Origin of the sequence: Psychrobacter sp. NPDC078929, assembly GCF_050267985.1 — a bacterium.
Lineage (GTDB): Bacteria > Pseudomonadota > Gammaproteobacteria > Pseudomonadales > Moraxellaceae > Psychrobacter.
Genome location: NZ_JBNNFX010000007.1, coordinates 1 through 57,671 on the forward strand (window position 1 = coordinate 1; position 57,671 = coordinate 57,671).

Genomic DNA, 57,671 nt, shown 5'->3' on the forward strand with positions numbered 1-57,671 from the left:
AAGTTTTTACGCCAAGGTTGGATGGAAAATGACTTATCTAAATTGTTTTATGATATTCATCCAAAACATAACTCTTTTGTAGTGCAGTGACTATAACAACTACAAGCAATCAAATATTTATATTTTGAATACTAAAGACATTGATAGATCTTCATAATTAACAGACTCACTTATTAACAGCTTTAATAACACAATCAACCTTTGTTACTAATGATTTTTTAAAAAATCTAAAAATTAAAATATCAGCTAGACTCTAGGTATGGCAGTTTCATAACGTCACAAGAAAACATTAAACTGTTAGAACCTTAATGAGTTTGCTACTGAAATATAAACTACATCGTTGATAATTTGCATACAGTATTTATAGATACCTTTAAATAAAAACAGCTCATCATTGGATATGAGTTACCGTTTTTAACTATTGCTAATTATGTATCATGGAGTTTTATAATGAAAAAAAATGTTTTATCACTAATCGTCGGCGCTACCCTTGTATTACCAACTATGGCAATGGCGGCACCCGTTAACAATAGCGATCTAATGCCAGCAGATATGCGTAATACTCCTGTCGAGAGCACTGTGCAAGCCGAAATAGAAGGTCCTGATGGTGAGTTGCTCGCGACTCAACCTGGCACTGTAGATGTCGAAGCGTCAAATACTGCTGATGTCGATATGGACATGGGTAACGAAGCAGATGAAATGAACGACGAAACTGACGATATGGATAATGAAGCAAGCGATGACAATGCAGCTTTGAGGAATAACGCTCAAGCAACAGCCAATGCGCCAGCAATGACTACTGCTACAACTGCTCAGGCTCCTGTCCAGAACGCTCAAGCGCCTAACATGCAACACAGTAATGCAGACTATCAGCCTTTAATCGCTGGTGAAGCGGCTACTGAGAATAAAGTTGCAGATGCTGCTAGTACGTTGCAAGAAAAGAAAAAAGACAAGCGTGGTGAGTTATTAGCTACTCAGCCAGCAAACGTACAGTTCAAAGAAAACCGTCGTATCGCTGTATCACGCTAAGCAGATAGTAGTTTATTTCATTAGTTTGTAAGCGTATTACTTATATAAAAAGGCAGCCATATGGCTGCCTTTTTTGTTATACCAAACTATAAATTTTAGCTATTTTTAGCAGCATTTATTTCTTAGTTTTAGTCACGCCAGCTTCTTGTAATAAAGCACCAAGTGTACCCATTTTACTTGGGGCTTCAGCTTTATCATTTTTCACCGGCTTACTACGATTGCTCGCGTTATCTTTATCTTGACGCTTACCACGTGGCTTAGACGGACGTTTGTCAGCAGCTGGACGGTTATTATTTGGACGGTCACTATTTGCGTTATTATTGCGTGGACGACTGGTTTTCTCGCCATCTGTACTAGCTGTCGTAGACTTGGCATCAGTACGGACAGGTTTTTCAGATTCAGGTTTCATGCTAAAGCCGATACGACCACGTTTTTCATCGATAGAGATAACTCGTACCGATACGATATCGCCAGGTTTGACACGGTTCATAGGATCGGCGACAAAGTCATTGGCCATCTGCGAGATATGTACCAAGCCATCCTGATGCACACCGACATCAACGAAACAACCAAAGGCCGTTACGTTAGTGACTACCCCTTCTAACGTCATGCCTTCGCTCAAATCTTTGATACTATTGACGTCATCACGGAAATTGGCTGTTTTAAATTCAGGACGAGGATCACGAGCAGGTTTAGCAAGCTCTTCGATAATCGCTTTTACGCTGACATTATCGTCATTAGCAGCCAGTGTAGTCGTATCGATAGTATTTAACACGCCATCATTACCGATAACTTCTGACAACGGCTTGCCCGCTTGTGCGAGTAAGCTATCAACCAATGCATAACTCTCTGGATGCACACCAGTGGCATCTAATGGATTGCTACCATTATGAATACGCAAGAAACCAGCTGCCTGCTCAAATGTCTTAGCGCCTAGACGCGGGACGTTTTTGAGCGCTTCACGGCTATAAAATGCACCATGCTCTTTGCGATAGGTGACGATTTGCTGCGCCACATTGCGGTTAAGACCTGCGATGTGAGCCAAAATAGCTGGGCTGGCTGTATTTACATCCACACCCACCGCATTCACGCTATCTTGAGTTACTTTATCAAGACTGTCTGCAAGCTGGTTTTGATTGACGTCATGCTGATATTGACCAACGCCAATGGCTTTTGGATCAACTTTCACAAGCTCTGATAATGGATCCTGCAAGCGACGCGCGATAGAAACCGCGCCACGTACAGAAACGTCTAGATTGCCCAGCTCATCACTAGCAAGTTCACTCGCTGAATAAACAGACGCACCCGACTCATTAACAATGACGGCTTTGGCTTTTAGTGCATCGTTCGCAGACAAAATCTCTTTGATCATCGCATCTGTTTCGCGACTTGCCGTACCATTACCGATAGCGACCAAATCAACGTTATAAGTGCTTAATAGCTCATCGATGACTTTTTTAGCTTCATCCATCTTATTATCAGGTGCAAATGGATACACTGTCGCGATGACAGGCTTCTCTTCGCTATCTGACATGACATGACCTTGCGCATCGACGATAGCCATTTTTACGCCATGACGGATACCAGGATCGACACCTAGGATGACTTTAGGACCTGCAGGTGCAGACATTAGCAAATGCTGTAAGTTGCTAGCGAACACATCAATCGCATCCGCTTCTGCGGCTAGGCGCTTTTCAGTTAATAGGCGATGCTCGATATGCGGACGCCATTTGTCTTTCCACAAGCTACTGGCTGCCTCTGCCAAAAACTCACGGCATGCTGCTGGGGCTTTGGCATCGACGTCGAAATGGCTGATGATTTTTTCGATAAACGGTGCATCTTCGCCTTCAATTTTTAGAACCAAGACGTTTTCTTGACGACCGCGCAACATCGCTAATAGGCGATGATTTGGCAGTCGAGCAAGGCTTTCGCTATGCTCAAAGTAATCTTTGAATTTTTCGCCAACTTCGCGCTTTTCTTCGCTCGCAACGCTCGATACGATACTGGCAGTTTTGGCAAAACCACTGCGTAAGTTGTCCAACAAACCCAATGCTTGTGTCCATTCATCAACGATAATCGCTTGTACGCCAGCGAGCTGTTTTCCGATATCGCTAAAATCAACCTCAATTTCATTACCACTGTCATCAGTGATACTTGACTGGATCTGATAATCAGCCAATGCATCCGTCGGGGTGATTTCTTGGGTCAAGACCGCTTGGGCAGCAGTATCAAGACCAGCGGCACGAGCTTTGGCAGCAGGTGAACGACGACGCGGACGATATGGCAGATAGATATCTTCAAGCTCAAGCTTAGACGTCGCATTATCGATACGCGTCTGTAGCTCATCGGTCAGATTGCCCTGTGTGCTTAGCAGCTCAGTAATTTTGAGGCGACGTGTTGCCATGTCACGCTCATAATTAAGCGACTTCTCTAAAGCACGTAGCTGCGCATCATCAAGATTCTGAGTCTTTTCTTTGCGGTAACGCGCAATAAAAGGAACCGTCGCGCCTTCATCATAAAGTTTGACAAACGCATTGACTTGAGCAGTCTTAATGCCAAGCGCGCGAGCAAGCTTGTCGTGAATATTCGCGTGTGTGGTTGCATCTAAAACCTGTGCATTTGTCGAGGTTTGAGATGACGTTAAGGTATCAGTGCTACTCATATACGTATCAATCGTTGAGAAATGTAGCTTTGCATTATAGCAAAAGCTGCATGAATAAAAATCCTTTTTATCTTTTCGTTATTTATTGCGCATTTTAGGACGCAAATCGTTCTATATCACACATCCTATGGACTTGTTAAACAAACGCATACAGCATTTATTATCATGGGTGATGCAATTCTCGGTGCAATCTTATACACTAAAGTATCAATAACACAAATATTGATATGTGCTGACATATTGAACAATAGTTTTTAATTTTATGAAGTGCTTATTCATAACCAATAATTAAATAATGATAATTAGTGGCAGTGTTTTTGCTCATAGCTATTTACTTGTAGTTTCTGATAACAATAATTTTTATAAAAGGATGCCTGTATGACTGATAACAACAGCCCTGACACGTTAACTCAGCGTATTTTAGTCGTCGATGACGATGCTCGTCTGCGCTCTTTGTTGCAACGCTTCCTAGAAGACGACGGTTTTGTCGTTCGTACTGCTCATGATGGCAGTCAAATGGACAAACTCATGCAACGTGAGCTTTTCTCTTTAGTCGTGCTCGATTTGATGCTACCAGGCGAAGACGGTATCAGTATCTGTAAGCGTTTGCGTGAAGACAATGCAGATATTCCTATCATTATGCTGACTGCCAAAGGTGGCGATGCTGACCGTATCGCAGGTCTAGAAGCGGGTGCAGATGATTATCTGCCTAAGCCTTTTAACCCAAAAGAGCTATTGGCTCGTATCAAAGCTGTACTACGTCGTCAAAACCGTGAGTTGCCAGGTGCGCCAAGTCATCAAATGGAAGTGGTCGAGTTTGGTCCATGGACATTAGATCTATCGACTCGTACGCTCAAACGCGATGGTAACGTAGTCACTTTGACAACAGGTGAGTTTTCAGTGCTAAAGGCGCTCGTACAGCATCCACGTGAGCCATTGACCCGCGATAAATTGATGAACCTTGCTCGTGGTCGTGAATGGGGTGCGATGGAGCGTTCTATCGACGTCCAAGTATCACGTCTGCGTCGCCTGATTGAAGACAACCCTTCACAAGCGCGTTATATCCAGACCGTGTGGGGCGTTGGTTATGTATTCGTTCCTGATGAAGCTGACGCAGAAACCATCAAAAGTGAATAGCTTTTAACTGATCTAATTTCTTTTAATATAGGCCGTGTTTGGTTACTCACAAACACGTGCCAATATGATGAGCATACCTGTGAAAAACCCAATTATTTTTCAAAACACACCCTGCACATTAGTGACAGGGTTTTTAGGTGCTGGCAAAACTACCGTAATTAATCAGTTACTGGCCTCGAAACCTGATGACGAACGCTGGGCCCTCTTAATCAATGAGTTTGGCCGTATCGGTATTGATGGCGCACTCTTGGCAAGCTCCCAAGATAACGATCTTAACCAAAAAAATATTGCCATTCGTGAGATTAGTGGTGGCTGTATTTGCTGCACCAGTCAGCTACCCTTGCAAATTGCAATCAGTCGTCTGCTCAGTGAGCATCATCCGCAGCGATTACTCATTGAGCCCACAGGGTTGGCACATCCACGTGAGCTGATACTACAACTTAGTGCGCCGCACTGGCAAACTGCCCTAAAAATGAATGCGGTGATAACCGTACTGAGTGGCGAGCAGTGGCAACAGATTAAGTATCGTGACCATGATGGTTTTCAAGCGCATGTCCGTGATGCCGATGTGCTGATAATCAATCGTTATACCCAATTAAATACTAGCGAAAAACAAACCTTGGTAGAATGGATAACCAAGCTAAATTCACAAGTAAAAATTATTTGGGCGGCATCAGGACTAACGGCATCTGAGACAACAGACTCATCAGATGTCCATTCATCAGATAAGTTTGTAGCAAATAAACTTGTAGCAGAGGCATACTTGACCACGTTGAACGACCAACTGAATCAGCCCAGCTCTATCATTTCGAATCAACGAAAAGTCAGTATCTCTAATCCTAAAAAATCGATGATTGGTGTACAGTCTCAAGTCAATTCTTTAGCAGCTGCGCCATCATCGAGCTCATCTACCGATGAGAGCGAGGCTCAGGCCAATCCTCAGACCAGTGCTAATAGTGATCTGCCCTATCGCTACCATGAAGAGCAGCAAGATTTTCAATTGGCTGGATGGCGACTACCCGCTCACTACATACTAAACGCTAACGATTTACAGGATTGGTTATTAGCACTGCCAAACTGGCAACGTATCAAAGGCGTGGTACATACTTCTGACGGCTGGATGCAGATCAATTTTAACCCTGGTAGTCTAACCACCAAAACCATCGACCCACAGACGGATAGTCGATTGGAAATTATTTTGCAATTAGACAATGCTGTCGATACAAATGCTGCCAATACAGATATAGAAGAAACTGAGAATGATGCCAAAGCGTCATCAATATGGATAGATTGGGAAGAGTGCGATCGCGAACTGATGGCACTGGTTATATAGAAACAGACAAAAAAGTGCGGACATTGCTATTTTAGCTAGCAATGTCCGCACTTTCTTTTCAACGCAACTAACTATTTTTAACGCAATTGACTGTCTTTACTACCACGGCGATTAAACAGCTCAGCTGCTTTTGCTTCCTGCTCAAGCTCCGTCTGACAGCTAACACAATGTTGAATACCGGGCACTGCCAGTCGCCGTGCCTCTGGAATAGGCTTACCACATTCGTCACACAGCTCGGCACTCACACCTGTCGGTAACGAACGTCGCGCTCGTTCCAATGCATCATTTACAGTTGCATCCATTTGTTCGTGCTCAGCACCATCTCTTGACCAGCCACCTGCCATAATCTTATCCTATTTTTTATTCATTATAATTAGACAATACAAATGTCTTTAATAACAAATAGATGGGGCTAGCTATGGTTAATTGCAACCTGCGATAGTGTATAAAACCGTCAATAAAGAATGACGTAATCGATTTACAAACTTTGCTACTAATCTTTAGGTTGTAGCTCAATGACTTGACCGCGTACGCCAATGCTCTCATCACTCATCAGACAGACATAGCCTGCCATGATATCTTCAGGTGTTTTTAAGCTCATAGGGTTCTCACCTGGATAAGCATGCGCACGCATATTGGTACGAGTGCCACCTGGATTAACGCAGTTAAAACGTAGATTGGTTGTGTTCTGCGTCTCTTGAGTAAAGATATCACTCATACCTTCTACTGCTTGTTTGGAAAGTGCATAAGCACCCCAAAATGCGCGAGGATGTGTACCTACCGTGCTAGAGGTGAAGACAACAGAGCCATGGTCAGCATCTTTCAATAATGGCAATAGCGCTTGAGTCAGCATAAAAGTCGCTGTGAAATTGACTTTCATCACTTGGGCAAAAGTATCGACGTCATACATCTCAAGCGGCGTCAGTTGTCCTAATACACCAGCATTATGCAATATGCCATCTAACTGGCCGACTTCTTTATTGATTAACCCTTCGAGCTGCTGCATTTCAGCGTAAGTCGCCCCTTCTAGATTCATCGGCAACATAGCAGGCTGCTTACCACCAAGGCTCTCAATCTCATCGTAGACGTATTCAAGCTTGCTGCTAGTGCGTCCTAACAATAAGACAGTGGCGCCATAACGAGCATAGGTCAATGCCGCAACGCGGCCAATACCATCCCCTGCTCCAGTCACCAAAATAGTCTTACCATCTAAGCAGTTACTTGACGGTACAAAGCTACGAATATCATCATGAGTCAAAGGCTGAATAGGACTTTGAACCGTTTTTTTATTGTCTTGTGGATCGACTGGTTGATTATTATTGTCACTCATGGCATTACTCACTACTTATCATTAAATCGTTGAGGATATGTGCTTATGGTTGTAAATCTGGTGATATATAGCAGTCTATAAATACTCAAACTTACCAGACGATAGCAGCAATTTATTTAGCTGCTCAGGCGTATCCGTAATATAGTCGGCGCCCCATTTTTTCAAAGACTTTTGATCTTCAGGTGGAATATATCCATAAGCGGCCAAAATCGTTGGCATGCCAGCAGCGTTGCCAGCTTCAATATCACGTACATGGTCACCGACATAAAGTACGCAGCCTGCAGCCCCTCGCGGAATACCGAGTTTTTCTAGCGCCATGTACATTGGCTCTGGGTCTGGTTTGGTACGTGATACGTCATCTGGACAGACCAAAACCGCACAGCGTTGATCCAGTTGCATCTCACTTAATAGCTTTTCAGCTAAATAACGCGGCTTGTTGGTAACGATACCCCACGGCACACCCTTTGCTTCAAGTTCAGTCAGTACCGCTTCAAGCGCCTGAAACACGCAGCTATCGACACAGATATCTGCTTCATAATCATCTAAGAACTGCTGACGAAACTCAAGCAATGCTTCCTCGCTGACTTCGAGTTGATCGTTATGTCTTAGCATCAATTGCACCATGGCCGAGGCACCCGCAGAGACTTGCTCGCGGATTTCCGCTTCAGGCGGTGCCTGCCAGTCATTTTCGAGACTCATTTTACCAATGATACGAACAAAATCAGCAGCAGTATCGATTAATGTCCCATCAAGGTCAAATAAAACAGCTTTTACAAATTGGGTCATAGTGAATGCTCTTGAGATTGATGACGTGTTTAGTGAAAGTATGGCAAATAAATGGCTGCGTGCAGCATTAAACCAATGGCTTTTGTACGGCTATCATATAATTAACATCGACATTTTGGGCAAGCCAGTAGCGTTTGGTCAGCGGATTATAATGCAAACCGATAATATCCTGACGAACAAATCCAGTATTGAGTGCCATTTTGTCTAATTCTGCTGGCGTGATAAATTTGGCATAGTCATGGGTGCCGCGATCAAGCAACCGCAGTACATACTCTGCACCAACGATGGCAAACAGATAAGACTTAGGATTGCGATTAATCGTTGATAGTACACAGACACCGCCAGGAGCTAACAACTCATAACAAGCCTGCACAATCGAACTAGGATCTGGCACGTGCTCTAGCATCTCCATGCAAGTCACCACGTCAAACTGACCAGCCTGCGTTTTTGCTAACTCTTCAACAGGTATATGCTGATAGCGAAGCGTATTCTCTAACTGGCTTTGCTCTGCATGTAACGCAGCAGCTTTTAGGTTTTCTGTACCTAAATCAATTCCTGTCACATCAGCACCGCGGCGTGCCATAGATTCTGACAATATTCCGCCGCCGCACCCTACGTCGAGTACTTTTTTGCCAGAAAGTCCTTGCTCAGTGGTTTTATTAGCATCGTTTTGATAGCCACGTTTGACGTTTTCTTCTATCCAGTTTAAACGTAATGGATTGATCTCGTGTAGCGTTGCAAACGCCCCTGTGTTGCTCCACCACTCACTCGCCAAGTTATTAAATTTTTCGACTTCGCTAGGATCTACGTTGATGGTGGTAGACTCTGTACTATTGAAAGCGCTATTATTATTTTGATCATTTGAAGTTGATGAAGAATTTAAAGCAGAGCTCATGGTATATTCCTTGATTGTCACTATCGTTATTATCGTTTACAGTGCATGATTATGTGCTTAATATTAGCATGAGAGTAGCAGTTTTGTCGTAAGCACATCGTCAGCGATTGTGAATAGGCTTAAACTTTACCCTGTTTTTTGGGCAGTATCTTGATATAGAAAAGATACGTATCCTTGTGACAATATCGCATTCTGATACTTTTGAATCTCTTAAGTTCCATATAGAAATAAAGCAGACACTTGAGAAACAGTAGATTCAAAAAGTAACAAGCAATATACCTTAAATAATAGCTAACAGCTTTACAACTATCGGTTAAGAATGCGATTCACAAGTACATACATTTTACGTTATCATAGTCGATACTTTGCTATTGTTCGATTATACTCGACACTGTCTTGTTTAGACGCTTTAAAAGCTATATATTTTAAAGTGTCACATGTTTAACAACCATATAGACACAAACCTCTTAACCCATTCTAAGTCTCCACACCTCAAGGATAAAGTATGAAACGTGTCATCACACTGACTGGTCTAGCCATGGCCATTGGACTTGCCTCTATGGGCGCACAAGCTGCAGACTATGTCGCTGGAAAAGATTACCGTGTGCTAGACAACCCAGAGAAAATCAGCGGTGATGCTATCATTGTTCGTGAATTCTTTTGGTATGGTTGCCCACATTGTAATGTGCTTGATCCGCATATGGAAAAATGGGCAAAGACTAAAGACAAAGATGTCGTATTCTTCAAAACACCAGCGGCACTTAACCCTGTTTGGGAAGCCAATGCACGCGGTTTTTATGCGGCTCAGCTTTTAGGGTTCGAAGACAAAACTCATTCTGCATTATTTGATGCTATCCACAAAGATGGTAAAAAACTGTTTGATCAATCATCATTGAGCAAATGGTACGCGTCAAAAGGCGTGAATGAAAAGAAATTTAACAGCCTATATAACTCATTCGCTGTTGGTACAAAAATTGGTCGCTCACAAGAAGGCGCTAAACGTTATCAGCTTTCTGGCGTACCAGCTGTGGTGGTGCAAGGCAAATATGTAGTCACTGGTGAGAGTGCTAAAGTACCTAAAGTCGTCGACTACTTGGTCGACAAAGCCCGTGCTGAAAAGAAATAACTCAAGCAATAAATACTTGAATAATAGACATAACGCACAGTACATCCGTACGTCATGCACAAAAAAGCCAATCATAAATTGATTGGCTTTTTTGCATCTTAACATTTTAGCTATTCATTTTTTAACTACTAACCTGTCAACTAATAATCTTTCAATTAATAACCTTCTAGCTTGGTGTAGGTATTATTTTTTCAGCTGCGACAAAATAGCCACTTCACGAATATAACTCGCCAAATCTGCTTTAGATTCTGCTAGCAACTCATCGTCTTGCATATGTTTGGCATATTCTATCCACAACAGCAACTGATACATACTGTGGTGCTCAGAAGCTTTATATTGCTTCACAAACTGCTTGAGCGTACCTTCATCATTGATATTTAGACGCTCGTACCAGCTCTCTATTTTTGAGACTTGCTCTTTAGGAAAGAAGGCATCAAATAACGCCTTTATCAGCTCATGGCGATTTTCTTCAATCATCAGCTTACCAACACGTTTGGTCTGACGATTGCGGGCATTGGCACTGGTAATATCAGCAAGTGCCATTAGCTCCGCCATAAAATAATCACTGGCAGGTAAAGCTTTTAGCTGTTTTTTCGATAAGCTAGCAAGCGGTATAGATAACTGCTGTAAGCGCTCATGGGCTTTTTTGAGTTCTGTGCGCGAGACGCGCATATCCTGTTCTTTCCAGTCAATCATAAAAGCTTTCCAAAATAATAATTAATAAATTAAATAGTATCTGACATCACTACCAACGACTTTTTTCGCGGTGTTTTGCCAATACCTTCACGCCTTTAGGCATGGCGTCAGCAAGGCGGCGTTGTAGATGATCAGTGATAAAAACAGAGCGATGTTTTCCGCCCGTACAGCCTATGGCAACTGTGACCGTATGACGATTATTGTGCAAAAACTCTGGTAGCCAACGAGTTAAAAACTTATCAATGTCATTCATCATTTCTGCTACTTCTGGATAATCTGAGAAGAATGCGCCTACTTCGGTATCCAATCCTGTCGAGTCACGTAACTCAGGGTTCCAATGCGGATTCGGTAAAATTCTAACATCGAATACAAAGTCAGCATCGATAGGGCTACCGTATTTAAAACCGAAAGACAGTAGATTGATGACAATCTGATTGTCCATGCCTATGTGTTCACGCAAGCTGTCTTTTAACTGATGAATATTTAGGCTACTGGTATCAATCCTAATATCAGCATGACCAGCAATTGGCTCTAATAGCTCAACTTCTTTTTTGATAGCAGCAGGTAAATTAAAGGCAATATGCTTAGCATTGTCACTATCAATATCTTGAGACATTAGCGGATGTACACGGCGTGTCGCATTGAAACGGGCTATCAGCGTACTCTCTTGTGCAGTCACATATAAAATTTGTACCGCATGAGACCCATAAGTTTCCTTGAGAGAAGCATACGTTACTGCAAAGTTAGATAAATCAGCACGTGGCGTTCGAATATCGACACCCAGCGCAATACGATGAATGCCGCTTTCATTGACCAGTTTATGAGCGGCATTAGGTAACAAAGACAGCGGCAGATTATCAATAGAGTAATAGCCTAGATCTTCTAAGATATTCAATACTGAGGTTTTACCAGATCCTGAACGCCCTGAGACCACCAGTATACTGAGCTTATTCGTAGACGTCTGATCCGCTATCGTTGCTGCCGCATTACTATTTTGATCCTGACTTACACCCATGATCTACTCATCCAAGTCTATTGTATCTAGTCTACTGCTACGTCATAAAAGCTAATTTACCACTACCAATTGATTGTCTAACAAACGCGCCTTTCCTAGCCATGCTGCAACTAAAATAACGATGTTTTTGTTCTCTGTATTAAAGGTTTTAGAGTCACTTACGACAGAACCTAACTCCTCAGTCTTTACTTCCAGATAATCAATAATAAAACCTGCGTCACTAATACGTGTCCGCGTATCTACTAATAGCTTATCAAATGCTTGCTGACTAAGAGCCGTACTTTTCAAACTCTGCGCTAATTCTTGCAATGCTTGATGTAATACAGGGGCAACTTGACGCTCATTTGCACTTAAGTATTGATTACGAGATGATAGCGCTAAGCCATCATCAGCACGAACAATAGGCGCACCAATGATATTAATAGGATAACTCAAGTCACGTACCAACTGCTTAATAATAGCAAGCTGCTGATAGTCTTTTTGTCCAAATACTGCCACATCTGGTTGTAAGATATTGAATAGTTTAGCGACAACAATACCAACACCATCAAAGTGTCCAGGACGTGATTGACCACATAACTGATTGGCAACAGCACCAGCTAATACAGCAGTAGGTGGTGGTAATACTGGATACATTGCATCAATACTAGGTGCAAATACGTAATCTGCATTCACTGTCGCAAGCTTAGCCACATCTGCATCTAGTGTACGCGGATAGCTGTCAAAATCTTCCCCAACGCCAAACTGAGTGGGGTTAACGAAGATACTGACCACCACTACATCTGCATGCTGTTTGGCAATCTTTACTAGCTCAAGATGACCGTCATGCAGATTACCCATCGTTGGTACTAACGCAATGCGCTGCTGACGGCCTTGTTTGTCACTTTGCTGACCACGATAAGGCTGAAGCGCTTCACGTAGTGACGAGATATCATGATAAATAATTGGAGACATGATTACTTTTCTTCTATTCAAACGTTCTGTTGTTCAATAGCGTAAATAACTTTAATAACGTCAAAATCAGCTAAATTGTTGCTGCTCAGTCGGGAAACTACCTTCGCGTACTGACTGCTGATAGAGCGCAAAAGCACCTTCGATACTGTGTGCGCTATTACGCTCATCAGTTAAAAAGTCATGGACAAAACGTGGCACTCGGCCATGCGCCATACCTAGCATGTCATGCATCACCAGTACCTGACCATCAGTATCGGCTCCAGCACCAATACCAATAACTGGCACGGCAACAGCTTCAGTAACGGCTTTTGCAAGCGCGGCTGGAACACATTCTAGTACTAGTAATGCAGCACCAGCATCGACGACTGCTTTGGCATCGGCAAGCAGTTTATTAGCCGCCTCATCACCGCGACCTTGAATTTTATAACCGCCAAATACGTTGACTGATTGCGGAGTCAAACCAAGATGCACACAAGTTGGTGTACCTGCTTGCGCCAAGGTCGTTACCAATTCACACAGCTCGCTACCACCTTCGATTTTTATGACATGCGCCCCTGCTTGCATTAATGTGCGGCTATTGGCGACGGCTTCTGGTAGTGTCACATAACTCATAAACGGCAGGTCAGCCAATATCAACGCGTGTTTGTTGCTACGAGCAATATTGGCAGTGTGATAAGCCATATCGTTGACTGTCACAGGTAGTGTTGAGTCATGGCCTTGTACAACCATGCCCAAGCTATCGCCAATTAAAATCGTATCAATCTCGGCTTTTTCCATCATTCGTGCAAACATCGAGTCATAACAGGTCAAGCACGTGAACTTGGTGCCGTCTTTTTTAAACTTATTTAGAGTAGATAATGTCGTCATATGACCCTCAATTAATCTGCAATGCCTTTGATTATCAATACTGCTACTATTCTAGCTATGATCGAGATGTTTTAGACCAATCTTCTATCACTCAGCATCATTTACTTATAATCAATCGCTTGATAGTAATGTTAAACCTGTCCAATCACGACTTTGGGAATAGTCACCTATCGACTTACCGGCGATGGTTAAGTTTGGTGCCAACTCTCGCAGTGGTATTAAGACAAAATTGCGCTCACTTAAACCAGCGTGCGGTATTGTCAGTATTGGATCAATAATCTGTGTCTCGCCGTATAGCAAAATATCAACGTCCAGACTACGTTCACCCCAACGGCGCAAACGTGCCCGCTTGGCCATACTCTCTAACTGCTGACAAAAAGCAAGCAGCTCATAAGGGGGAAACGTTGTCTCAAAACCAGCTACTGCATTAACAAAATCCGGCTGATCTTGCGGACCCATCGGTGCTGAAGCGTAAAAAGAAGAGACACTTACCTCACGTACCTGCTCATGTGATTGCATCATTGCAAGCGCCTGCTGCAAGTGATCGGTAGGTGAACCTAGCTCATTAGCGAGGTTGCTACCCAAGCCCACATAACAGGTAACCCAGTTACTATTATCTGTACTATTATCCATATTATGCGCTTTCGGTACTAGGCTGACGGCGGCGGCGCTTCGATGGTACAGGGCCTTTGTTATCAGTGACTTTCACAGCAGGCATCTGATCACTCATATCTTGCTTCGCTTTAGCAGCCTTTGCAGTAGTTGCTTTCACCGATTTCTTGGCTCTCGCAGGTGCAGTGGCCTTCTCTGCGTCTTTACGTGCTACTATTTTTACAGCGTTAGCATCACCTTCATCCGTCGATTTAACGGCGGGCTTAGGCGCTTTTTTCGCATACTTCGCTGCTGATTGTGCTTTGCTATTACTACCCTTCGCATCGCTATTGCCTTGTACTTCGATATTGCTCGCACTATCTACAGTAGGTTGACGACGGCGACGCTTATGCGGGATCGGCTCGTTATTCATACTGACTAACGCAGGTGATCTTGCAATCGAGCGAGCTGGTCTAGCCTGACTAGCTGAAGCTTGAGCTTCTGGCTGATTAGTATTAGACGGCTGAACGTTATTTGAGCGTTCAGACTTAACCGCTTGCTTTGGTGCATCTTGATTGGTTGATGCTGGCTTTCGCACAGGTGCTTTACTACGTTTCGACGCATTATCAGCTGACAGTTGCTTCTGTAAAGGTGGCACAACGTTCTCGTGCTCTATAACAAATAACGGCTTAGGCTTTACCTGTTGATTTGCCGATTGCTTGTTACTAGCAAGAGACAACTGCTGTAGCTGAGCAAGCTCGTTATTATCTTGCTCTACTTGCTGCACGTTATGTCTACCACTGTCAGTGCGACCAGCTTTAGATTGACTTGCAGCGCGGCGGCGACGGGCTGGAATATTTGACGAATCATTTACCATTGTTTGGTCATTTCTACCTTTTTCAGCACGGTCATCGGCTTTGTTTTGCTTTGTACTGTTCTGATTGGGTGCTGCATTATCAGTAGTCTGTGTTTTTGATTCTTGACGATTACGTCCGCGACCACGTTGCCCTTTTTTATAAGCACCTCGGCGAATATTTTCGTCAAATTCATCAATCGCTTGCTGCTGCTCTTGTTCAGACAAGGTTTGATACGTCTGCCACCAGTCACCCATATCGTTGGTTGACTCTGATAGCGGATGCTCTGCATCGCCGCACTGCTCACGTAATAATAAAAAGTCAAAGCCCGCACGGAAACGCGGATGCTCTGATAGCTGAACGATCTGTTTGCTACGTGGGGCTGCAAGTTTTGGCTGCAATATCCAGATATCTCGAATGAATTGCTCAGCAAATTTCGGAATAGCGGTTTTGATACGCTGACGGTCGATGACTTTGCCAGCCGCATGCATTTGCGCTTCGGCAAACGGCATATTACGTTTCTTAGCTTTTGCTAATTGATGTAGGTAATTTTCCCACAGTAAGGCAGCATAGAAGAACGCAGGGTTGATACTCTTGCCCGCTGCAATACGCTTATCGGTATTGATAGCTACCTGATTGACTAAAGCACTTGGCTCAGACGGTGGATAGATAATGAGACTATCAATCGCACCTGATTCAAACAATAATGGCAATAGAGGTACTAGATAGCCACCGGTAAACATCTTTTGCGTTTCATCATAGAGACGATGCGGTGATATTTGCTCAAGTAGCGCCCAGTTCCCATCATTGAATTGAGCAGACAACGCTTCATCAAACTCAAAACCCAACTTGGCTTTGAAACGTAAGGCACGTAACAAGCGCACAGGATCTTCTTCGATACGTACTGGCGCATTGCCCAATAGACGAATGATTCTGTTATCAATATCATCAAGCGCGCCGCAGAAATCATGGACGATGCCTTTGAGCGGTTGATAATAAAGCGCATTAATAGAGAAATCGCGACGGGAGAAATCTTGTTGGATATCGCCCCAAACATTGTCGCGCAGAATCATACCGTCTTGATTGGTATTGGCATCACTGGTTGGTGGACCACGGAAAGTAGCAACTTCGATCAACTCGCGACCTGAATATACATGCGCTAACTGGAAGCGGCGACCAATAATGCGGCAGCGCTTGCCAAAGACATCTTTAATCTCATGCGGCTTGGCATCGGTGACGGCATCAAAGTCTTTCGGGCGCAGACCTAGTAAAGTATCGCGCACACCACCACCGACGATATACGCATCAAACCCAGCACGGGTCAATGTGGCAATCACTTCAGTAATGGAATTGGGTAATTCAGATTTGTTCAGTTCTAACTGCTTGGCGGCACGCTCGGCCATGCATCTACTCCTCGCCGGTATTCTTTAACTACCCCTGAATAACACAGCGTTTATCAGGCGGATGTACCCGCTAGTTTAACAAATTTTGGACCTACTGGGGGTGTTATGACATTTACTTACATGCTATTTTGTCAATATTGGGGTTAATTAGTGCAAAACACCGCCATTAATCACGCACACTTAAACGTCTTTGGTTTTTCTCGACTGTTTTTGCACCGATACCTTTCACTTTTGCTAACTCATCCACTGTCTTAAAATCACCAAACATATCACGATATAAAATTATCGCCTGCGCTTTACTGCTACCGATACCATCTAACGAAACAAGTTCACCTTCATTGGCTCGATTGATATTGATAACTTTCTGCTCACGCGCTTGTGTAACAGCTTTTTCTTTTGCGATTAAATACTCATAAGCACGCTGAGGGTCGTCAAAACAAGGATCTGCATTGGCATTATTGAGTGCGACCACAGACAATAGGAGACTAAAAGCGGTGGTCGTCAGTAAGCTGGTAAATGAAAATTTACGATGAGCGTTCATGTCGTTTCGCCGCTTCCCACAGTGCATCCATTTCTGTTATATCGCTGTCTTCAATACGCTTGCCAGAGAGTTCTAGCTGCTCCTCAATATAACCAAAGCGAGATTTAAACTTGTGCACGCAGGTTAAGGTAGCCGCTTCTGCATCAAGGTTTAATTTGCGTGCAACATTTACGAGTGCAAACATACAGTCGCCTAATTCTTTTTCGACCTCTCTGATGTTAGCTTTGACCTCAGCTGTAGACTTATCTGTTAGCTCATGTTTTAGCTCAGCAATCTCTTCGTCTAACTTGTCTACAGCACCTGCAATACCTTCCCAATCAAAACCTAACTTTGACGCTTGCTTTTGTACATCCTGCGCCTGCATCAATGCGCTACCCGCTTTGACTTGATCTAAGCGACGCTTTGATTTACCACGTGCTTCGCGTGCCTGCTGCTCCTCGAGCTTAATTTCGTCCCAGCGTACTTTTACTGCCGCATCGTCTTTGAGCGTTTCGGCTTCAAACACATGTGGATGACGGCGAATCAGTTTTTTTTGCAAAGTACTGATAACATCACTCATATCAAAGCGCCCTTGCTCCGCATACATCTGACAGTGGAAGATGACTTGCAGCAGCACATCACCAAGCTCACCTTTAATGTCTTCATCATCGTCGCTTTGTACCGCTTCACCTAGCTCATAAGCCTCTTCGATGGCATACGGAATAAGGCTATGGTTGGTTTGCTTTTTGTCCCACGGACAGTCTGTTCTTAGTCGTGCCATCAACGCTAACAAATCATCAAGCTGGCCAGTGGCGTCTGGCGTTCCTTGTACAGGCTTAGGCACGGTAATTTTATTGTCTGAGATACTCATAAGGGCGGCTCTTATCGTTTTATATGTTGTTTGATGATTCGTCTAATAGTTAGTGTATCATTGAACACAGCTTGGCTTATAATTGTGCTACTAACCTCTTCATTTTACCACTGCTCATGCGCGAGGAACTTTATCATTATGCCCACTTCTGCGACCACCAACTATCAACCAACCGCAAAATTCGACCCTGTTACTATCAGCTCATTTAAAGCCTATGACATTCGCGGTGAGCTTGGGGTCAATCTCGATGAAAATATTGCCTACCGTATCGGGCGGGCGTTCGCACAGATTTTATATCAGCGTTATCAGGCAGCGGCTCAAACCCAAGCCAATGATATAGCAACTCTAAAACCTGCTATCGTTATCGGTAGTGATATTCGCCACTCTAGTGAGCAGTTAAAGCAAGCCGCTATCACAGGTATGATGGATGCAGGCGTTGATGTTATTGATTTGGGCATGAGTGGTACTGAAGAAGTGTATTTTGCCACCAGTCACTATCAGGCGTTAGGTGGTATCGAAGTGACTGCCAGTCATAACCCTATCAATTATAATGGCCTAAAACTGGTTAAAGAACATTCAAAACCAATCAGCGCTGATGATGGGTTGGCAGAGATTCAAGCACTGGCAGAATCTGGGCAGTTCACTACGGATAATCAATCAGGCAAATTGCAGTTATTGACGGATAAAAGCGCGTATATCGATCATGTCATGACTTTTATCGATACTGATAAACTAAAACCACTCAAACTGGTCGTTAATTCAGGCAATGGTAGCGCAGGTCCTGTGGTCGATTTGTTGATTGAAAAACTTTTACAAGCTGGCGCACCGATTGAAGTGATTAAATTGCATCATACACCAGATGGTAGCTTCCCCAATGGCATCCCCAATCCAATGATTGAAGCCAATAGAGTGGCTACCCAGCAAGCCGTTTTGGCAAACAACGCGGATCTTGGCATTGCTTTTGATGGTGACTTTGATCGCTGCTTCCTATTCGATGAACGTGGCGAATTTATTGATGGTAGCTACATCGTCGGTATGCTCGCTCAAGCATTTTTGAATAAATACCCAAGCGAGTCAATTGTCTATGATCCACGGGTAATTTATAATACCGAAGCAGTGATAGATGAACATAATGGTAAGGCTGTCATTAGTAAATCTGGACATTCATTTATCAAGCAAGTCATGCGGGACTCAGGTGCTGTATACGGCGGTGAAATGTCTGCGCATCATTATTTCCGTGATTTCTTCTATTGCGATAGTGGTATGATTCCATGGTTATTGACCATTGAGCTATTGTCTATCACTGGTAAAACACTATCCGATTTGGTCACAGGCTATATTGCCGCCTATCCCAGCTCAGGCGAGCTAAACTTTCACCTCACCACTCACGATGCAACAACAATTATTAGCGCAATTGAAGATAAATTCAGCAACGAGCAACCAGTTAAATCAACACTTGATGGTTTAAGTCTTAACTTTGGAGAGTGGCGCTTTAATTTGCGAGCATCGAATACCGAGCCACTTATCAGATTAAATATCGAAAGTCGCGGCGACCAACCGTTACTGGCTGCTAAAACTCAAGAGATAGAGCAGTGGCTAGCAACTCAAGGTGCTGTACCAGCATAAAGTCATTAACCCAGTAAAAAATAATTCTGATTTGCAGTCGAAAAAGGCTCGCTAATGAGTATTAGCGAGCCTTTTTTCTATACACAGAAAACCTTAAATCAAACTATTTAGTTCGACCAATACCCATATAATCACCTACTAAGCTATTAATTTGCGAGCGTGTCAGTACATTTTGCGCATCAAATACGGGCATGGCTTGTTGATTAATTTTGCCAATATCTAATTGATCTCGCGGTGACCAACTAACGATAAAAACAGCATGAGTATCGCAAAGCTGTTGATAAGGACTAGCAATCAGCTCAAGCAAAGGTTGTTGCTGATAAAGCTCGGCAAGTTCATGCTGTGCCTTATCGCTATAAACCAGTGTGCGAATATTATAAGACCACAGTAATGCTAACAACGGATGGATAGCTGAACCAGCGGTACGTCCTGAGCCTGACTTATAACTACCGCCCCAAATCATCACAGTTTTATTGTCAATGAACCCATCAAAATACTGCCAAAACTTACGGAATATCCGCTCTTTTTGATCTTCGTTAATATGTACAATAGATTGCAATAAAGGCATATCCAAACTGTGTGTACGGCTTGATTGTTGCAATTTAGCCAGCTCGGTGGGCAAAGTATTACCACCGAATCCCCACCCTGCTTTTAGATAACTACTGCCTACCCGTTCATCCAATCCCATGATACGACTAACTTGACTGATATCGACGTTTTGACTATCAGCCAAACGTGACATCTCATTCATAAAGCTCACTCTAGCCGCTAGCATCGCCATGATACTACTGCGAGCAAACTCTATCGTTGCGATATCAGCATGATGGGTAGCGCGTGCATGCTGCATTAAAGGCTTAAACACATTCAAGTGCTGGCTACTACTTGCTGTCTTTTCACCCAGTAGCCATAACGAAGGATTCAACATCGAGCTATACGCATCGCCATCTTGTAAGAATACAAATGGCACATAATAGACCCAAGCACGCTGTAAACGCTGAGCCAATCCTGCTACATGGCCTAATTGCTCAATGCCGCTCATAATCACAGGTAGCGCTTGCTGATGGCTTTGGTTAAAAGCGGTAATCCAACTGTCTTCTGTCCACGACGGCTTAATACTGTCTAAAAACAACCAATAAAGCGTTACCCTACTTTGAGCATCAGTTTCGTTATGACCAGCTACTTCATAGCCTTTTATTAGCATATCGGCACTAGCTGGTAATTCCTTACTAGTAATAACCTGCTGCTGCTCATACATTTGCCATAGCGCTTGCAGATGATGCTCAAAACTATATTGCTGTATCTGCTGCGTCAGTAGTATCTTGTCTGCGTAGAGATGCACACGCTGACCGAGACTTGCTAGCACCACTGCACTGGTAATTGCCTCTATGCTGTGACCAATAAGCACACAAACTGTGGAATCAGTTAATTGGTTTGGTTCAGATTCATTATTGTATTTATTCATATGGCTACCATCTAAAACCGTTTCCATGAGCGTGCTTTCCTATATTATTGACACACCACTATCGCTAGGACAGCTGTTTGATACGCTTTAGTAATTGGTCAGTAGATGTATCGAATAGACCTTGAGAATCTTTCTGCACGTGCTGCATAGCATGGTGTACGGAGTCTGCCATTTGCTTACCCATCTCGACGCCCCATTGATCAAACGGATTGATATCCCAGATACTGGCCATGACATAGACCTTATGCTCGTAGAGCGCTATCAATGCGCCTAAACTATGCGGCGTCAGCTCATCAATCAGTAATGTGGTTGACGGTTGGTTACCACGGTAGTACTTATATTTGTCTGCTTCGGACACTGTCTGTGGATCAACCAGATCTGTCACAGCAGCATTGCCAAATGCCAATACTCGACTTTGCGCCAAACAATTTGCTAAAGACAATTCGTGCTGTTGTTGCAATGAGGATTTTTGCGCCTCATCACCGTAGCGACGTACACAAGCGATAAAGTCACAGGAAACCTGCTGCGTGCCTTGGTGTAACAGCTGATAAAATGCATGCTGCGCATTTGAGCCGATTTCACCCCATAGAATTGGACACGTATCATAGTCAATATGATCCCCATTCCGAGTAACTGACTTGCCATTACTCTCCATCTCTAGCTGGGTTAAATAGCTGGGTAAATAGCCCAATCGACCGTCATAAGGCAATACGGTATGCGCATTTACTTGTAAAAAAGTACTGTTCCAAACAGCTAGCAAACCTAACAGTACGGGTAAATTGTCGGCAAAGTCAGCTTGTGCAAAATGCTCATCCATACTATGAGCACCACTTAATAATGCCTTAAAGCCACTCATACCAATACGAATAGCAATGGCAAGGCCTATCGCCGACCATAAAGAAAAGCGACCGCCGACCCATTCCCAAAGCTGCAACTGATGCTCAGGATGAATTCCCCAAGCACTCATTTTTTCACTATTGGCTGAGATGCCGATAAAGTGTCGACGTAATACACTGTCTTCTGTACCTGCACGGAGCTTTGCCGTCGCAAGTAGCCAAGATAATGCCGTCTTAGCATTCGATAAAGTGTCAACCGTACCAAAGGATTTGGAAGAGATAATAAATAATGTCGTCTCAGGATTTAAATGCTTGAGTAGATTATCAAGCTGCGTACCGTCCATATTGGAGACAAAATGCACTTCAATACTGGTATCTGCCCATTCATCAAGCGCTGTAGTTGCCATCAGCGGTCCTAAATCAGAGCCGCCAACCCCAATATTGACAACATCTGTAATTGCCTTGCCAGAAAACCCGCGCCACGTGCCATTGCACACGCGCTCTGATAAGCGTGCCACTTGTGACAAACTATGATGTACATCAGTGACGATATTTTGTCCATCGACTTGTAATGTCGCTGTCTCTGGCAATCGTAATGCTGTGTGCAATGCAGCACGCTGCTCGCTGGTATTTACCATCGCCCCTTGTAATAACGAATCAATACGAGCATCCAGCTCACAACTATCGGCCAAACTCAGTAAGTTAGACAATACTGTCTGATCGATACGCTGCTTACTAAAGTCCATATATAGCGCACCCGCTTGCCTGCTAAAGCGTGTCGCACGCTCATCATCTTGCGCAAACAAGGCTGCCAGTGACCACGGCTGCTTAGCCAGACTTTGCAACTGCTGCCAATATTGAGAGCTGCGAGCACTGCTATAACGCTTATCGTCCTTTATCTCATCCATCAGCTATTCATCTTCTGCTAATTGCTGCTGGGCAAAATAGATAAACGCCTGCATATATGAGCGCATATCGCCTGCATCATAACTATCACCGCGCATCGTCGTCACATTGACCCCGTATTCGCTAATCAGCGCATCAATCGCATCGGTCAGCTGAATCTCACCGCCAACCGACGCTTTGGTATTGGCCAAATAATCAAAGATTTGATTGCTAAACACATAGCGACCAACCACTGCTAAGCATGAAGGTGCATCTGCTAAGCTAGGTTTTTCTACAAAGCCAGCGACTTTAAAGCTAGCATTAACCTCTGCTTTGTCATCGATATCGCCCGCATTGCTATACGTTTCATTTAATTGGGCGATGCCATACTTATGTACGTCTTCATCCGCTACTTGATCAACCAATATCTGTGAATGACCATCTGTAGCAAAGGCATCCAGCATAAAGGCCAAATTATCAGCAGACATATCAGTGGTAAATGGATCAAGCACGACATCAGGTAACAATACGGCAAAGTCATGCTCACCAATGATTGGTCGCGCTGCCAGTACTGCATGACCCAAACCTAACGCTTTACCTTGACGTATCATCGATACCGTCACATCTTCTGGCAACCAGTTTAAGCTATCAGCCAGCTCATCTTTGCCTTTATGACGCAATTGATTATCCAACTCCGCATTGATATCAAAGTAGTTTTCAATTGCGCTCTTTTGCGCATGACCGACCAAGACAATATGTTTAATACCGGCAGCGATGGCCTCTTCGACCACGTAATGAATAGCAGGACGATTGCCAAGCGGTAACAACTCTTTTGGCACAGATTTTGACAATGGCAGCATACGGGTACCAAAGCCTGCGACGGGGATAACGGCGTGAGTGATTTTTTTCATATAAATAAGACTGTTTCAAAAGTTAAGTGAGAATAAGGTAACAGATAGACGATGATAGCTTAACAAGTATCAAGATACATTGTATCCATTCGGGTTCATGCTCTGCCAACGCCATGTATCTCGACACATATCAGCAATCGATAATTCAGCTTGCCACCCTAACAGTGTTTTCGCTTTATCGGCACTGGCATAGCAACTGGCGATATCTCCTGCACGACGTTCTACAAACTGATAAGGAATGCTCTGACCAGATACCTCAGAAAATGCAGATACCAATTCTAATACAGAAGTACCTTTGCCAGTGCCTAAGTTGATAGGTAAAAAGCCTACTGAGTATTGTTGTGTTTTACCATCTTCAGTTAGACTGGCCTGTTTATCTAGATAATTTAATGCAGCCACATGACCTTGCGCCAAATCAGTGACATGGATAAAGTCACGAACACCTGTTCCATCGACAGTAGGATAGTCATTACCAAAGATACTGAGCTTATCAAGTTTGCCGACGGCCACTTGAGAAATATAAGGCATCAAATTATTAGGAATATCATTGGGGTCTTCGCCAATCTGTCCTGATGTATGCGCGCCTACTGGATTAAAATACCTAAGAGCTATCATGTTCCAGCTGTCATCAGGCACAGCTAAATCTTCTAAGATCTGTTCTACAGCAAGTTTACTTTGTCCATAAGGGTTGGTACAAGAGCGCTTCGAGCTCTCATCGATGGGTAAGGATTCAGGATCACCATAGACAGTGGCAGATGATGAAAAAACTATATTTTTAATATTATACTCTGCCATAACTTCTAATAATGTGATGGTACCGCTGACATTGTTATTGTAATACAGCAATGGCCTTACTACTGATTCCCCAACTGCTTTTAACCCAGCAAAGTGAATCACGCCAAAGAATTCGTGCGAAGCAAAGACTTCTCTCAGTAACTCAGGATCTCGTATATCCCCTTCGATAAACTCAATAGGCTGACCAATAAGCGTAGAGACACGGTTAATCGCTTCACAGCTACTATTAGATAAATTATCGTACACAACAATATCATAGCCTGCTTCGTGTAGTGCTATACAAGTATGCGAACCGATATATCCAGCACCGCCAGTAACTAATATTTTATTTCTCATAACATCGATCCGTTACTTTATGAATTAGTTATTCGTCTTTGCTCATAAATGCAACTATACTGGGAACTATAATACATTACCAACGTAAATATATTAATAATGTATATCCAATTTTCCACTACCAAACCAAGCCGTCGACTACGTCATGAAATTCAACAACTACGTCAAACCATTATTGTCAGGTTACTATAAACACTATCGCTACCCTAACCAGCGTTTGGCGCTAGTGGTTGGTATGCTGCCATGGAAAGATATCGTCAACGAATGGGTGTTTGAGTCGGCACATGTACAAATACAACGACACTTTGATAAGCAATATTTTAATCTTTGGCTCAAACCTTTTATCCAAAAGGTCAATCCAGTCATCTATATTTGGGGCTATAAAGCGCCTCAATACTTTATTGAGTATGTCCGCGAGCAAGGTGTAGACATTTTTTTCTTAGAAGATGGTTTTATCCGTTCAGGTCCTGATGATGATAGTAGCGCGCCACCATTATCTATTGTAATGGATAGCCAAGCGCCATATTTTGACACAACGCGACCAAACGATCTGACCGACCTCATTGCAAATTTTGACTTTGAGCAGGATAACTATGATGAGGTGCTAGCACAAGAGATGCTTGATTATTATTTATCGCATAGAGTGAGCAAATATAATCATCAACCTTATGTCGATGTCGCACCAATATATGGTACTAAGGATAAAGAACGTATTTTGGTATTAGGTCAAGTACCACATGATGACTCACTGAAATACGGTGGCGGTGAGGGTGTTACTTTACTTGATGTAGTGAAGAAGGCAATCAAAGAAAATCCTGACGCTCAGATAATCGTCAAACCACATCCAATGACGTTAGACAACCCTGACATCGTTAGTGCACTCATAGAACTAGATTGCCTTATCCTCACTCAATCTATACATTTGGTTGACGCATTGGAAACTATCGATCATGTCTATACGATTACTTCACTAGGTGGATTTGAGGCGTTACTGAGAGGAAAAAAGGTCACCGTATTAGGGCGACCTTTTTATGAAAATCTTTGTAAAACAGAAGCTATTAGACGTCAGTACTTTCTCTTATGTTACCTATATAGTCAATAAGATTACTGTGTCACATTGGCATGAATTTTCAAGAATGTAGTAGGATCTTCTATTAACTTAGAGTGACCCTGCTCAATCAAGATATTATCAGCTATTTCACGTAAAGCGCCAAAACCGCCCTTGGTCTCCAGCACTAAATCACACTTAGCTTTGACGTATTCAGGAGCATCAGCGACAGCCACTGCAACACCACAACTGATGAAAGCTGGTAAATCAATGGTGTCATCACCGATATACACAGTATTCACTTTGGTAGTGCCTGCCCGCTGAATAATTTCCTTACAGGCTACTTCTTTATCTTTGATACCTAGCATAAAGATATCAATGCCTAAATCAGAAATCCTCTTTCTTAATGGCTTTGAATCTTTACCTGATAATACTGCTACTTGAATACCTGCCTGTTGTAATAGCTTTATACCTAGACCATCGCGCACATGGAAGCGCTTGATACATTCACCATGTTCATCATAGTAAATACCACCATCTGTTAATACGCCATCAATATCGGTAATAACAAGTTCGGTATTAGAGAGTAAAGACTTTTCACTCTCTGACTGTTTACCTTGAAGAATAGCGATTACTTTTTGAAGGTCTTCAGGAGTATCTACACCAGGCCCTGTCTTCATTACTTCAAATGCATAAATATCTATATCGCTATCTAATAATCTTAATTGTTCTAATTGTTCTGCTGATTCGACATTAGATTCAGGTAATTGCGCATATCGTTCTAAGACAGACTTGCGATAGGCATATACACCAACGTGCTGCTTATAGTTAGTTTGTATCTCATTGTTTCGAATAAAAGGTATTGGAGAGCGACTAAAGTAACATGCACGGCCGCTATGTGATGTAACCACTTTAACGGTATTGGGATCTTGAGCTTGGCGTTCATTGATAAAGTGATAAAGGGTTCCAACTTCAATGGACTCATCGCTACGCATGGCGTTAATCAACATTTCAATATCATCAGAACGCACTAAGGGTTCATCACCTTGTAAATTGATATATAAATCAGCATCCACCTTACTCATCACTTCCACGAGTCTATCGGTACCTGAAATATGAGTTGAACCAGTCAACACCCCTTTACCGCCAAAATTTGCAACTGTCTCGAATATCCTCTCGTCATCTGTTGCTACTATCACTTCAACATTTTTGACTGATTGAGCTTTCTCATATACATGCTGAATCATCGGTTTACCCAAAATATCAGCAAGTGGCTTACCAGGAAACCGTGAAGACGCATAACGTGCAGGGATAATAATAGCAACAGAGTCCATCTAATACACCTTTATATATTTACTGAATATCAATGCTTGGTAATGACTTAATTAAATCATCTACCTGCTTCATCTGTTGTAAAAATGGCTCTAATTTATCTAGCGGCAATGCACTTGGTCCATCGCATTTAGCTTCACTAGGATTGGGGTGCGCCTCTAAGAACAGTCCTGCAAGTCCGGCAGCCATACCTGAACGAGCCAACTCTATAATTTGATCTCTACGACCTCCTGATGCATCACTACCTGAGCTTCTGGTTTGTAGTGCGTGCGTCACATCAAAGATAATAGGCGCATTATTACTAATGCGCTTCATTACGCCTAATCCCAACATATCGACGACCAGATTATCGTAACCAAAACAGCTACCACGTTCACAAAGCATGAGTTTATCATTACCCATTTCATGAAACTTATTGATAATATTTTTCATCTGCTCTGGGCTTAGAAACTGTGGTTTTTTAATATTAATTGGACGACCAGTCTCTGCTAAGGCTTTAACCAAATCAGTTTGACGCGCCAAAAATGCGGGCAGTTGTAAAATATCAATAACTTCAGCAGCTGGCTGACACTGAGCTATTTCATGTACATCTGAAATAATCGGCACACCAAAGGTTTCTTTTACTTCTTGTAAAATCTTCAACCCTTCATCTAATCCTGGCCCACGGAAAGAATGGATCGAAGACCTATTGGCTTTATCGAAGCTAGCTTTAAATACATAAGGTATATCAAGCTTTTGCGTAATTTCCACATACGCTTCACATGCCTTTAGGGCAAGATCTCTTGATTCAATGACATTAATACCGCCAAACAGCACAAAAGGTAAATCATTGCCTACCGTTATATTTTCCGTTATTTTCATTATTATTCCTCAAAACTATAAATTTATGATCACATCATGTTATCTAGTTAATACCAGCTTGCACTAAATCACGTAAAGCAAGGACACCTATTAACATATCATTGTCCAAAACGATAAGCTGATTAACGTTTTTCTGCCTCATTATATCAAGTGCTTCTGAGGCCTTGGTGTTAGATGAGGTAGTTATAGGCGCAGCCTTCATGACACTGGCAATAGGTTGGCTCATATCTTGGTTTATCGTAAGCAGTCGGCGTATGTCACCATCTGTCAAAACTCCATAATTATTTTCACCATCTACTACCACCGTCATGCCTAATCTTTTTTCTGTGATTTCGAATAAGGCATCTATGATACTGGTATTTCCTGTAACTAAAGGAATATCTTTACCCGACTTCATGATATCTGAAACATCGGTCAATAGTTTCTTACCTAGAGAACCAGCCGGATGAGATAAAGCAAAATCATCAGATTTAAAGCCGCGTGCTTCAAGCAATGCAATAGCAAGTGCATCACCTAACACCATAGTGGCTGTGGTACTAGAGGTAGGCGCTAAACCCATTGGGCAAGCCTCTTCAAAGTCACCAAGTGTCAAAGCAACATCTGCTTCTTGAGGTAACCTACCTAATAAACTCTTACTAATACTTATTAAAGGTAAGTCTAGTTTCTTAATAACTGGTAATAAAACATTGATTTCATCACTATTGCCTGAGTTGGAAATGGCTAAAACAACATCACCTTTTACAATCATTCCAAGATCGCCATGCCCTGCTTCACCAGGATGCACAAAAAAAGCCGGTGTACCAGTAGATGCCATTGTTGCTGCTATTTTACGTCCTACTAGGCCTGACTTACCCATACCAGTAATAATCAGACGTCCTTGACAGCTCAAGATAGTCTGACAAGCCAACGTAAATCTCTGATCTAAATCTATCTTTAACAGTGCCAATGCTTTAAGCTCAATATCAAAAGTTCTTTGAGCAGATACTAGGTAGTTATTATCTTGTGGGTGCACTATATGCTCCTCAGTCAACTGGATTAATTCAATCCTAATTTCTTACAATAATATATAAGGATAAATTATAGTTTTAATATTAACTTGAAAAATATTTTAGATAATTTTTGTCATTTATTATTCTAATTTATCTTTAAATTACTTTAAGATCACAAACTCTATACTTTTAGGTGGAATAACACCTTTATAAATTTCACCCTTAGACAAAACCCTAAAACGGTAAACTTCTTTTTTAGCATCAAAACTTACCTTCTCTATATCATAAATCTGTGGATCTAACTCACATATACCATCAAAACTTATATTTTTGTTTACATCTCTTATAAAAATTGATCCTGACTCTTCGAGAGCAGCTGCTTGCTTTATATTTTTATCTAAATAAATCCAGCCTAATTTTGTTCCAATAGTATTTTTAATAGATTTTCCTGGAAAGCTGTATTCAACTCCACTTGCTTTGTCTTTTTTCAATTTATTAAACAAACCTACCCATTGCTCAATAATTTGTTCAGACATAAATCTTGAGGAGCTAGTTATACCATCTTTCCCCATTTCATAAGCTATATCTGGATTATTTAATAGATATGAAACCTTTTCTATAAACTCTTTTTCATTATTGACCAAAAAACCATCTTTACCATCTGTGATAATGTCTGTTGGCCCGTATTTAGTTTTTATTGATACAACAGGGGTCCCACAGGACAACGCTTCAGCAATACTAACTCCAAATCCTTCAGCCGAAGACATGCTCAATGCAACAGTAGCACGAGACAGTTCTCTATGTGGAGTTTTTGAGAAGCCCATAAACTTCACATTATTATCTAATTTATTGCTTTTGACTAAAGCTTTAAGATTATCTCGCTCTGCCCCATCTCCCCATATTTCTAAAACAGCATTTTGGTTTAGAGATACAATGGATTTAAATGCTTTAATTATTTTATCTATCTGTTTCACTCTATCCAATCGCGCAAGAATAATAGCGAAGTTCTCTGTTTTATTACCTAGTAAATTTTTATTAACAGTTTTTATGGGGTTAGGTATCACATAGCATTTTTTACTTATATTGAATTGTGCTTTTATGTCTTCAAGTTGATGATGAGTAAGAAGCACGAAAGCATCAGATAGCTTGTTATAATCAAATACATCTTTGTATTTGGGAGCTAGCCTTGAACCTATAGTTCTTGGTAGCAATAAGTGATTGCTATGTGCCATTAGTATCTTATAAGCATTTAAATCTGAAATCATACAAACGGACTTTGCCGCCATTATAGCATCTGCAATATAGTAACCATCCGAAGTCCCTTTTAGTTCTGATAACCAAAAAGCATGAATGGAGTCTTTCGAAGAAAACTGTAAGCAACCCTTTTCTCGATGATAATATAATACACAAGTACAAAAACCTTCTTCATTAAAGTACTCTTCTAGAAATAGTTCATCATTAGAATTAAAATATTTAACTAAAGTTGACATTGAACCTCTAGGGTAAACCGTCTTTCTCTTTACTTTTTCTTTTAGACTTTCTTTATGATGGCTTGAAAAAACATCTGGTAAGTTTAAATTATGTTTGTGAGCATAAGATAGAGAACTATAAAAATTAATAACTTTTAACTTTTCACTAATTGTCGAAATCGATATTAAATTATTTATTATTTCATTTAGCTTATTGTTAAGTGCAAGAGTAGCAACAGCGGAATCAAACCCTGTACTTTCAAAGGATTCAGTTCTATACATCGATACTCTCGTAACACCACCAGCTTTCTCATATATATTATTCAAAATAGATATAACTTTCATGTGGTTACCTTGATAACAAATTATTTAATTATTAATCCATTCTTTTAACAGAGCAGGCAACTTCTCTAATTTTGGGTTATATATATTTGCATAATAATAAAGGAGCTTTTTCACCTTTTTCTCATTGACTGAAAAATCATCTGTCTCCAAATATTGCAACAACTCTGTTGGAGTTTTTACTTGGTTGGACACAGCATAGGCATAGTCACACTGTCCACATACGACTACTGGTTTTAAGTGCATAAGAGATTCAAAACCAACACCTGAGTTTACTACAAACACAGCTTTAGCATTTTCTATGATGTTATGAATCGATGCATCTGAAACTATAATACTACCCTCACTTACAAGTGTTTCAATCAATACCTGCATACTGAGAGAATTACAATAAGGGTGACGCTTTACAACCACCTTAGTAGCTGTATTTTTATAATATTCAGCAATCGTTTTGAGCATTTGTATACCATCAAAAAATGCGATATCTGCTACTATGTCTGTTAGAACCTGAAGTGCTACAAATACATACTCACCTTCAGAGACAAAGGCTTTCTCATTTTGGTGATATTTGGATACGTTATTAACGACGTACTCTTGATACAAGTAGTTAAAATTTTCATCTAAAGTAGATTGGTCAATGTTACTTGTATACTCTTCTATTTTTGAAAAGTCATTGGCCATTTTAGAATAGCCTGCAAACCCTTGGGTATCAATAGAGCAACGACCTGCCAATGTAGACTCTTGCACATGCAACCAATTAGGGTTATCCACTTCATTAAAGGTATGATAGCTAATAGCCTTAAAATCTGTTTTTCTATATGCCTTTCTCCAATTAAATTGATGTCTTGGAATAATTATCACACTATCAAACGATTCAACTATCTCGCATATTTTTCTGAAATACTCTTGCGCAATTTTGAATGTTGGTTTCTCATTCTCAGGAGGTGTAAAAAAGGCATTTGGTATAAACAGTTCAATTTTTACAGCTTCTCTTTCTACTTTATTAGCATCAACTGGAAAGCCATTCATCATCCCTAGCAAAACATCAGATCTTTCATTTTGATCTGCTACTTCTAACCAAGCAATAATGTTTTTCGAGTCACTATAAACAAGGTTTTTTTCTATTTTTTTATATAGTGCTGATACGCTCTCATCAAGATGAAAACCAAGTTCTAAGCCTTGGCTCATAAACTCCATTGCGTCGGCAAACCATCTATTAGCAAGTAAAAACTTAAGATTTCTATTAAATTCACTATTGTTCTTAAGTATATTTTGTATAATAACCCTTCTGACTTTTATCCTACATTCAACAAGCTCATCCTTTCTCTCAGGGTAAAAACAAGACACCCTGTTAATCATGCTAAGAAATCTTGCCAACTCGGCTTCTTTAAAATCGAGTACTCTATCTAGAGTCTCATTTCCTTTGTCGAGCATATTGTGATCAGATTCAAAAGTTAATCTTTTGATCGCACCATAGATTGGGTAGGTCTGTTCACCAAGCAGCAGATACGAATAGGCTCTGTCTATCTGTTTATCGAACTTATATATATCGGATATTCTATGTAAAACCCTTCTATCCATCATGTATTTCTTTTGCATCAAAAGTAGGTGATCTAAAGCGCTTTTTTGATCTCCTAAATCTAGATAGCTTGCAATAATGGCAAACCTAGTTTTCATAGTAAAAGAATCTACATCGATTGGGAGCCATTTGATTAATTTTTCAACCTCTTTATTCCTACCCAACTTACTTAGAAATAAAATATAATCGTCATAGTACTTAGAGTTTAAAGGCTTTAATTTAATTAATTTACCTATTCTCATAATTTCTTCTTCTAGCATAGTAGTTAGATGGGCACCATCATGAGAAAGGATCTTCTGTTTTAATGACTCAACTGTTTTACTGTTAGGTGATTTAGTCAAGACCTTCCAAGCGTCATTAAACTGCCTACGTTGTATTTGAATTTTCGCTTCTTCAACATAACCGAAAGTATGTTGAGGAAAATTAGTTATCGCCTTTGCTATACACTCTTCTTGTAATCTCACATTGTTTGCATCAACAGCTGAGCTGTGAACTTTTTTCAGTCTGCTCAATGTAGGACTTTCTAACTTAGCAATATCAAGATAAGCTAAAGATGGTTTTTCCTTGTCAGCTAATGCTACATTTCTCTTTGATGCTACATTTTTCTTTAGTGCATTAATTTCTTTATTATTGGGGGCTTTGTTTAGAATTTTCCAAGCTTCGTTAAATTTTTCGTACTTGATTTTAATTTTTGCCTCTTCAATATAGCTGAAAGTATTCTGAGGGAACCTTGTCCTAGCATGTGAAATACATTTTTCCTGTAATGCACTATTGTTTGTTTTGATAGCTAATTTATAAACTAGCTTTATCTTATCTAATGGTAAAACATTCAAAACTTTATCATTAATAGAATCAGGATGAATATTTTTAAGATTAGGTATAGAAAACATACTAAAAAGTGATTTATCTGCCATTTTGACTCTTCTTTAAAATATTGTATTGACGTTTTAACTGGTGTAGCTCTTTTACTGAATCATGGATATAAGACTGCATTTGGGTACGCACGATATCACCAGATATTAGACTGTTTATCGCTTCAATACATTTCTCTACAGAGTTTTCACTATATTCATATAATTCAGATTTTATAGCTTTTTTCTCACCAACTATATAATCATAATTTTCTTCTATATGTTTTATACCGTCAATCAGATCAGATGGTCTAGCTACTCTATATCCGAGCTCATCTCTTCTATTAAACTCTAGACTATGCGTATCAATCTTAGCTTCTTCTAAAATTTCATTTTCATTCTTGTCTAAAAGAACAACTGGCTTTTCGCAATGAATAGCATCGAAAATCGCACCACTATAATCAGAAATGACGATATCAGAAATACTAAGAAGTTCTAGAGCATCGTCATTGGCACCAAAGAAATGTATCCTATCAGTTTCTATTTTTTCTAATCTACCATCTTCCAAAAGATCTGTATTGTGATGCAATTTAATAAGTACATTATAACGTTCAGATAAACCAAGAACTGCACCTATATACTCATCTATGCTAGACAATTCTCCCCAAGTTGGCATGTATAAGACTGTTAGCAAACCATCATCTATACTATGAATATACTTATTTTTTGCAATTAGATGGAAATCTTCATCATACCATAACTGCAATCTTGGATTACCAACAGCTTTAGATGGCGCATAAGTAGACAATTTTTTTTCTGGATAAGATCCATATACAAGACACAAATCTGCTAACGCTCTCCATGTGCCATAGTTATGTGGCTCTTTGGCATAACCATATTGAAGCATTACAATTTTTGTTTTCTCAAATAATGGTAAGTGAAGAAACATTGTTTGACATACAATAACATCAAAAACGCCATCTAATTCTTTAATCTTTCCAGTCTCCCAAACTACAACAGGAACTTCTTGATTGGTTAGAATTTCTTTTGTAAAATCATTAAGATGATCTCTTCTCTTCTCTAATATAAAAACGCTTCCTGGAATTTTGCTAGCTAATAATTTAATATGTATAAATTGAAAAGGATTCCAGCCTATAAATGCTACTTTATACTTATTCATTCTTATAAAACTCCAAAGTTGCTTTGTTTTCAAATAAGCTAATTCTAAGCTCTGATCGTTTAATCTATTTTTTAAATACTAATAACATTTTTACGAATTATAATATTTTTTTTTACGAAATATAAAGCTAATAAAACAAGAAAATTATAAGATTAAGTAAAATATATCTTTATATAGTTTATCAATGTGAATTGTCACAACACATCTAAAATACCACCTAAATCAAAATAATACTTTTCAATTTATAATTAAAATGCAACTGTTATGAATATACACTTATTAAATTATTAATTAGCGTAATGTCAGTTGCTTTAAGTATAAGACATTAAACTTAACACTATCAAAATCTCGAATAATAACTTGGAAAATATATCACTCCATACTATACAATCACCAGCTTTGCTAAAACTAATACTATTTCAATTTCTTATGATGTTTATTATAGTCATCAATTATAAAATTAATACTCAGCATATCTTCATGAGTTAATTGCTCAGAAGCTTTCATATTGCGAGTGACTAAAGTAACAAACTCTGAAATCTCATATCTTAATCCATCCCCTTCGAATGAATACTCAAACTCTTCAATATGATTGGGATCCTCATATCTAACAAAAAACTTCTTAGTTAACCACCATGGAGCAGGGATATAAATATATCCTTTTGAGCCCGAAATAACTGCTGAGCCTTCAGTTTTAGTGCCTATACCAACAGTACTGATTGAAATAGCACCTGACTCATACTCTCCAATAATACGATTAGATAAATCAACACCAGTCTCTTCGTCTATTTGATCAAAATAATGGATTTTAGACGGCTTCCCAAGCACTTTTTGGGCTAATAGTAATGGATAACTGGCAAGTTCATTCGTTGCCCCACCATAAGGCTTTTTCCATTCTCTGTTAGACTTGTCTTCGACTAACTTTGTAAAAGAAGACCTTACTTCTCTTATCTCACCAATTTTGCCATTTTTTACTTCATATAATAATTTATGAAATGCGGATACAAATGCAGTTTTAATAGCTTCAATAAATACTAGTTCTTTTTCTTTCGCGATATTAAGCAACTCTACGAGTTTTTCTGATTCTAAAGTGACTGGTTTTTCACACAATACATGCTTTCCACTTAATAAAGCGGCTTTAGCTTGTTCATAATGAAATTCATGAGGGGAGGCAATGTATACTGCATCAATATCATCATTTAAGAGATCTGCTAAAATTAAGTGTCCATTAGGAATGCCAGTAGCTTCGATAAAATTTCTGACGTTAACTATGTCTCGTGACATGGCAGCTTGAATAACCAAATGAGGCACATGTTTAGCTTCATTACAGAAACGCTTAGCTATTCTGCCTGTACCTATCACTCCTATCTTAAATTCACGTACTAAATCTTCTCTAAGCTTACTACTAGAAATTGCAGGAGTGCGTGGTAAATATATTACTTCGCAATGTTCAGATAGATAATCAAAAGAACCTACCCAATCATCACCTATAGCAAATATGTCTATTCCCATTTCCTGAATATCTTTAGCTTTTTGTTCTTTATCATATTCAATGATGACTTCATCTACATATTCCAAAGCCCGTACTGCTTCAGCACGTTCAGTCGTTGTATTTACAACATCTAACTTACCTCTTGATCTATCATAACTTTCTGAGGTCACACCCACTACTAAATAATCACCTAATGCCTTAGCTCGTTTCAAAAGGCGAACATGCCCTTCATGTAACAAATCATACGATCCATATGTAATTACTTTTTTCATTTTAAAAACCTAATTTTCCAGTATAAAAGTATTATTATTTAGTAAATTCAAATAGAAAATGATATAAATTTGAGAGACTACGGTATTAAAGTGATTCGAACTATACCAAATATAATATATAAAAAAACACCCCATTGTAGGGGTGTCTTTATCATATTTCAATATAGATTTAGTAGTTTAACTGTAGACTAATGCCTATCTTACCAACCAGTAACTTCTTTTAGCTTATCGCCAAGTTTAGATGGGTCACGTGTATACGCGATACCAGCATCTTCAAACGCTTTGAATTTCTCTTCAGCAGTACCTTGACCACCAGAGATGATAGCACCAGCATGACCCATACGCTTGCCTTCTGGAGCAGTAACACCAGCAATATAACCAACAACTGGCTTAGTCACATGGTCTTTGATGTAAGCAGCAGCTTCTTCTTCAGCAGTACCACCGATCTCACCGATTAGAATGATAGCTTCAGTTTGTGGATCAGCTTCAAACAGTTTCAACGCGTCAATCTGGTTCATACCAGGGATAGGATCACCACCGATACCGATACAAGTTGACTGACCAAAACCAAGCTTAGTAGTCTGAGCTACGGCTTCATAAGTCAATGTACCAGAGCGTGAGATGATACCTACTTTACCTGGCTGATGGATATGGCCTGGCATGATACCGATTTTGCACTGACCTGGAGTGATAACGCCTGGGCAGTTAGGACCAACCAAACGTACGTCGCCAGCTTCTTCAAGATAGCGTTTTGCTTTTAGCATATCGATAGTCGGTACGCCTTCAGTAATCACTACAATCAACTTAACGCCAGCATCGATTGCTTCAACGATAGAATCTAGTACAAATGGTGCTGGTACGTAGATAACAGAAGCGTCAGCTTGAGTCGCTTCCATGGCTTCCGCCATAGTGTTAAATACTGGTAGGCCTAAATGCGTTTGACCGCCTTTACCTGGAGTCACACCACCAACTACTTTTGTACCATATTCGATGGCTTGTTCAGAATGGAACGTACCATTTTTACCAGTAAAACCTTGTACCAATACTTTGGTATCTTTATCGATTAATACACTCATTATATTTTCCTTGTATTCGGTTGTCTTGTAACAGTGGTCTTTACAACTATTATTATCAAATTTTGATAACCAATCTTTGTTATAAAAACCACTATTACGATTTGACTACTATGCTTAAGCGTTTATCTCTAAACACTTATGTGTAAAGACTTACGCTTTAACAGCATCGACAATTTTTTGAGCCGCGTCAGATAAACCTTGAGCTGAAATCAACTTCAGACCAGACTCTTCTAGGATTTGTGCGCCTAACTCAGCGTTGTTACCTTCTAAACGAACAACAACTGGTACTTGTACGTCAACTTCTTTGATAGCAGCGATAATAGCTTCTGCAATCATGTCACAACGTACGATACCGCCGAAGATGTTGATTAGAACGCCTTCAACACTGCTGTCTTCTAGGATGATTTTGAACGCTTCAACAACGCGATCTTTAGTTGCGCCGCCGCCAACGTCCAAGAAGTTAGCAGGCTTGCCGCCATACAATTTGATGATGTCCATGGTCGCCATTGCAAGACCAGCACCGTTTACCATACAACCGATGTTACCTTCTAGAGCAACATAGTTTAGGTCAAATTCAGCAGCTTTAAGCTCACGCTCATTTTCTTGAGTTTTGTCTTGTAGCGCTGCGATTTTTGGCAAACGATATAGTGCGTTTGAGTCGATACCGATTTTGCCATCAACACAAACGATTTCGCCATTTTCACGAACCGCTAATGGGTTGATTTCCATTAATGCAAAGTCGTTTTCAACAAATGCTTTATAGGCACCAGTCATCAATTTAACAAATTGATTGATTTGCTTGCCTTCTAGACCAAGTTTGAACGCAACATCACGCGCTTGGAAAGGCATTAGACCAACTAAAGGATCAACGTGTACTTTGAAGATTTTTTCTGGTGTGTTGTGTGCTACTTCTTCGATATCTACGCCGCCTTCGGTAGATGCCATGAAGGTTACACGACGAGTTGCACGATCAACGACTGCGCCAAGATATAGCTCAGTTTGTACTGGATACATATCTTCTGCAACCAATACGAAGTTTACTGGCTGACCATCAGCATCAGTTTGGAACGTTACTAGGTTAGTACCGATCAGCTCTTCAGCAACTTGCTTAGCTTCTTCACGAGTTTTAACCAGCTTTACACCACCAGCTTTACCGCGACCACCAGCATGTACTTGCGCTTTAATTACCGCAATGTCAGTTGGGGTTTTATCAAAAGCTGCAGCAGCTTCTTCGCCGTTATGAGCGATGATGCCTTCTTGAATTGGCAAACCGTAGCTTTTTAATAGCTCTTTTGCTTGATACTCATGTAAATTCATTGATTGTATCCTTTATTTTTTACAATTAATAAAAAGTGAAATCAAGTGCGCACATATACATATTAATCATACGTCTGACGCACTCATGATTGTGGCATCACCAAAATAGCGATACCCCAATCAGGTTGTAAATCGATAATAACTAAACGAGCAACGACTTATTTCTTACGCTTTTTGCGCTGGATAGCGTGGATAGCACGGCCATCTGCAGATAGAGCAGCTTCATGCACTGCTTCTGAAATAGTTGGATGAGCAAATGTCATCAACTGCAAGTCTTCGATACTAGAGACAAACTCCATCGCGATCATACCTTGATGGACAATATCACCAGCACCAGCAGAGATGGCATGCATACCTAATAGACGATCTGTTTTCGCATCAGCAACTACTTTCACAGAACCTTGCGCTTCACTTTGCGCTAATGCACGACCGTTAGCAGCCAAGTTGAAAGAACCTGTTTTAACTTCATAGCCAGCTTCTTCAGCTTCTTGCTCAGTCAAACCTACCCATGCGATTTCTGGGTGAGTATAAATGACATTGATGATAGTGTCATAGTTAACTTGAGGTTTTTCACCATGAATACGCTCAACAGCCATCATGCCCTCTTCCATAGCTTTATGCGCAAGCATAGGACCACGGACCAAATCACCGATAGCATAAACGCCATCAAGATTGGTTTTGCATTGGTCATTAACATCGATAAGGCCACGTTCAGTCAACGTGATACCGCTGTCATCGCCAAGCAGCTTTTCAGAATAAGCACGACGACCAACACAGACGATTAGCTTGTCGAAGCTCTCCTCGCTCGATTCGCCTTTGCTTTCGCTAGTGACGACAACTTGGTCACCTTGTACTTCAGCATTGGTTACTTTGGTATCGACACGGATATCAAGACCTTGCTTCTTCAGCATTTTGCCAGCTTCTTTTGAGATATCTTTGTCAGCAGCAGCTAAGAAACTAGGAAGTGCTTCATATACGACGACCTCGCTACCTAGACGACGCCATACTGAACCAAGCTCAAGACCGATAACACCAGCACCGATAACGCCTAAACGCTTAGGTACTTCAGTGAAATCAAGTGCGCCAGTTGAATCAACAATACGGTCGCCGTCAGTTTTGGCAACAGGAATCTCGATAGGCACAGAACCTGCCGCAAGAATGACATTCTTAGCAGTGATCGTTGTTTCGCTTTCGTCTTCTAGAGCAGTAAATTTGACTTTTTTGTCAGTGCCCGTGCCGTCAACTAAAGTACCCCAGCCTTGTAACCAGTCAACACCATTGCCTTTTAGCAACGCGGCAACACCGCCAGTCAACTGCTTAACAATACCTTCTTTACGCTCTATCATTTTTTCGATATTGATAGCAACGTCACCAGTACTGATACCGTGCTCGTCAAGGTCATGCTTAGTAGCTTCATAACGATGTGAGCTGTCAAGTAGGGCTTTTGATGGGATACAACCAACGTTTAAGCAAGTACCGCCAAGTGCTGGCTCGCCTTTATAAACGCGCTTTTCGATACAAGCAACACTCATACCGAGCTGGCCTGCACGAATAGCTGCTTCGTAACCACCAGGACCGCCGCCGATGACGACTAAATCATAATTGTCTTTCATAGTACGTTCCTATTTTTAATTGTATGTGTCATTTAAACTGGTTGTTATCTCGCTGATAGATCAGCGTTATCTACACTGAATAGTTAATACACTATGTCAATGAGATAGATTCACTTATCAATAGCAAATCACCATTATTAAATTCATTTAAATACAGTTATCAGCGCATCAAACGATTGCTGATTAATAAAAATCATTATCTATACCAAAGTTAAAAAGCTTGTATTAGCGGTTGCCAATACAAGCTTAAAAGCTTATAGGTCTAGTAGTAGCATTGCAGGGTCTTCGACCAACTCTTTGATAGTTACCAAGAACTGTACTGCTTCTTTACCATCGATCATACGATGGTCATAAGATAGCGCTAGGTACATCATTGGTAAAATTTCAACTTTACCATCGACAGCCATTGGACGGTCATTGATAGCGTGCATACCTAGGATAGCAGTTTGTGGTGGGTTCAAGATAGGTGTTGACATCAATGAACCAAATACACCACCGTTAGAGATAGTGAACGTACCGCCAGTCATGTCTTCTAGACCAAGCTTACCTTGTTGTGCTTTACCGCCAAACTCACGGATTGTGCTTTCAACATCAGCCATGCTCATGCGATCAGTATCACGTAGTACTGGAACAACCAAGCCACGATCTGAAGATACTGCTACACCGATATCATAGAAACCATGATAAACAATGTCATCGCCATCTAGTGAAGCATTTACTGCTGGGAAGCGTTTTAGCGCTTCGGTCGCTGCTTTTACGAATAACGACATAAAGCCTAAACGTACGCCATGACGCTTTTCGAACTTCTCTTTGTACTTAGCGCGCATGTCCATCAATGGCTTCATGTTCACTTCGTTAAACGTCGTCAACATCGCTGTATCTTGTGATGCTGATAATAGACGCTCAGCAACACGCTTACGAAGACGAGTCATTGGAACACGTTTTTCAGTACGCTCACCCATTGATTCAGCAACAGGACGGCCGCTATCAGACTTGATACTGCTGTCTGATTTCAATGTTGGGTTAGCCATATCAGTTTTGGTTACACGACCACCGCGGCCACTACCTTCAACTTCTTTAGGGTCTACGCCTGACTCTTTTGCTGCTTTACGAACTGCTGGGCTTTGATCTTTGTGCTCTGCTTCATCTTTTTTGTCAGTGACTTGTACTGGCTCGCCACCATCTGCAGCTTGCTTAGCTTGAACTGGCGCAGCTGGTTGGTCTGGATCTACTGCTGGCGCTTCTTCTGCGCTAGCACCAGCTTCAAACTGAGCAATCAATTCGTCAGACAATACAGTATCGTCAACTTGCTTTACGATTTTGGTCAATACACCATCATCAGGTGCCACAACTTCTAATACAACTTTATCAGTTTCAATTTCAGCCAATAGGTCATCACGATTAACTTGTTGACCTTCAGTGACGTGCCACTCAACGATTGTGCCATCGGCAACCGATTCTGGAAAAACGGGGGCTTTGATGTCAGCCATCGATATACTCCTTAGATTTGGATATTCATACTTATTATTAAGTCGTGATAAGCAGCCGGTAATCTTTTAATAACTTTGCTTATATTTTATTAAAAAACACTAACTGTCATCGCCTGATTCATTTATCTTCTATAATCTTTGATTAGACAAGGTGTTACTGAGCTAATTCATCAACACTTATGCCAAGGCCACCAGCAATGAGTGCTTGCTGTTGTTGAGCATGCAGTTTCGGTGATCCTGTTGCAGGGGCTGCACTAGGAGGACGCGCTACTGGCTCCATGACTTTTGCTTTGGTTGGATGCGGTACGACAATACGGAACATATGCGGTGCTAAATAGTACCAAGCGCCTTGGTTCAATGGCTCTTCTTGCGTCCATACGATTTCAGTTAGGTTGCTGTATTTTTCGATTTCAGCGATTAAGCGAGTCTCTGGCAATGGATACAATTGCTCAATACGAACGATAGCCACATGATCAAGACCTAATGCACGGCGCTGCTCTAACAAATCATAATAAACCTTACCACCACACAGAACCATACGAGTCACTTTATCTGCGTTATGATCGTCCATCTCTGGCAATACCGTCTCAAACTTACCATTAGCAAGATCTTCTAGATTAGAAGTCGCTAGCTTATGACGTAATAAGCTTTTTGGTGACATAACGATCAGTGGCTTACGAATAGGACGTACTGCCTGACGACGTAATGCATGATAAATTTGCGCAGGAGTCGTTGGGGTAATGACCTGCATATTGTCTTCAGCACATAACTGTAAGAAACGCTCTAGACGTGCAGATGAATGCTCAGGACCTTGACCTTCGAAACCATGTGGTAACAACATCGTCAAACCACAAACACGCTGCCATTTGGTCTCACCGCTTGAGATGAACTGGTCAATCACAACCTGAGCACCGTTAACGAAATCACCAAATTGTGCTTCCCAAACGATCAATGCGTTCGGTACGGTGGTCGCGTAACCATATTCAAAAGCTAGTACCGCTTCTTCTGACAACAATGAGTTGTAAGTAGCAAAGCGTGCTTGGTTCTCACTTAAATGAGACAACGGTACATACATGCTGCCATCATTGACATTGTATATTTCACTGTGGCGATGTGAGAAAGTACCACGGCCTACATCTTCACCAGTAATACGTACTAATACGCCATCGTTATCAACCAATGATGCATAAGCCAATGTCTCAGCTGCACCCCAGTTAAGAGGCTCTTCGCCCGTTTGCATCGCTAGACGCTGCTCGACGACTTTTTGAACCTGACGTTGTAACTTGTATCCTTCTGGCATTTCGGCCATACGGCGTCCATAGCCTTTAAGCTTTTCGATATCAACACTGGTATCCCAGTCATCAACCAAGTCATGACCTAGATAAGGTTTCCAATCTACGAACAACTGCTCGTTAGGCTCTTGAACCAATGAGCTAACAACATAATCACCACGGTCTAACGACTCACGATAGTCATCTTCGTACTGTTTCTCTTCTTCGGCATTCAAGATACCTTCTGCGATAAGCTTCTGCGCATACAGAGTACGAGTAGTTGGAAGCTTCTTAATAACAGCATACATCAATGGCTGAGTTGCAGATGGCTCATCTGCCTCGTTATGGCCATTACGACGATAGCAGAACAAATCGATGATAATGTCTTTGTCAAACTTATGGCGATAATCTAATGCTAACTGAGCAGCAAATACGACTGCTTCAGGATCATCACCGTTTACATGAAGGATAGGAGCATGAACCATCTTGGCAACGTCAGTACAATATTCAGTTGAACGAACATCTTCTTGACGACTAGTAGTAAAACCAACTTGGTTATTGATCACGATATGCACAGTACCGCCAGTGGTATAAGCACGGGTCTGTGACATTTGGAAGGTTTCTTGAACCACACCTTGACCAGCAAAAGCAGCATCACCATGAATCACGATAGGTAATACTGAATTACCACCAGTATTATCTAGTAGTGGCTGATCGTTACGACGTACTTGACGGGCACGTACTGAGCCTTGTAGTACTGGCGCGACAATTTCAAGATGCGATGGGTTAAATGCTAAAGCCAAATGCGCTTCGCCACCTGGTGTCATCACATTAGATGAAAAACCGTTGTGGTATTTAACGTCACCTGAGCCTTTTTCTGGCTGTACTTTACCATCAAACTCATCAAACAAGTCTGCAGGGTTTTTACCTAAGATGTTAACTAGTAGGTTTAGGCGGCCACGGTGAGCCATACCAATGACCATTTCTTTTGTGCCATATCCGCCAGCACGTTGAATGATTTCATTGATAGCAGGAATGAAGCTCTCACCACCTTCCAAACCAAAACGCTTAACACCTGTATATTTACGAGCAAGGTATTTTTCTAGACCTTCAGCAGCCGTCAAGCGCTCAAGAATAGATAAACGTTTTTCTTTGTCAAATTTGATATAGCCTAGATTGGTTTCTAGGTATTCTTCCATCCAGCGTTTTTCGGTACTGGTGGTAACATGCATGTACTCGACACCGATATGGCCACAGTAAACACGTTCCATGATTTCGATGATTTCGCGCAATGTCGCTTCATCTTTACCAATAACTAAATCATTGGTTGGAAATACGGTATCGAGATCAGCTTCTGACAAATTATGATAAGCAAGCGTCAAATCTTCTACTTCTGCACGTGGATGCAAATCTAAAGGATCAAGCTTGGCACGGCGATGACCGCGACGACGGTATGCTGAGATTAGTTGCTGTACGCCCATCTGCTTAGGATCACAGTTGACAGAGCTGCTAGAGTCGGTATCAGTACTGCTACTCTTATTTGCCGTTTGATTACGAGCAAGTAGTAAGAACTGATCTTTGATAGCATTGTGCTGAGCATCGTTCTGCGACTTATACTGTTCAAAGTACGTTTGCCAGTCAGTATCAACGCTATCAGGGTCTGTTAGGTATTGCTCGTAGAGAGCTTCTATATAGTTGGCGTTATCGGCAGCCAGTTCGGTATGTACTTGGCCAGATTTTTCTTTGGTTATACTATTCATAATAATCGTCTATTTGATAGATAAATGAATGGAATCGTGCTTATTATTGTGTCAGTCGTTGTATGCTCAGGTACTTAGACAATGTGTCATATCCTGTTAAATACTATTCGATAAAACACTTTTATCCCTAAGTATTGCCATCACCATAGAATATTGCTGTCATTGTCTACAAGAGCAAGTGATGCTAAATAGTGGTAACAAGTCTTATTGCAATACCCGTCTAAAAATAAAACTATTTGTGAACGCTCAGTTTTCTCATCTAGCTCGTTTCACAACATTAATTTATATATACTTCTTTGAGTCATAACCAATCCATTAATGATAAGCTATTAATAGATAATTATATTTTCAGCTAACCTATAAACTGGTCATTGATGCTGGATTACCCTAAATTTGCTGATAAATCCTGCCTTTTCAGACAGACATACATTGCTGTATAGATTATCATGCCCATTTTTTGCGACATAGTTTGTTTGTTCAATACTAGGTATTTATGTAATGAATATCTATCATCAATTATAAACGCATAATCATTGTGCGCATAGTATTTTAGCCCGATAATGTCACAATGTGTTCAAACAGCACATATTTAGCGCTGAAAAAGACGCTTTAACCATCTCATTAAATACCAAATACAATTATAACAAAATTCGACTATGTCTATATTCGATTATATAGGGTGATTGTCTATATATTATTTCTTCTTACATACGACCAACGTATTGACCATACAGTTTTACTCTTAAATCATTTAATACCTATTTTTCAATAGGCTAAATTCATCATATTTTTAAATGACAAGTTAGCTATAAACAGTGATAAATCTATATATCAGCTTTTTAACTAACAAAAACACCACCTAATATATAGGTGGTGTTTTTCGTATAGTAACTATAAAGATCGATTACTTATGCTTAACCAGCTTGATCAATCAACATATTACGTAAGTGACCGATCGCTTTGGTTGGATTCAAGCCTTTTGGACAAACTGATACACAGTTCATGATACCGCGGCAACGGAACAAGCTAAACGGATCGTCTAAGCGAGCTAAACGTGCTTGAGTATCACCGTCACGGCTATCAGCAACGAAGCGATAGGCATGTAATAACGCTGATGGTCCTAGGAACTTATCAGGGTTCCACCAGAAAGATGGGCAACTGGTTGAACAGCAAGCACATAGGATACATTCGTATAAACCGTTCAGTTTTTCACGCTGTTCAGGTGACTGTAAACGCTCAGTTGGCGGTGCTGGCTGATCATTGATCAAGTAAGGATGTACTTTCTCATATTGCTCATAGAACTGGTTCATATCGACAACCAAGTCACGAACCACTGGCAAACCAGGTAGCGGACGAACCGTTACTTTTTCTGGTAGCGTGTTCATGTTGATTAGACATGCCAAACCGTTTTTACCATTAATGTTCATGCCGTCAGAGCCACAAATACCTTCACGGCAAGAGCGACGGAAAGTAAGCGTTTCGTCTTCTTTCTTTAGGCGTAATAGTACGTCAAGCAACATACGATCTGAATCAAGTAGCTCAATCGTATAAGTTTGCATGCGTGGCGCTGCGTCCAGATCAGGATCGTAGCGATAGATTTCGATGGTGCGAGTACCTCGGCTCATAATGCTAAACTCCACACGTAGGTGATGGCGGGCATACAAAGATTGCAACATATTTGCGCTAGCTATTAATCAGTACTGATAACCAATATCGGATACCAATTAATAGCATACAAGCGCTGGCATGAGCATGTAGCTGGCGGTCACCTTTTTAATAAATTAATAAGGGATAAAACGTTAACACTGCTGTTATCTATCAACTATATATAAAGCATGCAGTCTAGAATTAGTAGACGCGGACTTTTGGTTCGATATAATCAACGGTTAATGGCACTTTACGTACTGGCTTATAAATGATGCGATTGCCTTCAGAGTACCATAAAGTATGCTTCATCCAATCGTGGTCATTACGGCCGTTAGGTGCGTAATCATCATCTTCTGGACGATCATAATCAGATACACTGTGTGCGCCGCGGCTTTCATGACGCTTCGCTGCAGATATCATTGTCGCTTTTGCTACCTCATATAAGTTAGCAACTTCGAATGCTTCAATACGTGCTGTGTTGAACACTTGTGATTTATCGCCAAGATGAATCTTGTCGATTTTTTCACCTAGCGCTAAAATCTTCTCAACGCCTTCGTCCATCATCGCTTGCGTACGGAATACACTAGCGTGCTTTTGCATCGTAGCACGAATCTCATCAGCCACGTCTTGAGCATTGTAGCCTTCAGTAGACTGTTGCAACTTGTCTAAACGCTTCACTGTAAAATCAAGTACGCGTGGATCAAGTGGTTTATAGTTATGATCAGCATGATGGAACTCATCAACAATATGCTTACCAGCTGCACGGCCAAATACCAATAGATCTAGTAGAGAGTTCGTACCTAGACGGTTAGCACCATGTACACTTACACAAGCACACTCACCGATTGCATAAAGACCTTTAACGACGTTGCCTTTAGCATATAGGCCGTCTTCATCAGTACCTGCATCTAGATCCGGTACAATCACTTGACCATGAATCGTGGTTGGAATACCACCCATCATATAGTGAATGGTTGGGATAACTGGAATTGGTTCTTTAGTAATGTCAACGTTGGCGAAGTTTTTACCAATCTCAAAGACTGATGGCAGACGCTTCATGATGGTTTCAACGCCTAAATGCGTCATATCCATCACGATATGGTCCGCATTAGGACCACAACCACGGCCTTCTTTGATTTCTTGGTCCATCGAGCGTGATACTAAATCACGTGGTGCCAAGTCTTTCACGGTTGGCGCATAACGCTCCATGAATGCTTCGCCATCTTTGTTACGTAAGATAGCGCCTTCACCGCGGCAACCTTCGGTCAATAGTACGCCGGCACCATGAACGCCAGTTGGGTGGAACTGCCAAAATTCCATATCTTGTAATGGAATACCTGCACGAACTGCCATGCCAATACCGTCACCAGTATTGATATAAGCGTTGGTAGATGCCGCAAAGATACGACCTGCACCACCTGTCGCTAGGACAGTAATCGGTGACTGGAATACCGCAACGGTACCTGTCTCTTGCTCAAGTGCGACGACACCATTGATGTTGCCGGCTTCGTCTTTAATCAAATCAAGCGCAATCCACTCGATGAAAAACTCAGTGCCTTGCTCTAGGTTTTTCTGATATAGCGTATGCAATAATGCGTGACCAGTACGGTCAGCAGCGGCGCAAGCACGTTGTACTGCTTTTTCGCCATAGTTTGAGGTATGACCACCGAACGGACGCTGATAAATCGTGCCATCTTCGTTACGGTCAAACGGCATGCCCATGTGCTCAAGCTCATAGACCACTTTTGGCGCTTCGCGGCACATGTACTCAATGGCGTCTTGGTCACCCAACCAATCTGACCCTTTAACGGTGTCATAAAAGTGAAAGTGCCAGTTATCATTACTCATGTTACCCAAACTTGCACCGATACCGCCCTGTGCAGCAACGGTGTGTGAACGGGTTGGGAATACTTTGGTCAAGACTGCAACCTTCATGCCTGCTTCAGCCAAATGTAGTGAAGCACGCATACCTGAGCCACCACCACCAACGATGACTGCATCGTAGTTTAGGGTCTTGATATTACTAATGGTATTATCTTGTCTAGTTGCCATTACGGTTTTCCTAATGCCTGTTAATGCTTAGAAGTAAATAAAAAGGTCGTCTGATAAATTATCTTGTGGCAGAACTTAATCTCTATAATTCGGCCGCTATCTAAAATTTTAGATAGCGTGAGACAAACAACCTTCAACCACTTAATTTGCATATCTATCGTTATACTGGGCTACGCTACTGGTACTGCAATGTGCTTATTATACGACTCACCGATGAGATGAGTGGTTAAGCCAGCATACGCCCAACGCTATGACTATTTTGGCTATCAACGAGTGACTATAGTAATGAAGCAATGAATAATGCTGCTACAGTCATCCGTTGTTTTATCATTATTTAAGGGAGTAACTTAACCGTTAAACCGCAACGACGCCGAAACCGTTACCCCAAAAAATCATGATGCCCCAAAATAGAAAGACTAAAATAGCGATAATCATCAATGACTGTAGCACTAAACGTAGACCTGCTGCGCTTGAGCCCATTTTGCCAGTGGTAATATAGTCAGTGAACACCGTCCACATACCTACCCAAGCATGACCAGCCAATGCAAGTACAGCCACTAAGCTGAACAAACGCATCGGCAAGCTTGTCATAAATGATGACCATTCAAGATAAGTGACATCGCCATGGGTCAAAAAGAAGCCCAGCAATACCACACTATACACGGCTAAAACGACAGCACTGATACGTTGGATAATCCAATCGCGTGAGCCTGAGCCTGTCAGACCAGTAGCACTTTTGATTCCTGAATCATTTTTTATCATTAGAACATCACCCATACAAATGACGCGACAACTAAAATCGCTGCAATCACAAAACTGACCATAGAGGCAGTGCGGCCAGATTTTAGCTCTTCGTTCATGCCCATATCAGCAAATAAATGTTTGATACCCATTACAAAATGATATGCAATGGCGGCAACAAATATCCATGCCAAAAAGCGCACAAGTACGTTGTCAAATACGGTCGCAAAACTCTCAGGCGATGCCAATGAGTTCTGTAGTAACCACAGCATGACAGGAATCAATAAAAATAAAATAATGCCAGAGATACGATGCAAGATAGAGGCGATCGCGATCGGTGAGCGATTAACGCTAATCACTTGGCTTAAAGGCAGATCAATAGGTCGGTTGCTTTTCACAGCGGGCATCCTTTTGCGGTTATACTCCTGTATCTGCTATCAACGCCTGACATAAATATAAATAGTGCCAATTGAGCATTGAGCAACACACGAGACGAATAAAGTAAGGAAGAGCTAGCTGACTTCGTTTAGTTTGCGCTAAATATGAAGAAAGGATCATGTATATAAAGGTATTGATAGACTGTTCAATGTCGCTTGTCGAATCGACAGGCCTATCAAACAACCTATCTATTATACAACAAAGAGAATAAACATGAGTAACATCGACTAACCAGTCTATTTTAGAGGTCGTATCAATAGTAAGACAACGTTACTATGTCTTCTATATCAGAGCAGACCTTATACTAGACACTTGAAATCCCGTGTCAAACAAATAAAAAAGATTGGTTAAGAAGAAAATTCAAACCATAGAATGCGGTTTGGTCTATCGTAACACCAGACAATCGTAAATAAGCATGAATAGAAGACGCTCTGAACGACACTATAACATGGTCATTTATTAATTCGCGCAAAGCTAGTGCCAGTTAATTCCTACAATTATAAAATGCCTGAGCAATAATTACAAATTTATCCATTCAGTAAGAATATATACATATTTAATCAATAAATGAATGGATAAGGATAATACTGGTTTTAACAGTGATTATTATGACAAACTTTAATCCGCTTACTAGGCATAGTCTGCCAGTTTTTGGTGTCATTATTTATAAGTTTTGTCTCTTAAATATATTTAGAAACCCAAAATATTGTTCCGGTAATGCTGCTGTAAACTTGCTCAAAAACAGAGGAATTTTAAGCAAAATAACCTGACAGACATATTTTGATACAAAAATTACAGCGAATAACTACCGCCACACCGCGCCAATTGGACACATGGTCCATAAAAGTTTTTTCAAATCATCAAGAATTGCTGCTAATATACCCTGCGTACTAAATGAGTTGAATGCACTTTTACCGTTCAACCGACAATGACGCGAGGGTATGCGTCTGTAGTAATTTATTCTAACAAGTCAAACCAATGGAGAGCAATTTATGGCTGATACTAATGCCAAACTAACCGTGAATGGTGAAGAATACGAACTTCCTATTATTAAAGGTACTTTAGGGCGCCCAGTTATCGATATTGCTGCTTTACAAGAATCAGGATTTTGGTCTTATGACCCTGGTTTTAAAGTAACTGCTCCTGTTGAATCAAAGATTACTTATATTGATGGTGGCAAAGGCGAGTTATTACACCGCGGCTACCCTATCGACGAGCTAGCGAACAATGCTGAATACCTAGAAGTTGCTTATGCACTTTTACATGGTGACCTACCTACTGCTGAACAAAAAGCAGAATTTTTTGAAAAAATCCGCGAGCATACTCCTGTTCATGATCAATTGCGTAAGTTCTTTGAAGGCTTCCGCCGTGACGCGCATCCAATGGCTATTATGGTTGGTGTTGTTGGTGCCTTATCAGCGTTCTATCATGAAGACCTAGACGTAAGCAATGAAGAACATCGCGAAATCACAGCGATTCGTTTGATTGCTAAGATGCCTACGCTTGCTGCGATGAGTTATAAATACTCACAAGGCGAACCGTTCATGTATCCGCGTAATGACTTTAACTACGCAGAAAACTTCTTATACATGATGTTTGCAACGCCTGCTGACGTAGACTACGAGAAAAACGACGTTATCACTCGCGCAATGGACAAAATCTTTACCTTGCACGCTGACCATGAGCAAAACGCTTCTACCTCAACGGTACGTTTAGCTGGTTCTACTGGCGCAAACCCTTATGCGTGTATCGCTGCTGGTATTGCAGCCCTTTGGGGACCATCACATGGCGGCGCGAACGAAGCTGTTCTTGAGATGTTAGACGAAATCGGTACTGTTGAGAACGTGCCTGAGTTCATGGAAAAAGTGAAGAGCCGTGAAGTGAAGCTAATGGGCTTTGGTCACCGTGTTTACAAAAACTTTGATCCACGCGCTCAAGTAATGAAAGAGACTTGTGATGAAGTACTAGAAGCACTAGGTATCAACGATCCTAAGCTTGAATTGGCAATGGCACTAGAGAAAATTGCGCTAGAAGACCCGTTCTTCATCGAGCGTAACCTATATCCAAACGTTGACTTCTACTCTGGCATCATCTTGAAAGCCATTGGTATCCCAACGTCAATGTTTACCGTAATCTTTGCATTGGCTCGTACTTCAGGTTGGATCAGCCATTGGTTAGAAATGCACAGTGCACCGTTCAAAATCGGTCGTCCACGTCAGTTATACACTGGTGAAACGCGCCGTGATTTTGTAAAAGTTGAAGATCGCAAGTAAGCAAAAATAATCGTTATCCAATAAAAAATCCCGCCATCGTACGGGATTTTTTATTGTCTTAACTCTCGTTATTTGATATTGATTGTTTTATGAGAAATGATTAATTCAATCAGTTCATAAAACTATAGTCAATTATTGAAACTCTTTTAACGTTTGCTCATATTTGGCAATCTGTTCATCGTATCCTTCGATAGTTTCATTAAATTTAGCCATTAAAGCTTCAAACTCTTGTTGCTGCTTCTGTTTCATTTGCTGCATATCAACCACTTGCTGGGCTTCTATTTGTTCCCATACCTGATGTTGGATGATTAAACGGGCAAGTGCCGGACTTTTTGCACTTACTCTACCAGCAATCTCTGCATGCTCAAATAACTGCGGAACCAAGGTCGCCACATTGATTAATGTATCAGAATTCTCTGCGCTCAGCGGTGTAGTCACCGGTTGATACAAGGCGTCCATAGTTTGCTGATAGCGCTCTATGATTTGATCCTCGGTCAACATAACAGGTTTACGCGGCTCAAGACTGATGCGTTTCAAAACTTTTAAATCACGCTCACCAACTTCAGTGCTAGTATTGACGTCAACCTCTGCATCTACATTTGAATTGCTGTCTATCGGGGCGATATCGTTATTCGATGACACCACTTCTTCAGAACTGGTAGCAGTAGTATTTGCAATAGGAGCGGTATTATCGGTCGCTACTTCGTTATTACTATCTGTATTTTCACTATTATTAGTATTCAGTAATAATAGTTCCTCACTGTCTGACGCATCTGCTGCTTGCAATGACTCATACTCTGCTTGCAATCGTCTCTGTAAACTCTGCGCTTGTGCGACATATATCGGCTGAAATTGTTTTATGCGCGCAGCAGCTGAGTCACTTTTTGGCATAGGCCGACTGTCTTCTACGCTTGTTTTTTCACTGGTTTGACTGTCATCAGCTACAGGTGATGTGTCAGACTGCTGACAGCCTGTCAAAAACAATACTCCTGACAGTGCGGCTACAAGCAAAGTCGGTGGGTAGCGGGTATCAACATTAGGCTTTACTGACAAAAATTTAAACATGAGAGTACATATCCTTTGGTAAAGCAAAATTATTAAAGGGTAAATTACAATTACGGTTCATTATTCTTTGATTTTTAGCAACATAACTAACTGTTAAATTGTCCAATATAGTTATCCAGTATTCATCCAACTGACCTGTATTTCAGTTAATGTATAGCTCAATCGTTCTATAGTTCGGTTATGCTTATCACTACCAAGCTTACTGTTACTTTTGAAAATTAGATGACTGATGGATCATCAGTACTTTTTGCCTTAACAATAGACTGCACCGTCAAGAATGGAATACAAGCTTCCCACTCTTGGCAGTTCTGACCACGCTGACGACGTACAAAATAGTCTTGAACCATGCGTGCCTGCTGCTCAATACCATACTTAAAAAATGATTTGCCTGTTTCTAACACGTAGTCATATTGTCGGTTGATAATCGCTCCGCGTACAACCTTTAAGCCTTTCTGTATCTGCCATACGTGCGTTAGCTCATGTATAAGCCAGCTTTGTTTACTCAATGGAGCTTCGCTAAAATCCGTAATCCAATCGACTGAATTAAAGTAAATATTGCCATTGGGGCTAACGGCATAATGTTTTAGTACCCACCACGCTGTCTTTAACTGCACTTCATCAAGTTTGATGCTGTCACCAAATACTGAATGCGCCAATGCTATCTCGCCAGCTGTCAGATAACGTGACTGCTGTTTGCCCGTATCACTACGCAAGTAACGATTGAATAAGCGTTTAAGAGTCGGTTCAGACATCGTTAATGCAATACCTTATATTTGATAAGCCATTTTTAGTGTTTAATAGTTAATAGTTAATAGTTAATAGTTAACAGTTAACAGTCGCAATTGGCCAACTTTTCCCATCGATACGGTAAAACTGTTAATAGTAGAGCCGTTAATATAGATGAATGATGAAAACTAAAGTGCTCGGGACACAAGCTATACGCTTAGTTAGCTTTCATTAACATATTTTTGCGCTAACCTAGCGCGTATGACTTATAACAAGTACCATCCTTATAAACTAGCCTACTTCTACTGCTGATGTCTAATACTCATTGCTATTATAAAATTGCTGCGAAAATCATGCCAAACGTATATGAGTGTCGAAACTCAATAAAAATGATAAAGGTAGCCTAGCATGCTGTTATTTGGATTTAACTATAGAGACCTTGCCGTTACTACCATTGCAGCTAGTAAATAGTTTTTTCATTTTCCGATAGAGAGTCTTATGTCACCTAACTTCCATGCCGATACCCCACTTGCTCAGCGTATGCGCCCTACTTCTCTTACCGAAATCATTGGTCAAGAGCACTTGCTGGCAGCTGGCGCACCGTTACGACGTTTAGTAGATCAAGGGCATCTGCCATCTATTATCCTGCACGGTGAAGCAGGTATTGGCAAAACAACCATTGCGATGTTGTTAGCCGATGCCGTTAGTCGACCTTTTCACGCGCTTTCCGCGTTAAATACTGGGGTCAAACAGTTACGCGAAGTCCTAGATAATAAAGATTCGTTGGCATTTGAATCACCTGTGGTCTTCATTGATGAGATTCATCGCTTTAATAAAGCACAGCAAGATGCACTTTTGGGTGCGGTAGAGTCTGGTGACATTACTTTGATTGGTGCCACTACGGAGAACCCATCATTTAGTGTCAATAACGCTCTACTATCACGTTGCCAAGTATATCGTTTAGAGCCGTTAACACCTGAGCAGATAAGTGCCGTGCTACAACGAGCGCTTTCAGAAGACAATATACTCAAAAAGTTAACCGTCGACTTACAAGCAAAAGATACCATTAGTCAGCTGGCTCATGGTGATGCTAGAAAAGCGCTAAATTTATTAGAGTTAGTGATTCAAACAGCTGATGCAAAGCAGTCGCCAGTGATTATCGATGATGAATTGATTAGCCGAGTGGCACAGACTGCTTTGGTAAGATATGACAAAGATGGTGAGCAGCATTACGATATTATCTCAGCAATGATAAAGTCAGTCCGTGGCTCAGATCCGGATGCGGCATTGTATTGGATGGCACGTATGCTCGTAGGCGGCGAACCTGCTGATTTTATTGCGCGGCGCTTGGTGACTTTGGCCAGTGAAGATATCGGTAATGCCAATCCTAATGCTTTACTCCTAGCTGATGCAGCATTACGTAGTGTGCAATCTATTGGTATGCCAGAAGCACGTATTATTTTAGGGCAAGTTGTGGTGTATTTAGCGACCAGTGCCAAAAGCAATAGCACTTATAAAGCAATCAATGCTGCGATGGCGTTGGCTGAAAAAGATGCTTCACCTGTACCGCTACATTTGCGCAATGGCGTGACCAAACTGATGCGTAGTCAAGGCTATGGTCAAGGTTATGCTTACCCGCACGACTATCCTAACCATTACTATCCTCAAAGCTACTTACCAGATAATTTGGTTGGTACCAGATTTTATGAGTTTGCAGACAATCAACGAGAGCAGCACAGCAAACAATTTATGGACTGGCTAAAAACTCAAGCAGCAAGTAATGAGTAATCGCGTAAAATCTAAGTTAATAAAAAAGTTAACGCACAGATTTATGAGTCAGTTTTAATGCTCATTGATAATATTTATGACTATTTTTGACATACTGAACGATATAGTGGGAAGATGGCGCAGCACGTGACGCTGAAAAGCGTTAAAATAACCTCATAATGATATATACAGGCAATTAAGCGAGTCACTTTTATATCAAATGATAGTGCTTATAGCGCGATTTACTTGACCGTAGTAGCGCTTTGCTTGACCGTAACAGCGCTTTGTATTATCTACTGCTACAATAAGCAGATAGAGCCCTATATTCCAAATGACATCTATTTATAAATAATAAAATATTGAGATTTACTATGAGTTTAAATGCAATCCCTGAGATTATCGAAGACATTCGTGCTGGAAAAATGGTCATCTTGATGGATGATGAAGACCGCGAAAATGAAGGTGATATCATCATGGCAGCGACGCATGTCCGCCCTGAAGATATTAACTTTATGATTACTCACGCACGCGGCTTGGTTTGTTTGACCTTATCACAAGCACGTTGCCAGCAATTGGCACTGCCACTAATGTCAGATCGTAACGAAGCTAAATTCAGCACCAACTTTACTGTCTCGATTGAAGCAGCTGAAGGCGTCACCACGGGTATTTCTGCTGGTGATCGTGCACGTACTATTCAGGCAGCGGTATCTTCATCAGCAAAGCCTGAAGACATCGTTCAGCCTGGACATATTTTTCCAATTATGGCACAAAACGGCGGTGTTCTTCACCGTGCAGGCCATACAGAAGCAGGGTGTGATTTAGCACGTTTAGCAGGTCTAGAGCCAGCAGCGGTGATTGTAGAGATTATCAATGCAGATGGTACGATGGCGCGCCGTGACGACCTTGAAATATTTGCAAAAGAACATGACATCAAGATAGGCACGATTGCTGACCTTATCAACTACCGTATCGCTAATGAGCAAACGGTAGAAGAGATTGAGTCACATCCGTTTGAAACTGAACATGGTACTTTTACGCTACATCGCTTCCGTGAGTTTGGGGCTGAAGAAACACATTTAGCCTTGGTAAAAGGTGATGTCAGCGAAGGCGTCAGCACTGTACGCGTGCATGGCTTCCACCCATTACGCGATTTGTTTGCAGCTAAAAACGATATGACTGGCCGTAGTGGCTGGAGCGTACAGTCAGCACTAGAAGAAATCAGTGCTTCAGATCGCGGTGTGCTGGTATGGATTGGTAGCAATCAGCCAGTTGATTTGGGAGATGCGCTGGACAAAGCCGCAGACAACGAGTCGCAATCAACCATCACGCAACAGCCATATCGTAGTATCGGTGTTGGTGCACAGATATTACGTCATTTAGGTGTCCGTGATATGCGCTTATTATCATCACCAATGAAGTTTTTTGCATTATCAGGTTTTGATCTAAACGTGGTTGATTTCGTTCATGCACCGCAACAAGACTAAAAACTGTTTAAGAAACTGGTTGCAGAATGAGTGATAAAAAAGGCACGCTAACATTATGTTAGCGTGCCTTTTTTGTTTTTAGATTCTAATTTGGGATAGTTTTTTTGAAGAAATGAACAATCGGTTCATATAGAACATGCCCTAAAGCTCAGGCGTATGACCAAACTTGGCTTCCAGTGCTAGCAGCTGTTGACGCTCTGCTGCTGTCCATGGCAACTTACCTTTTCCATCACTATCCAGACGTACTACCACAGCCTCTGCCGTAGCAACGATGATCTCTTGCGCGGTACTATAGTAACTATATTCCATCGTCATACTTGTATTGCCCAAACGCTTACAACGAACCCCTAATAATAATGTATCAGGATAGGTGACTGGACGTAAATACTGGCAGCTAGACTGGGCTAAAACGGTGACCATACTGCCATCAAACATACCTAGCGCATGCAAATAACTAATGCGTGCTGACTCAGCGTAACGATAGTAAACCACATTGTTCAGGTGATTGAAGGCATCCATCTCTCCCCACTGTATCGGCTGATGATGAATAACAGGATAATGAGCTAGTAATTCGGGGCGGTGATCGTTTGCTGCGTCAGATATAGATGCTGACTTT

Annotated in this window: 45 protein-coding genes (1 of these 45 running past the window's edge); 9 read left to right on the forward strand and 36 right to left on the reverse strand. The window is 41.2% G+C overall.

Annotated features, from left to right (window positions below; all coding sequences use genetic code 11):
- Window positions 1–450: 450 nt before the first annotated feature.
- A complete protein-coding gene (locus ACQKCG_RS05425) occupies window positions 451–1,029 on the forward strand; it encodes a hypothetical protein (protein ID WP_101204600.1) in 579 nt (192 codons plus the stop codon).
- 115 nt (window positions 1,030–1,144) lie between these two features.
- On the opposite strand, the gene ACQKCG_RS05430 is transcribed toward ACQKCG_RS05425, so the two are convergent.
- Entirely contained in the window at window positions 1,145–3,691 is a 2,547-nt protein-coding gene (locus ACQKCG_RS05430) for a Tex family protein (protein WP_134292305.1), read from the reverse strand.
- 378 nt (window positions 3,692–4,069) lie between these two features.
- On the opposite strand from ACQKCG_RS05430, the gene ompR reads away from it, so the two are divergent.
- Window positions 4,070–4,828, forward strand: a complete 759-nt coding sequence (ompR, locus tag ACQKCG_RS05435) for a two-component system response regulator OmpR (RefSeq protein ID WP_101204602.1) — start codon at window positions 4,070–4,072, stop codon at window positions 4,826–4,828.
- A gap of 67 nt (window positions 4,829–4,895) precedes the next feature.
- A complete protein-coding gene (locus ACQKCG_RS05440) occupies window positions 4,896–6,161 on the forward strand; it encodes a CobW family GTP-binding protein (RefSeq protein ID WP_101204712.1) in 1,266 nt (421 codons plus the stop codon).
- A 77-nt stretch (window positions 6,162–6,238) separates the two neighbouring features.
- Here ACQKCG_RS05440 and ACQKCG_RS05445 read toward each other — a convergent pair whose 3' ends face one another.
- The 4 genes from ACQKCG_RS05445 to ubiG form a co-directional block, all read right to left on the reverse strand.
- On the reverse strand, window positions 6,239–6,505 hold the full coding sequence (locus ACQKCG_RS05445) for a DksA/TraR family C4-type zinc finger protein (protein WP_101204603.1): 267 nt from the start codon (window positions 6,503–6,505) through the stop codon (window positions 6,239–6,241).
- 149 nt (window positions 6,506–6,654) lie between these two features.
- Window positions 6,655–7,491: a YciK family oxidoreductase gene (locus ACQKCG_RS05450; RefSeq protein ID WP_427585226.1), complete on the reverse strand. Its 837-nt coding sequence runs from the start codon at window positions 7,489–7,491 to the stop codon at window positions 6,655–6,657.
- Window positions 7,492–7,566: 75 nt separating this feature from the next.
- Window positions 7,567–8,277 carry an HAD family hydrolase gene (locus ACQKCG_RS05455; RefSeq protein ID WP_101204604.1) on the reverse strand — a complete coding sequence of 237 codons (711 nt, stop codon included), beginning with the start codon at window positions 8,275–8,277 and terminating at the stop codon, window positions 7,567–7,569.
- A gap of 67 nt (window positions 8,278–8,344) precedes the next feature.
- A complete protein-coding gene (gene ubiG, locus ACQKCG_RS05460) occupies window positions 8,345–9,172 on the reverse strand; it encodes a bifunctional 2-polyprenyl-6-hydroxyphenol methylase/3-demethylubiquinol 3-O-methyltransferase UbiG (protein WP_371548556.1) in 828 nt (275 codons plus the stop codon).
- 505 nt (window positions 9,173–9,677) lie between these two features.
- Between ubiG and ACQKCG_RS05465 the strand changes: the two genes are divergently transcribed.
- Window positions 9,678–10,298 (forward strand): thiol:disulfide interchange protein DsbA/DsbL, encoded by a 621-nt coding sequence (locus ACQKCG_RS05465; RefSeq protein WP_102091399.1) that lies wholly within the window; start codon window positions 9,678–9,680, stop codon window positions 10,296–10,298.
- 183 nt (window positions 10,299–10,481) lie between these two features.
- On the opposite strand, the gene yjgA is transcribed toward ACQKCG_RS05465, so the two are convergent.
- The 8 genes from yjgA to mazG form a co-directional block, all read right to left on the reverse strand.
- Entirely contained in the window at window positions 10,482–10,994 is a 513-nt protein-coding gene (yjgA, locus tag ACQKCG_RS05470; protein ID WP_057757930.1) for a ribosome biogenesis factor YjgA, read from the reverse strand.
- A gap of 49 nt (window positions 10,995–11,043) precedes the next feature.
- Window positions 11,044–12,009, reverse strand: coding sequence for an RNase adapter RapZ (rapZ, locus tag ACQKCG_RS05475; protein WP_102093344.1), 966 nt, complete (start codon window positions 12,007–12,009; stop codon window positions 11,044–11,046).
- 51 nt (window positions 12,010–12,060) lie between these two features.
- Window positions 12,061–12,963 (reverse strand): pantoate--beta-alanine ligase, encoded by a 903-nt coding sequence (gene panC, locus ACQKCG_RS05480; protein ID WP_102093343.1) that lies wholly within the window; start codon window positions 12,961–12,963, stop codon window positions 12,061–12,063.
- 66 nt (window positions 12,964–13,029) lie between these two features.
- A complete protein-coding gene (gene panB, locus ACQKCG_RS05485; protein ID WP_102093341.1) occupies window positions 13,030–13,830 on the reverse strand; it encodes a 3-methyl-2-oxobutanoate hydroxymethyltransferase in 801 nt (266 codons plus the stop codon).
- 111 nt (window positions 13,831–13,941) lie between these two features.
- Window positions 13,942–14,463 carry a 2-amino-4-hydroxy-6-hydroxymethyldihydropteridine diphosphokinase gene (folK, locus tag ACQKCG_RS05490; RefSeq protein ID WP_101204610.1) on the reverse strand — a complete coding sequence of 174 codons (522 nt, stop codon included), beginning with the start codon at window positions 14,461–14,463 and terminating at the stop codon, window positions 13,942–13,944.
- A gap of 1 nt (window position 14,464) precedes the next feature.
- Entirely contained in the window at window positions 14,465–16,678 is a 2,214-nt protein-coding gene (gene pcnB, locus ACQKCG_RS05495) for a polynucleotide adenylyltransferase PcnB (RefSeq protein WP_427585229.1), read from the reverse strand.
- Window positions 16,679–16,844: 166 nt separating this feature from the next.
- Complete coding sequence (locus ACQKCG_RS05500) at window positions 16,845–17,219, reverse strand: ComEA family DNA-binding protein (RefSeq protein ID WP_102091393.1); 375 nt, start codon at window positions 17,217–17,219, stop codon at window positions 16,845–16,847.
- Window positions 17,203–18,069 carry a nucleoside triphosphate pyrophosphohydrolase gene (gene mazG / locus ACQKCG_RS05505; protein WP_102091392.1) on the reverse strand — a complete coding sequence of 289 codons (867 nt, stop codon included), beginning with the start codon at window positions 18,067–18,069 and terminating at the stop codon, window positions 17,203–17,205. Before mazG ends, ACQKCG_RS05500 begins: the two co-directional genes overlap by 17 nt.
- Window positions 18,070–18,207: 138 nt before the next feature.
- Between mazG and ACQKCG_RS05510 the strand changes: the two genes are divergently transcribed.
- Window positions 18,208–19,695 (forward strand): phosphomannomutase CpsG, encoded by a 1,488-nt coding sequence (locus ACQKCG_RS05510; RefSeq protein WP_427585231.1) that lies wholly within the window; start codon window positions 18,208–18,210, stop codon window positions 19,693–19,695.
- Window positions 19,696–19,798: 103 nt separating this feature from the next.
- Here the strand turns inward: ACQKCG_RS05510 and ACQKCG_RS05515 are convergent, their stop codons facing one another.
- From ACQKCG_RS05515 to galE, 4 genes are all read right to left on the reverse strand, one after another.
- A complete protein-coding gene (locus ACQKCG_RS05515; RefSeq protein WP_427585233.1) occupies window positions 19,799–21,184 on the reverse strand; it encodes a UDP-glucose/GDP-mannose dehydrogenase family protein in 1,386 nt (461 codons plus the stop codon).
- A 37-nt stretch (window positions 21,185–21,221) separates the two neighbouring features.
- The gene (gene pgi / locus ACQKCG_RS05520; protein ID WP_427585234.1) at window positions 21,222–22,901 is read right to left on the reverse strand and encodes a glucose-6-phosphate isomerase; all 1,680 of its coding nucleotides are present in this window, start codon (window positions 22,899–22,901) and stop codon (window positions 21,222–21,224) included.
- A gap of 3 nt (window positions 22,902–22,904) precedes the next feature.
- A complete protein-coding gene (locus ACQKCG_RS05525; protein WP_427585235.1) occupies window positions 22,905–23,789 on the reverse strand; it encodes a UTP--glucose-1-phosphate uridylyltransferase in 885 nt (294 codons plus the stop codon).
- A 69-nt stretch (window positions 23,790–23,858) separates the two neighbouring features.
- On the reverse strand, window positions 23,859–24,920 hold the full coding sequence (galE, locus tag ACQKCG_RS05530) for a UDP-glucose 4-epimerase GalE (protein WP_427585237.1): 1,062 nt from the start codon (window positions 24,918–24,920) through the stop codon (window positions 23,859–23,861).
- 145 nt (window positions 24,921–25,065) lie between these two features.
- On the opposite strand from galE, the gene ACQKCG_RS05535 reads away from it, so the two are divergent.
- On the forward strand, window positions 25,066–26,022 hold the full coding sequence (locus ACQKCG_RS05535) for a hypothetical protein (protein WP_427585239.1): 957 nt from the start codon (window positions 25,066–25,068) through the stop codon (window positions 26,020–26,022).
- Window positions 26,023–26,024: 2 nt separating this feature from the next.
- On the opposite strand, the gene kdsB is transcribed toward ACQKCG_RS05535, so the two are convergent.
- The 16 genes from kdsB to sdhC all read right to left on the reverse strand — a co-directional run bounded on the left by kdsB (window position 26,025) and on the right by sdhC (window position 49,709).
- On the reverse strand, window positions 26,025–27,302 hold the full coding sequence (kdsB, locus tag ACQKCG_RS05540) for a 3-deoxy-manno-octulosonate cytidylyltransferase (RefSeq protein WP_427585241.1): 1,278 nt from the start codon (window positions 27,300–27,302) through the stop codon (window positions 26,025–26,027).
- Window positions 27,303–27,321: 19 nt separating this feature from the next.
- Complete coding sequence (gene kdsA, locus ACQKCG_RS05545; protein ID WP_427585243.1) at window positions 27,322–28,161, reverse strand: 3-deoxy-8-phosphooctulonate synthase; 840 nt, start codon at window positions 28,159–28,161, stop codon at window positions 27,322–27,324.
- Window positions 28,162–28,204: 43 nt separating this feature from the next.
- On the reverse strand, window positions 28,205–29,173 hold the full coding sequence (locus ACQKCG_RS05550) for a KpsF/GutQ family sugar-phosphate isomerase (protein WP_427585244.1): 969 nt from the start codon (window positions 29,171–29,173) through the stop codon (window positions 28,205–28,207).
- Between the two features lie 138 nt (window positions 29,174–29,311).
- Window positions 29,312–30,964, reverse strand: coding sequence for a glycosyltransferase (locus ACQKCG_RS05555; RefSeq protein ID WP_427585245.1), 1,653 nt, complete (start codon window positions 30,962–30,964; stop codon window positions 29,312–29,314).
- 24 nt (window positions 30,965–30,988) lie between these two features.
- On the reverse strand, window positions 30,989–33,454 hold the full coding sequence (locus ACQKCG_RS05560; protein ID WP_427585247.1) for a hypothetical protein: 2,466 nt from the start codon (window positions 33,452–33,454) through the stop codon (window positions 30,989–30,991).
- Window positions 33,444–34,571, reverse strand: a complete 1,128-nt coding sequence (locus ACQKCG_RS05565) for a CDP-glycerol glycerophosphotransferase family protein (protein WP_427585249.1) — start codon at window positions 34,569–34,571, stop codon at window positions 33,444–33,446. The genes ACQKCG_RS05560 and ACQKCG_RS05565 overlap by 11 nt, the downstream gene beginning before the upstream one ends.
- A 414-nt stretch (window positions 34,572–34,985) precedes the next feature.
- The gene (locus tag ACQKCG_RS05570; protein ID WP_427585251.1) at window positions 34,986–36,335 is read right to left on the reverse strand and encodes a Gfo/Idh/MocA family oxidoreductase; all 1,350 of its coding nucleotides are present in this window, start codon (window positions 36,333–36,335) and stop codon (window positions 34,986–34,988) included.
- 200 nt (window positions 36,336–36,535) lie between these two features.
- A complete protein-coding gene (gene sucD / locus ACQKCG_RS05575; protein ID WP_101204626.1) occupies window positions 36,536–37,411 on the reverse strand; it encodes a succinate--CoA ligase subunit alpha in 876 nt (291 codons plus the stop codon).
- Window positions 37,412–37,561: 150 nt separating this feature from the next.
- Window positions 37,562–38,728: an ADP-forming succinate--CoA ligase subunit beta gene (sucC, locus tag ACQKCG_RS05580; RefSeq protein WP_424505704.1), complete on the reverse strand. Its 1,167-nt coding sequence runs from the start codon at window positions 38,726–38,728 to the stop codon at window positions 37,562–37,564.
- 158 nt (window positions 38,729–38,886) lie between these two features.
- Window positions 38,887–40,341 (reverse strand): dihydrolipoyl dehydrogenase, encoded by a 1,455-nt coding sequence (gene lpdA / locus ACQKCG_RS05585; protein WP_427585252.1) that lies wholly within the window; start codon window positions 40,339–40,341, stop codon window positions 38,887–38,889.
- A 254-nt stretch (window positions 40,342–40,595) separates the two neighbouring features.
- Complete coding sequence (gene odhB, locus ACQKCG_RS05590; RefSeq protein WP_427585254.1) at window positions 40,596–41,831, reverse strand: 2-oxoglutarate dehydrogenase complex dihydrolipoyllysine-residue succinyltransferase; 1,236 nt, start codon at window positions 41,829–41,831, stop codon at window positions 40,596–40,598.
- A 154-nt stretch (window positions 41,832–41,985) separates the two neighbouring features.
- Entirely contained in the window at window positions 41,986–44,862 is a 2,877-nt protein-coding gene (locus ACQKCG_RS05595) for a 2-oxoglutarate dehydrogenase E1 component (RefSeq protein ID WP_427585255.1), read from the reverse strand.
- 914 nt (window positions 44,863–45,776) lie between these two features.
- Window positions 45,777–46,487 (reverse strand): succinate dehydrogenase iron-sulfur subunit, encoded by a 711-nt coding sequence (locus ACQKCG_RS05600; RefSeq protein WP_055123743.1) that lies wholly within the window; start codon window positions 46,485–46,487, stop codon window positions 45,777–45,779.
- A gap of 223 nt (window positions 46,488–46,710) precedes the next feature.
- Window positions 46,711–48,561: a succinate dehydrogenase flavoprotein subunit gene (gene sdhA / locus ACQKCG_RS05605; protein ID WP_427585257.1), complete on the reverse strand. Its 1,851-nt coding sequence runs from the start codon at window positions 48,559–48,561 to the stop codon at window positions 46,711–46,713.
- Window positions 48,562–48,915: 354 nt separating this feature from the next.
- Window positions 48,916–49,302, reverse strand: a complete 387-nt coding sequence (sdhD, locus tag ACQKCG_RS05610) for a succinate dehydrogenase, hydrophobic membrane anchor protein (RefSeq protein WP_290189889.1) — start codon at window positions 49,300–49,302, stop codon at window positions 48,916–48,918.
- Between the two features lie 20 nt (window positions 49,303–49,322).
- On the reverse strand, window positions 49,323–49,709 hold the full coding sequence (gene sdhC, locus ACQKCG_RS05615) for a succinate dehydrogenase, cytochrome b556 subunit (protein WP_427585258.1): 387 nt from the start codon (window positions 49,707–49,709) through the stop codon (window positions 49,323–49,325).
- Window positions 49,710–50,732: 1,023 nt separating this feature from the next.
- Between sdhC and gltA the strand changes: the two genes are divergently transcribed.
- Window positions 50,733–52,013 (forward strand): citrate synthase, encoded by a 1,281-nt coding sequence (gltA, locus tag ACQKCG_RS05620; RefSeq protein WP_057757851.1) that lies wholly within the window; start codon window positions 50,733–50,735, stop codon window positions 52,011–52,013.
- Between the two features lie 132 nt (window positions 52,014–52,145).
- Here the strand turns inward: gltA and ACQKCG_RS05625 are convergent, their stop codons facing one another.
- Window positions 52,146–53,078 (reverse strand): hypothetical protein, encoded by a 933-nt coding sequence (locus ACQKCG_RS05625; protein WP_134292281.1) that lies wholly within the window; start codon window positions 53,076–53,078, stop codon window positions 52,146–52,148.
- A gap of 218 nt (window positions 53,079–53,296) precedes the next feature.
- A complete protein-coding gene (locus ACQKCG_RS05630) occupies window positions 53,297–53,830 on the reverse strand; it encodes a type IV secretion protein Rhs (protein WP_427585260.1) in 534 nt (177 codons plus the stop codon).
- 472 nt (window positions 53,831–54,302) lie between these two features.
- Between ACQKCG_RS05630 and ACQKCG_RS05635 the strand changes: the two genes are divergently transcribed.
- Together ACQKCG_RS05635 and ribBA are read left to right on the forward strand one after the other, a co-directional pair.
- A complete protein-coding gene (locus tag ACQKCG_RS05635) occupies window positions 54,303–55,592 on the forward strand; it encodes a replication-associated recombination protein A (protein WP_427585261.1) in 1,290 nt (429 codons plus the stop codon).
- A gap of 350 nt (window positions 55,593–55,942) precedes the next feature.
- Window positions 55,943–57,055 carry a bifunctional 3,4-dihydroxy-2-butanone-4-phosphate synthase/GTP cyclohydrolase II gene (gene ribBA, locus ACQKCG_RS05640; RefSeq protein WP_057757842.1) on the forward strand — a complete coding sequence of 371 codons (1,113 nt, stop codon included), beginning with the start codon at window positions 55,943–55,945 and terminating at the stop codon, window positions 57,053–57,055.
- Between the two features lie 141 nt (window positions 57,056–57,196).
- Here the strand turns inward: ribBA and ACQKCG_RS05645 are convergent, their stop codons facing one another.
- Window positions 57,197–57,671, reverse strand: partial view of an acyl-CoA thioesterase gene (locus ACQKCG_RS05645; protein WP_427585263.1) — the 3' portion only. 17 nt of this gene lie beyond the right edge of the window; 475 of the gene's 492 nt are visible here — the last part of the coding sequence; the start codon falls outside the window, past its right edge — the gene reads right to left on this strand; its stop codon occupies window positions 57,197–57,199.

Coding starts and splice junctions, on each gene's coding strand:
- ACQKCG_RS05425 (WP_101204600.1), top strand. CDS start 451: ATGAAAAAAAATGTTTTATCACTAATCGTCGGCGCTACCCTTGTATTA.
- ACQKCG_RS05430 (WP_134292305.1), bottom strand. CDS start 3,691: ATGAGTAGCACTGATACCTTAACGTCATCTCAAACCTCGACAAATGCA.
- ompR (WP_101204602.1), top strand. CDS start 4,070: ATGACTGATAACAACAGCCCTGACACGTTAACTCAGCGTATTTTAGTC.
- ACQKCG_RS05440 (WP_101204712.1), top strand. CDS start 4,896: ATGAGCATACCTGTGAAAAACCCAATTATTTTTCAAAACACACCCTGC.
- ACQKCG_RS05445 (WP_101204603.1), bottom strand. CDS start 6,505: ATGGCAGGTGGCTGGTCAAGAGATGGTGCTGAGCACGAACAAATGGAT.
- ACQKCG_RS05450 (WP_427585226.1), bottom strand. CDS start 7,491: ATGAGTGACAATAATAATCAACCAGTCGATCCACAAGACAATAAAAAA.
- ACQKCG_RS05455 (WP_101204604.1), bottom strand. CDS start 8,277: ATGACCCAATTTGTAAAAGCTGTTTTATTTGACCTTGATGGGACATTA.
- ubiG (WP_371548556.1), bottom strand. CDS start 9,172: ATGAGCTCTGCTTTAAATTCTTCATCAACTTCAAATGATCAAAATAAT.
- ACQKCG_RS05465 (WP_102091399.1), top strand. CDS start 9,678: ATGAAACGTGTCATCACACTGACTGGTCTAGCCATGGCCATTGGACTT.
- yjgA (WP_057757930.1), bottom strand. CDS start 10,994: ATGATTGACTGGAAAGAACAGGATATGCGCGTCTCGCGCACAGAACTC.
- rapZ (WP_102093344.1), bottom strand. CDS start 12,009: ATGGGTGTAAGTCAGGATCAAAATAGTAATGCGGCAGCAACGATAGCG.
- panC (WP_102093343.1), bottom strand. CDS start 12,963: ATGTCTCCAATTATTTATCATGATATCTCGTCACTACGTGAAGCGCTT.
- panB (WP_102093341.1), bottom strand. CDS start 13,830: ATGACGACATTATCTACTCTAAATAAGTTTAAAAAAGACGGCACCAAG.
- folK (WP_101204610.1), bottom strand. CDS start 14,463: ATGGATAATAGTACAGATAATAGTAACTGGGTTACCTGTTATGTGGGC.
- pcnB (WP_427585229.1), bottom strand. CDS start 16,678: ATGGCCGAGCGTGCCGCCAAGCAGTTAGAACTGAACAAATCTGAATTA.
- ACQKCG_RS05500 (WP_102091393.1), bottom strand. CDS start 17,219: ATGAACGCTCATCGTAAATTTTCATTTACCAGCTTACTGACGACCACC.
- mazG (WP_102091392.1), bottom strand. CDS start 18,069: ATGAGTATCTCAGACAATAAAATTACCGTGCCTAAGCCTGTACAAGGA.
- ACQKCG_RS05510 (WP_427585231.1), top strand. CDS start 18,208: ATGCCCACTTCTGCGACCACCAACTATCAACCAACCGCAAAATTCGAC.
- ACQKCG_RS05515 (WP_427585233.1), bottom strand. CDS start 21,184: ATGGAAACGGTTTTAGATGGTAGCCATATGAATAAATACAATAATGAA.
- pgi (WP_427585234.1), bottom strand. CDS start 22,901: ATGGATGAGATAAAGGACGATAAGCGTTATAGCAGTGCTCGCAGCTCT.
- ACQKCG_RS05525 (WP_427585235.1), bottom strand. CDS start 23,789: ATGAAAAAAATCACTCACGCCGTTATCCCCGTCGCAGGCTTTGGTACC.
- galE (WP_427585237.1), bottom strand. CDS start 24,920: ATGAGAAATAAAATATTAGTTACTGGCGGTGCTGGATATATCGGTTCG.
- ACQKCG_RS05535 (WP_427585239.1), top strand. CDS start 25,066: ATGAAATTCAACAACTACGTCAAACCATTATTGTCAGGTTACTATAAA.
- kdsB (WP_427585241.1), bottom strand. CDS start 27,302: ATGGACTCTGTTGCTATTATTATCCCTGCACGTTATGCGTCTTCACGG.
- kdsA (WP_427585243.1), bottom strand. CDS start 28,161: ATGAAAATAACGGAAAATATAACGGTAGGCAATGATTTACCTTTTGTG.
- ACQKCG_RS05555 (WP_427585245.1), bottom strand. CDS start 30,964: ATGAAAGTTATATCTATTTTGAATAATATATATGAGAAAGCTGGTGGT.
- ACQKCG_RS05560 (WP_427585247.1), bottom strand. CDS start 33,454: ATGGCAGATAAATCACTTTTTAGTATGTTTTCTATACCTAATCTTAAA.
- ACQKCG_RS05565 (WP_427585249.1), bottom strand. CDS start 34,571: ATGAATAAGTATAAAGTAGCATTTATAGGCTGGAATCCTTTTCAATTT.
- ACQKCG_RS05570 (WP_427585251.1), bottom strand. CDS start 36,335: ATGAAAAAAGTAATTACATATGGATCGTATGATTTGTTACATGAAGGG.
- sucD (WP_101204626.1), bottom strand. CDS start 37,411: ATGAGTGTATTAATCGATAAAGATACCAAAGTATTGGTACAAGGTTTT.
- sucC (WP_424505704.1), bottom strand. CDS start 38,728: ATGAATTTACATGAGTATCAAGCAAAAGAGCTATTAAAAAGCTACGGT.
- lpdA (WP_427585252.1), bottom strand. CDS start 40,341: ATGAAAGACAATTATGATTTAGTCGTCATCGGCGGCGGTCCTGGTGGT.
- odhB (WP_427585254.1), bottom strand. CDS start 41,831: ATGGCTGACATCAAAGCCCCCGTTTTTCCAGAATCGGTTGCCGATGGC.
- ACQKCG_RS05595 (WP_427585255.1), bottom strand. CDS start 44,862: ATGAATAGTATAACCAAAGAAAAATCTGGCCAAGTACATACCGAACTG.
- ACQKCG_RS05600 (WP_055123743.1), bottom strand. CDS start 46,487: ATGAGCCGAGGTACTCGCACCATCGAAATCTATCGCTACGATCCTGAT.
- sdhA (WP_427585257.1), bottom strand. CDS start 48,561: ATGGCAACTAGACAAGATAATACCATTAGTAATATCAAGACCCTAAAC.
- sdhC (WP_427585258.1), bottom strand. CDS start 49,709: ATGCCCGCTGTGAAAAGCAACCGACCTATTGATCTGCCTTTAAGCCAA.
- gltA (WP_057757851.1), top strand. CDS start 50,733: ATGGCTGATACTAATGCCAAACTAACCGTGAATGGTGAAGAATACGAA.
- ACQKCG_RS05625 (WP_134292281.1), bottom strand. CDS start 53,078: ATGTTTAAATTTTTGTCAGTAAAGCCTAATGTTGATACCCGCTACCCA.
- ACQKCG_RS05630 (WP_427585260.1), bottom strand. CDS start 53,830: ATGTCTGAACCGACTCTTAAACGCTTATTCAATCGTTACTTGCGTAGT.
- ACQKCG_RS05635 (WP_427585261.1), top strand. CDS start 54,303: ATGTCACCTAACTTCCATGCCGATACCCCACTTGCTCAGCGTATGCGC.
- ribBA (WP_057757842.1), top strand. CDS start 55,943: ATGAGTTTAAATGCAATCCCTGAGATTATCGAAGACATTCGTGCTGGA.